Annotated in this window: 70 protein-coding genes, 1 tRNA gene and 4 pseudogenes (2 of these 75 cut by a window edge); 29 read left to right on the forward strand and 46 right to left on the reverse strand. The window is 60.1% G+C overall.

Translation table 11 applies throughout. The features are described from left to right. The 29 genes from DQ397_RS03725 to DQ397_RS24620 all read right to left on the reverse strand — a co-directional run. A protein-coding gene (locus tag DQ397_RS03725; protein WP_043213209.1) for an HK97-gp10 family putative phage morphogenesis protein crosses the window boundary here: on the reverse strand, positions 1-196 show its 5' portion. It extends 296 nt beyond the left edge of the window; only the first 196 of its 492 coding nucleotides appear in the window; the start codon lies at positions 194-196; the stop codon falls past the left edge of the window. 3 nt (positions 197-199) lie between these two features. Further along, positions 200-376, reverse strand: a complete 177-nt coding sequence (locus DQ397_RS24455) for a hypothetical protein (protein ID WP_178113768.1) — start codon at positions 374-376, stop codon at positions 200-202. 8 nt (positions 377-384) lie between these two features. Further along, positions 385-705 (reverse strand): phage head closure protein, encoded by a 321-nt coding sequence (locus tag DQ397_RS03730; protein WP_043213206.1) that lies wholly within the window; start codon positions 703-705, stop codon positions 385-387. Further along, entirely contained in the window at positions 705-1,004 is a 300-nt protein-coding gene (locus DQ397_RS03735; RefSeq protein WP_043213205.1) for a head-tail connector protein, read from the reverse strand. The genes DQ397_RS03730 and DQ397_RS03735 overlap by 1 nt, the downstream gene beginning before the upstream one ends. Then, complete coding sequence (locus DQ397_RS03740; protein ID WP_043213203.1) at positions 1,005-1,223, reverse strand: hypothetical protein; 219 nt, start codon at positions 1,221-1,223, stop codon at positions 1,005-1,007. It abuts the gene before it with no gap. Positions 1,224-1,277: 54 nt separating this feature from the next. Then, on the reverse strand, positions 1,278-2,477 hold the full coding sequence (locus DQ397_RS03745) for a phage major capsid protein (RefSeq protein ID WP_043213201.1): 1,200 nt from the start codon (positions 2,475-2,477) through the stop codon (positions 1,278-1,280). Beyond that, positions 2,474-3,115, reverse strand: a complete 642-nt coding sequence (locus tag DQ397_RS03750; protein ID WP_043213199.1) for an HK97 family phage prohead protease — start codon at positions 3,113-3,115, stop codon at positions 2,474-2,476. Before DQ397_RS03750 ends, DQ397_RS03745 begins: the two co-directional genes overlap by 4 nt. After that, positions 3,102-4,313, reverse strand: a complete 1,212-nt coding sequence (locus DQ397_RS03755) for a phage portal protein (RefSeq protein ID WP_043213197.1) — start codon at positions 4,311-4,313, stop codon at positions 3,102-3,104. The genes DQ397_RS03750 and DQ397_RS03755 overlap by 14 nt, the downstream gene beginning before the upstream one ends. A 2-nt stretch (positions 4,314-4,315) precedes the next feature. Continuing rightward, on the reverse strand, positions 4,316-5,995 hold the full coding sequence (locus DQ397_RS03760; RefSeq protein ID WP_043213196.1) for a terminase large subunit: 1,680 nt from the start codon (positions 5,993-5,995) through the stop codon (positions 4,316-4,318). A gap of 3 nt (positions 5,996-5,998) precedes the next feature. After that, complete coding sequence (locus DQ397_RS03765) at positions 5,999-6,499, reverse strand: terminase small subunit (RefSeq protein ID WP_043213193.1); 501 nt, start codon at positions 6,497-6,499, stop codon at positions 5,999-6,001. 117 nt (positions 6,500-6,616) lie between these two features. Continuing rightward, positions 6,617-6,949, reverse strand: a complete 333-nt coding sequence (locus tag DQ397_RS03770; protein WP_043213192.1) for an HNH endonuclease — start codon at positions 6,947-6,949, stop codon at positions 6,617-6,619. Continuing rightward, entirely contained in the window at positions 6,949-7,272 is a 324-nt protein-coding gene (locus tag DQ397_RS03775) for a phage holin, lambda family (RefSeq protein ID WP_023379832.1), read from the reverse strand. The genes DQ397_RS03770 and DQ397_RS03775 overlap by 1 nt, the downstream gene beginning before the upstream one ends. A 105-nt stretch (positions 7,273-7,377) precedes the next feature. Beyond that, on the reverse strand, positions 7,378-8,022 hold the full coding sequence (locus DQ397_RS03780) for a hypothetical protein (RefSeq protein WP_043213190.1): 645 nt from the start codon (positions 8,020-8,022) through the stop codon (positions 7,378-7,380). Next, positions 8,019-8,228, reverse strand: a complete 210-nt coding sequence (locus tag DQ397_RS03785) for a Com family DNA-binding transcriptional regulator (RefSeq protein ID WP_080642127.1) — start codon at positions 8,226-8,228, stop codon at positions 8,019-8,021. Before DQ397_RS03785 ends, DQ397_RS03780 begins: the two co-directional genes overlap by 4 nt. Positions 8,229-8,568: 340 nt before the next feature. Further along, complete coding sequence (locus tag DQ397_RS03790; RefSeq protein WP_043213188.1) at positions 8,569-8,916, reverse strand: hypothetical protein; 348 nt, start codon at positions 8,914-8,916, stop codon at positions 8,569-8,571. A gap of 179 nt (positions 8,917-9,095) precedes the next feature. After that, the gene (locus tag DQ397_RS03795) at positions 9,096-9,470 is read right to left on the reverse strand and encodes an antiterminator Q family protein (protein WP_043213185.1); all 375 of its coding nucleotides are present in this window, start codon (positions 9,468-9,470) and stop codon (positions 9,096-9,098) included. After that, positions 9,467-9,754 (reverse strand): hypothetical protein, encoded by a 288-nt coding sequence (locus DQ397_RS03800; RefSeq protein ID WP_043213183.1) that lies wholly within the window; start codon positions 9,752-9,754, stop codon positions 9,467-9,469. Before DQ397_RS03800 ends, DQ397_RS03795 begins: the two co-directional genes overlap by 4 nt. After that, a complete protein-coding gene (locus tag DQ397_RS03805; protein ID WP_043213182.1) occupies positions 9,747-11,081 on the reverse strand; it encodes a site-specific integrase in 1,335 nt (444 codons plus the stop codon). The genes DQ397_RS03800 and DQ397_RS03805 overlap by 8 nt, the downstream gene beginning before the upstream one ends. Next, positions 11,068-12,459, reverse strand: coding sequence for a DnaB-like helicase C-terminal domain-containing protein (locus tag DQ397_RS03810; protein ID WP_043213181.1), 1,392 nt, complete (start codon positions 12,457-12,459; stop codon positions 11,068-11,070). The genes DQ397_RS03805 and DQ397_RS03810 overlap by 14 nt, the downstream gene beginning before the upstream one ends. Next, positions 12,456-13,259, reverse strand: a complete 804-nt coding sequence (locus tag DQ397_RS03815; protein WP_043213179.1) for an ATP-binding protein — start codon at positions 13,257-13,259, stop codon at positions 12,456-12,458. Before DQ397_RS03815 ends, DQ397_RS03810 begins: the two co-directional genes overlap by 4 nt. Continuing rightward, positions 13,240-13,995: a helix-turn-helix domain-containing protein gene (locus DQ397_RS03820; RefSeq protein WP_080642126.1), complete on the reverse strand. Its 756-nt coding sequence runs from the start codon at positions 13,993-13,995 to the stop codon at positions 13,240-13,242. The genes DQ397_RS03815 and DQ397_RS03820 overlap by 20 nt, the downstream gene beginning before the upstream one ends. Further along, positions 13,992-14,222: a hypothetical protein gene (locus DQ397_RS03825; protein ID WP_043213177.1), complete on the reverse strand. Its 231-nt coding sequence runs from the start codon at positions 14,220-14,222 to the stop codon at positions 13,992-13,994. Before DQ397_RS03825 ends, DQ397_RS03820 begins: the two co-directional genes overlap by 4 nt. After that, positions 14,219-14,533, reverse strand: a complete 315-nt coding sequence (locus tag DQ397_RS03830; RefSeq protein WP_148921481.1) for a hypothetical protein — start codon at positions 14,531-14,533, stop codon at positions 14,219-14,221. The genes DQ397_RS03825 and DQ397_RS03830 overlap by 4 nt, the downstream gene beginning before the upstream one ends. A 71-nt stretch (positions 14,534-14,604) precedes the next feature. Continuing rightward, positions 14,605-15,351, reverse strand: a complete 747-nt coding sequence (locus tag DQ397_RS03835; protein WP_043213172.1) for a hypothetical protein — start codon at positions 15,349-15,351, stop codon at positions 14,605-14,607. Beyond that, positions 15,348-15,629 (reverse strand): hypothetical protein, encoded by a 282-nt coding sequence (locus tag DQ397_RS03840; protein WP_043213169.1) that lies wholly within the window; start codon positions 15,627-15,629, stop codon positions 15,348-15,350. The genes DQ397_RS03835 and DQ397_RS03840 overlap by 4 nt, the downstream gene beginning before the upstream one ends. Further along, positions 15,626-15,889, reverse strand: a complete 264-nt coding sequence (locus DQ397_RS03845; RefSeq protein ID WP_080642125.1) for a hypothetical protein — start codon at positions 15,887-15,889, stop codon at positions 15,626-15,628. The genes DQ397_RS03840 and DQ397_RS03845 overlap by 4 nt, the downstream gene beginning before the upstream one ends. After that, entirely contained in the window at positions 15,886-16,164 is a 279-nt protein-coding gene (locus DQ397_RS03850) for a hypothetical protein (protein ID WP_052352482.1), read from the reverse strand. The genes DQ397_RS03845 and DQ397_RS03850 overlap by 4 nt, the downstream gene beginning before the upstream one ends. Next, positions 16,161-16,418 carry a hypothetical protein gene (locus tag DQ397_RS03855; RefSeq protein WP_043213166.1) on the reverse strand — a complete coding sequence of 86 codons (258 nt, stop codon included), beginning with the start codon at positions 16,416-16,418 and terminating at the stop codon, positions 16,161-16,163. Before DQ397_RS03855 ends, DQ397_RS03850 begins: the two co-directional genes overlap by 4 nt. A gap of 276 nt (positions 16,419-16,694) precedes the next feature. Then, positions 16,695-17,018, reverse strand: coding sequence for a hypothetical protein (locus DQ397_RS24620; RefSeq protein WP_202959341.1), 324 nt, complete (start codon positions 17,016-17,018; stop codon positions 16,695-16,697). 78 nt (positions 17,019-17,096) lie between these two features. Here DQ397_RS24620 and DQ397_RS03865 point away from each other — a divergent pair, with 78 nt between their 5' ends. The 10 genes from DQ397_RS03865 (at position 17,097) to DQ397_RS03915 (ending at position 21,324) form a co-directional block, all read left to right on the forward strand. Further along, the gene (locus DQ397_RS03865) at positions 17,097-17,918 is read left to right on the forward strand and encodes an XRE family transcriptional regulator (protein ID WP_372240723.1); all 822 of its coding nucleotides are present in this window, start codon (positions 17,097-17,099) and stop codon (positions 17,916-17,918) included. 118 nt (positions 17,919-18,036) lie between these two features. Beyond that, entirely contained in the window at positions 18,037-18,420 is a 384-nt protein-coding gene (locus DQ397_RS03870) for a response regulator transcription factor (protein ID WP_052352481.1), read from the forward strand. 87 nt (positions 18,421-18,507) lie between these two features. Further along, positions 18,508-18,687 carry a carbon storage regulator gene (locus DQ397_RS03875; protein WP_043213160.1) on the forward strand — a complete coding sequence of 60 codons (180 nt, stop codon included), beginning with the start codon at positions 18,508-18,510 and terminating at the stop codon, positions 18,685-18,687. Beyond that, a complete protein-coding gene (locus DQ397_RS03880; RefSeq protein WP_043213157.1) occupies positions 18,677-18,904 on the forward strand; it encodes an Arc family DNA-binding protein in 228 nt (75 codons plus the stop codon). The genes DQ397_RS03875 and DQ397_RS03880 overlap by 11 nt, the downstream gene beginning before the upstream one ends. Continuing rightward, on the forward strand, positions 18,891-19,274 hold the full coding sequence (locus tag DQ397_RS24670; protein ID WP_043213155.1) for a hypothetical protein: 384 nt from the start codon (positions 18,891-18,893) through the stop codon (positions 19,272-19,274). The genes DQ397_RS03880 and DQ397_RS24670 overlap by 14 nt, the downstream gene beginning before the upstream one ends. Continuing rightward, positions 19,271-19,462, forward strand: a complete 192-nt coding sequence (locus DQ397_RS03890; RefSeq protein ID WP_043213153.1) for a hypothetical protein — start codon at positions 19,271-19,273, stop codon at positions 19,460-19,462. The genes DQ397_RS24670 and DQ397_RS03890 overlap by 4 nt, the downstream gene beginning before the upstream one ends. Before the next feature lie 378 nt (positions 19,463-19,840). Further along, positions 19,841-20,311, forward strand: a complete 471-nt coding sequence (locus DQ397_RS03900; protein ID WP_238556629.1) for an HNH endonuclease signature motif containing protein — start codon at positions 19,841-19,843, stop codon at positions 20,309-20,311. Beyond that, the gene (locus DQ397_RS03905; protein WP_043213146.1) at positions 20,301-20,543 is read left to right on the forward strand and encodes a hypothetical protein; all 243 of its coding nucleotides are present in this window, start codon (positions 20,301-20,303) and stop codon (positions 20,541-20,543) included. The genes DQ397_RS03900 and DQ397_RS03905 overlap by 11 nt, the downstream gene beginning before the upstream one ends. A 54-nt stretch (positions 20,544-20,597) precedes the next feature. Beyond that, positions 20,598-20,846, forward strand: coding sequence for an AlpA family transcriptional regulator (locus tag DQ397_RS03910; protein WP_043213144.1), 249 nt, complete (start codon positions 20,598-20,600; stop codon positions 20,844-20,846). 112 nt (positions 20,847-20,958) lie between these two features. Continuing rightward, on the forward strand, positions 20,959-21,324 hold the full coding sequence (locus DQ397_RS03915; protein WP_043213141.1) for a hypothetical protein: 366 nt from the start codon (positions 20,959-20,961) through the stop codon (positions 21,322-21,324). A 3-nt stretch (positions 21,325-21,327) separates the two neighbouring features. Here DQ397_RS03915 and DQ397_RS03920 read toward each other — a convergent pair whose 3' ends face one another. The 6 genes from DQ397_RS03920 to dapA form a co-directional block, all read right to left on the reverse strand. Further along, complete coding sequence (locus DQ397_RS03920) at positions 21,328-22,305, reverse strand: site-specific integrase (RefSeq protein ID WP_043213140.1); 978 nt, start codon at positions 22,303-22,305, stop codon at positions 21,328-21,330. A gap of 108 nt (positions 22,306-22,413) precedes the next feature. After that, positions 22,414-22,503 (reverse strand) — tRNA-Ser (locus DQ397_RS03925). Positions 22,504-22,595: 92 nt separating this feature from the next. Beyond that, on the reverse strand, positions 22,596-23,306 hold the full coding sequence (gene purC, locus DQ397_RS03930) for a phosphoribosylaminoimidazolesuccinocarboxamide synthase (RefSeq protein ID WP_043213139.1): 711 nt from the start codon (positions 23,304-23,306) through the stop codon (positions 22,596-22,598). A 29-nt stretch (positions 23,307-23,335) separates the two neighbouring features. Then, positions 23,336-24,094, reverse strand: coding sequence for an MBL fold metallo-hydrolase (locus tag DQ397_RS03935; RefSeq protein WP_043213137.1), 759 nt, complete (start codon positions 24,092-24,094; stop codon positions 23,336-23,338). Beyond that, positions 24,095-25,210: an outer membrane protein assembly factor BamC gene (gene bamC / locus DQ397_RS03940; protein WP_043213134.1), complete on the reverse strand. Its 1,116-nt coding sequence runs from the start codon at positions 25,208-25,210 to the stop codon at positions 24,095-24,097. It lies immediately after the preceding gene. Positions 25,211-25,227: 17 nt separating this feature from the next. Then, positions 25,228-26,115: a 4-hydroxy-tetrahydrodipicolinate synthase gene (gene dapA, locus DQ397_RS03945; protein WP_043213132.1), complete on the reverse strand. Its 888-nt coding sequence runs from the start codon at positions 26,113-26,115 to the stop codon at positions 25,228-25,230. A gap of 259 nt (positions 26,116-26,374) precedes the next feature. Here dapA and DQ397_RS03950 point away from each other — a divergent pair, with 259 nt between their 5' ends. After that, on the forward strand, positions 26,375-26,935 hold the full coding sequence (locus DQ397_RS03950) for a glycine cleavage system protein R (protein WP_043213129.1): 561 nt from the start codon (positions 26,375-26,377) through the stop codon (positions 26,933-26,935). A gap of 11 nt (positions 26,936-26,946) precedes the next feature. Next, complete coding sequence (locus DQ397_RS03955; RefSeq protein WP_043213128.1) at positions 26,947-27,420, forward strand: peroxiredoxin; 474 nt, start codon at positions 26,947-26,949, stop codon at positions 27,418-27,420. Between the two features lie 47 nt (positions 27,421-27,467). On the opposite strand, the gene DQ397_RS03960 is transcribed toward DQ397_RS03955, so the two are convergent. After that, the gene (locus DQ397_RS03960; protein ID WP_043213127.1) at positions 27,468-28,538 is read right to left on the reverse strand and encodes an AI-2E family transporter; all 1,071 of its coding nucleotides are present in this window, start codon (positions 28,536-28,538) and stop codon (positions 27,468-27,470) included. A 21-nt stretch (positions 28,539-28,559) separates the two neighbouring features. Further along, the gene (locus DQ397_RS03965; RefSeq protein ID WP_043213126.1) at positions 28,560-28,799 is read right to left on the reverse strand and encodes a sulfurtransferase TusA family protein; all 240 of its coding nucleotides are present in this window, start codon (positions 28,797-28,799) and stop codon (positions 28,560-28,562) included. A gap of 117 nt (positions 28,800-28,916) precedes the next feature. Here DQ397_RS03965 and DQ397_RS03970 point away from each other — a divergent pair, with 117 nt between their 5' ends. Continuing rightward, positions 28,917-30,353 (forward strand): M48 family metalloprotease, encoded by a 1,437-nt coding sequence (locus DQ397_RS03970; protein WP_043213125.1) that lies wholly within the window; start codon positions 28,917-28,919, stop codon positions 30,351-30,353. Positions 30,354-30,390: 37 nt separating this feature from the next. Here DQ397_RS03970 and nadA read toward each other — a convergent pair whose 3' ends face one another. Beyond that, positions 30,391-31,449, reverse strand: a complete 1,059-nt coding sequence (gene nadA, locus DQ397_RS03975) for a quinolinate synthase NadA (protein ID WP_043213124.1) — start codon at positions 31,447-31,449, stop codon at positions 30,391-30,393. Positions 31,450-31,676: 227 nt separating this feature from the next. Further along, positions 31,677-33,185, reverse strand: coding sequence for a YdgA family protein (locus tag DQ397_RS03980; RefSeq protein WP_043213122.1), 1,509 nt, complete (start codon positions 33,183-33,185; stop codon positions 31,677-31,679). 495 nt (positions 33,186-33,680) lie between these two features. Between DQ397_RS03980 and DQ397_RS03985 the strand changes: the two genes are divergently transcribed. The 4 genes and pseudogenes from DQ397_RS03985 to DQ397_RS03995 all read left to right on the forward strand — a co-directional run bounded on the left by DQ397_RS03985 (position 33,681) and on the right by DQ397_RS03995 (position 38,240). Beyond that, complete coding sequence (locus DQ397_RS03985) at positions 33,681-35,033, forward strand: APC family permease (RefSeq protein WP_043213121.1); 1,353 nt, start codon at positions 33,681-33,683, stop codon at positions 35,031-35,033. Positions 35,034-35,317: 284 nt separating this feature from the next. After that, a pseudogene (locus DQ397_RS24925) lies at positions 35,318-36,367 on the forward strand (HAMP domain-containing protein); the annotation flags it as partial. 342 nt (positions 36,368-36,709) lie between these two features. Then, positions 36,710-37,225: pseudogene (locus DQ397_RS24930) on the forward strand (methyl-accepting chemotaxis protein); the annotation flags it as partial. 67 nt (positions 37,226-37,292) lie between these two features. Next, complete coding sequence (locus tag DQ397_RS03995) at positions 37,293-38,240, forward strand: cation diffusion facilitator family transporter (protein WP_070574370.1); 948 nt, start codon at positions 37,293-37,295, stop codon at positions 38,238-38,240. 34 nt (positions 38,241-38,274) lie between these two features. On the opposite strand, the gene DQ397_RS04000 is transcribed toward DQ397_RS03995, so the two are convergent. Next, positions 38,275-39,075, reverse strand: a complete 801-nt coding sequence (locus tag DQ397_RS04000; protein WP_043214621.1) for a polysaccharide pyruvyl transferase family protein — start codon at positions 39,073-39,075, stop codon at positions 38,275-38,277. 268 nt (positions 39,076-39,343) lie between these two features. Between DQ397_RS04000 and DQ397_RS04005 the strand changes: the two genes are divergently transcribed. From DQ397_RS04005 to DQ397_RS04015, 3 genes are all read left to right on the forward strand, one after another. Then, on the forward strand, positions 39,344-41,116 hold the full coding sequence (locus DQ397_RS04005; RefSeq protein ID WP_080642145.1) for a phosphoethanolamine transferase CptA: 1,773 nt from the start codon (positions 39,344-39,346) through the stop codon (positions 41,114-41,116). A 494-nt stretch (positions 41,117-41,610) separates the two neighbouring features. Next, a complete protein-coding gene (locus DQ397_RS04010) occupies positions 41,611-43,170 on the forward strand; it encodes an amino acid permease (protein WP_080642144.1) in 1,560 nt (519 codons plus the stop codon). Positions 43,171-43,244: 74 nt separating this feature from the next. Continuing rightward, positions 43,245-44,534, forward strand: coding sequence for an FAD-binding oxidoreductase (locus tag DQ397_RS04015; RefSeq protein WP_043214617.1), 1,290 nt, complete (start codon positions 43,245-43,247; stop codon positions 44,532-44,534). Positions 44,535-44,558: 24 nt separating this feature from the next. Here the strand turns inward: DQ397_RS04015 and DQ397_RS04020 are convergent, their stop codons facing one another. Beyond that, positions 44,559-45,275: a glycosyltransferase family 25 protein gene (locus DQ397_RS04020; RefSeq protein WP_052352509.1), complete on the reverse strand. Its 717-nt coding sequence runs from the start codon at positions 45,273-45,275 to the stop codon at positions 44,559-44,561. A gap of 186 nt (positions 45,276-45,461) precedes the next feature. Here DQ397_RS04020 and DQ397_RS24935 point away from each other — a divergent pair. Next, positions 45,462-45,688, forward strand: a pseudogene (locus DQ397_RS24935) (conjugative coupling factor TraD, PFGI-1 class); the annotation flags it as partial. A gap of 370 nt (positions 45,689-46,058) precedes the next feature. On the opposite strand, the gene DQ397_RS04030 reads toward DQ397_RS24935, so the two are convergent. The 5 genes and pseudogenes from DQ397_RS04030 to DQ397_RS04050 all read right to left on the reverse strand — a co-directional run bounded on the left by DQ397_RS04030 (position 46,059) and on the right by DQ397_RS04050 (position 47,731). After that, positions 46,059-46,385 (reverse strand): hypothetical protein, encoded by a 327-nt coding sequence (locus DQ397_RS04030; RefSeq protein WP_148921483.1) that lies wholly within the window; start codon positions 46,383-46,385, stop codon positions 46,059-46,061. A gap of 2 nt (positions 46,386-46,387) precedes the next feature. Next, positions 46,388-46,645 carry a DNA/RNA non-specific endonuclease gene (locus DQ397_RS24940; RefSeq protein ID WP_202959344.1) on the reverse strand — a complete coding sequence of 86 codons (258 nt, stop codon included), beginning with the start codon at positions 46,643-46,645 and terminating at the stop codon, positions 46,388-46,390. Positions 46,646-46,650: 5 nt separating this feature from the next. Further along, positions 46,651-46,854 (reverse strand): annotated as a pseudogene (locus DQ397_RS04040) (transposase); the annotation flags it as partial. Between the two features lie 57 nt (positions 46,855-46,911). Next, complete coding sequence (locus tag DQ397_RS24945) at positions 46,912-47,202, reverse strand: SMI1/KNR4 family protein (protein WP_148921484.1); 291 nt, start codon at positions 47,200-47,202, stop codon at positions 46,912-46,914. A gap of 211 nt (positions 47,203-47,413) precedes the next feature. Continuing rightward, positions 47,414-47,731: a hypothetical protein gene (locus tag DQ397_RS04050; protein WP_052352508.1), complete on the reverse strand. Its 318-nt coding sequence runs from the start codon at positions 47,729-47,731 to the stop codon at positions 47,414-47,416. 221 nt (positions 47,732-47,952) lie between these two features. Here DQ397_RS04050 and DQ397_RS04055 point away from each other — a divergent pair, with 221 nt between their 5' ends. The 8 genes from DQ397_RS04055 to DQ397_RS04090 all read left to right on the forward strand — a co-directional run. Further along, on the forward strand, positions 47,953-48,261 hold the full coding sequence (locus DQ397_RS04055; RefSeq protein ID WP_238556636.1) for a DUF4400 domain-containing protein: 309 nt from the start codon (positions 47,953-47,955) through the stop codon (positions 48,259-48,261). Between the two features lie 304 nt (positions 48,262-48,565). After that, positions 48,566-49,450 carry a ParA family protein gene (locus DQ397_RS04060; RefSeq protein ID WP_148921485.1) on the forward strand — a complete coding sequence of 295 codons (885 nt, stop codon included), beginning with the start codon at positions 48,566-48,568 and terminating at the stop codon, positions 49,448-49,450. Next, a complete protein-coding gene (locus DQ397_RS04065) occupies positions 49,443-50,195 on the forward strand; it encodes a hypothetical protein (RefSeq protein WP_043214613.1) in 753 nt (250 codons plus the stop codon). Before DQ397_RS04060 ends, DQ397_RS04065 begins: the two co-directional genes overlap by 8 nt. 2 nt (positions 50,196-50,197) lie before the next feature. Then, on the forward strand, positions 50,198-50,896 hold the full coding sequence (locus tag DQ397_RS04070; protein ID WP_080642147.1) for a DUF2786 domain-containing protein: 699 nt from the start codon (positions 50,198-50,200) through the stop codon (positions 50,894-50,896). Then, positions 50,893-52,239, forward strand: a complete 1,347-nt coding sequence (dnaB, locus tag DQ397_RS04075; protein WP_043214609.1) for a replicative DNA helicase — start codon at positions 50,893-50,895, stop codon at positions 52,237-52,239. The genes DQ397_RS04070 and dnaB overlap by 4 nt, the downstream gene beginning before the upstream one ends. Continuing rightward, positions 52,236-52,424: a hypothetical protein gene (locus tag DQ397_RS04080; RefSeq protein ID WP_043214607.1), complete on the forward strand. Its 189-nt coding sequence runs from the start codon at positions 52,236-52,238 to the stop codon at positions 52,422-52,424. The genes dnaB and DQ397_RS04080 overlap by 4 nt, the downstream gene beginning before the upstream one ends. Further along, positions 52,414-52,932, forward strand: coding sequence for a hypothetical protein (locus DQ397_RS04085; protein ID WP_043214604.1), 519 nt, complete (start codon positions 52,414-52,416; stop codon positions 52,930-52,932). The genes DQ397_RS04080 and DQ397_RS04085 overlap by 11 nt, the downstream gene beginning before the upstream one ends. Then, positions 52,929-53,008, forward strand: the start of a protein-coding gene (locus DQ397_RS04090; protein ID WP_052352507.1) for a hypothetical protein. It continues 178 nt past the right edge of the window; only the first 80 of its 258 coding nucleotides appear in the window; the start codon lies at positions 52,929-52,931; its stop codon lies beyond the right edge, outside the window. Before DQ397_RS04085 ends, DQ397_RS04090 begins: the two co-directional genes overlap by 4 nt.

Here is a 53,008-nt window from a genome sequence, read left to right on the forward strand (position 1 = left end):
CGCTGGGAGCCACATAAGCCCGCAGCGCTGCTGCCGCCTCGCCCGTGTCCTTGGGGATCAGCTCCTGCATGGTCCCGAGGATGCGATCCGCGCACTTCTGCATGGTGGGTCGCAGCTCGTTGTCCATGGTCTTGTGAATGTTGCGCAAGGTCCGACGCAGCTTGAAATCACCGCGAAGGCTTGAGCGGCGGGCCATGGGTCACTCCTTGGATTGATCAGCCTTGGTCGGCTTTTCAGCCTTGTCGATGATCTCCACGGCGTAGCCACGGGCGATCAACCCTTGGCCATACGCTCGCTCGACCTCGAAAATCTCTTTCTTCTCGCGCTCGCCGCAGGCTCCGGAGAGCGGGCCGAGCGCCTGGATCTTCATCTTCATGGTGCACCTCAGGGGTTCGGGACCGATGAACACAACAGCCGCATCATGGTCCGGTCGTTGTCCAGCAGCACGGCCTCCACCTGGTAGGTGACACGGCGCTCGGTGATCCGCCATTCGGCAGCGAAGTCGGACCGTGGGCGGACACGGATCTCGGCGGTGATCGTCGCCGTCAACTGCTCTGCCACAGGCTCGACACGCCCGGTAGGCATGGTGATTTCTGCCCAGACCTTGCCAACTGGCAGCCATGTCTTGGTCGCGCCGCCTGATCGGTTGGACTCGAGGTGTGGCTTGGACACCTCGCAACGATGCTTCAAGGGGCCGGCTCTCATCAGAAGCGCTTCCTGTACCAGAGCAGCCTTTCGACGGCGAGCGGCATGGCCGTGGCGATCGTGCCCACGGCCACGGCCTCACGGTTGGCGTACCAGTGCCCGACCAGCAGAAGGACGGCCTGCTCGACGTCGCGAGTCAGACCCATCTCGTCTGGCTCAACTGGGTCGACCTCCACCAGCTTTCGGTCGCAGTGCTGCTCGATGTGGGCCTTGGCCGCCTCGATGTATCCGCCGATCAAGGCGTCTTCTTCATCGCCATCGACCCGCAGGTGCATCTTCACGTTGGCCAGGTCGATCATTTACTTGGCCTCTTTGGGAGCCGTCGGCTTGGATTCCTTGGGCTTAGCTGCCTTCGGTTTGCCGTCGTCACCGACTTCTTCGGCCAGACCTTTGCCGATCAACGAATGGGCATATTCGTCGTCTGCATCGTCGAACACCGTCCCGGCCTTGATCTTGTTTGAGTCGGCCTTGAGCAGAGCTCCATTGCCAACGAAGCCCCACAGGATCTTGATTTTCATGCTGCCTCCAGAAAGGAAGAGGCCGGCGATGAGCCGGCCTTCGGTGAGGTTGTATTAGGCGCCAGTCGGGAACCGGCCCTTGACCAGCGCCTCCTTGCGGCGCACGCCGAGACCCAGGCGCTCTTCGACCAGCAGGGCGCGCTCGTTCTTGATGAACTGATCGTTGATCAGGCCCATCTTGAACAGGAAAGACATGCGGTCGAACAGCGTGGTGGAACGAGCGAAGTTCGCAGTCAGGAACTCGCCGCCGGTGTCGGCATCGCCTTCATCCATGCTGTCAGACGTGATCACCGGACGGCCCCACAGGATTGGAGTGACCAGGCCCTGCAGATTGGCGAACAGGTAGCGATTCTCGCCATCCTTCTGCAGTTCGATGTTCATCCAGTCCAGCTCGGTCATCACCACGCCATCGGCGGACATTTGCGACTGCTTGCGCACCTGGTAGATGGAACGACGGACCAGGTCGATGGCGGTGTCGCCGGCCTTGCTGAGCGCGGTGTTGTAGCTGGTGGCCTGGGTCATCAGGCCGTTCAGGTTTTCGCCGGTACCGTCGCCCTTGAGAATCTGCGCTTCCTCCTCCAGCTTCAGGTCGTAGCGCAGCAATTGCTGCAGGTAGGCGAACAGCTGCGGAACGTCGTCCAGCGCTTCGTCGGTCACCGGCATCCACACCGCGATTTTCTTCACGCGGTCGGTTTCGGTGGTGAAGGTGACATTGCTCGTCGGTTTCAGGCCGCCCTCCGCGACCGGCGCCGCTCCACGGGTGTGCAGGTTCTCGCGGAAGTAGGTGTAGTTCTGACCGGACACCGGCACAGCAGTCAGCAGATCACGAATGCGCAGCTCCTGGCGAATGCCAGGTTGGATCACTGGGTCGTACTGAGGGACTACGATACCAGCGCTGGTGACCTTCATTTCCTTCATGCTGGCCATGTCGGACTTGGTCACATCGAGCTCAGCCAGGCCGCCGCCGCGCTTCAGCGACTTGTAGCTCTCGTCGCCTTTGATCAGGTCGATGAAGCTTTTGCCCTCGCCTGGTTGGCCACGCAGTTTGACGCCCTTCTGCTCCAGATCAACGACCTGGTCGATGACCTTTTGCAGCTCGCCCTTCTGGTCTTCGATCTGCTTCTTGAGGTCGCCGGCGACCTTGTTGCCCTTCTCGACCTCCTCCATGGCCGCATCGTATTTCTTCTGCAATCCTTCGAAGCCGCTCTTCAGTTGCAGCTCGATGGAATCCTTCAGTTCTTTCACTTCGCTCATGGCGATACTCCGAAATATTGGGTGAACAAGTTGGGAATTTCTTTCAGCTCATCCACGATCGCCGTGGCCTCGCTCCCGCCGTCACGGCGTAGCGCGGTGTAGCCGAGCGAAGCGACTGCCGCCGCTTCCTTCTGCGAGAGGCCCATGCGTTCGCGCAGGGCTTTCTCGAAAAGCCTGATATCCGATTTGACGCTGAGGACGTGCGCCTTGGGGTTCATGCCGAACGGGACGAAGGAGGCCTCCCACAGTTCGGCCTCCTTGATGACGCGGACGCGCCGACCCGCTCGCTCTTCGAAATCCGCCTTGATGGTGTTGAAGCCGATCGACATGCTGTCGAGGATGTCTGCCTTCATCAGCTCGTAGCCGTCGCGGGCATAACTGACGTTGAGGTTGACCTGGCCTTTCAACAGAAGGCCGTGGTCGTCCTGGGTGTAGTCAGCGGCGCCGACCAAGCGAGTCAGGTCGTGGTACAGGGCGAGCTTCAACTTGCCACTGCGAGTTGCCTTCACCCGGGTAAATGCGCCGGGCAGGATCACGTCGTCGCCGAGGTCGACGTTGTTGAACACCGCGGCGTAGCCTTCAAAGTTGCCGGCTTCATCCACGGCCTTGAGCTCGAACGGGCATTCAAGGTTCGCCATTTTTTTGCATCTCCCACCGGGTGACCCGGGCGTAGTCGCCGCCCAGCGGCGGGTAGTTTTCTTTCTCGCGGACCTCGTCGATGGAAAGCCAACCAGAGCCGCCAGAGCCGCCAAGCGCAGCCTGGAAGTAAGCGGCACGCCCGGCGCTGTCCGCGCGCAGCAGGCCCTCGACCACGAATTCCACGAATCGGGTCGTTGAGCGGAATAGCTTGTCGTTGAGTTCGTCTTCGACCGCGTCGATGTAGGGTTTCAGGCCGAAGGTGATAAACCCAGTGAGCTGTTGCTCCAGGTTCGAGCCCATGATTGAGGTCTTGCCGGCGCGGTTGGCCAGCCACAGCGGTACGCCGTAGATTCCCGCCAGGGCTTCCTCCTGGAACTGCTGCGACTCGATGAACTGTGCATCCTTCTGGCTGATGCCAGCCGGGACGATCTTGGGGTTGCCCTGCAGGATCGCCATCTTGCCGATGTCGTCGGCGTCGGCCTTGCGCACATCGGGGAACTTCTCCATGACCTGAGCCTGTTGGGCCTTGGTGAGGAACTGCTCGTAGATGACGTAGCCGCCCGTGAAGCCTCCCTTGCGCATGAAACGGGCCGACCACTGCTGACCAGCCTTGGCCAGGCCCATGGTTTCCGCCTGGTGCTCGATAGGAGACAGACCATCGATGCCGTCCAGGCTGAACAGCTTGAAGTGCAGCATGTTCTCCGGCGATACCGGGAACCGGTCACCCTTGCTTGGAGTTACCCAGTAGAGCAGGTCCTCGCCCGTATCAATGGTGACCGTCTTGCCGTCTAAGGGAACGATGCCGATCACATCGTTATTCACGTTGCGTTCGATCAGCGCAAAGGCGTTGCCACGCAGGGCCATGTTCACGACCACGAACTTGAGAAAGTTCAGCAGGGTCATGTAGGGGTTTGGCTTGCGCAGCAGCTTGAGCATCCGATCGCTCCCGGTGACCAGCGACCGGCCGCCATCCTTGTCCTCGTATAGCTTGAGGGGCAACCCGCTCAGCGACTCGGAAAGGATCTTTACGCAAGACCAGACCATGCTGATGGATAAGGCCGTCTTGGCGGTGACACGAACACCGGCCTTGGTGCGTTTGCCGCCGACCTCAAGGTCAACCTCGACATAGTCGCCCGTGGTCGGGTCGGTAAAGCCGAAGAAGCCCCAGGTCATGGGGTTGTACCATTTGAATGCCATGGTCAGCCTATCAATCCGAAGAAGCCGTGGTTGAGGTAGTCGTCCAGGCCGCCGCGTGCCTCGGGATTGAGGGCCATCAGCGACACGGCGTTGAAGGTCGCCATGAGCGGGTCAATTTTCGCGGTGCCGGAAGCTTGCTTGGTGATCAAGAAGGCGTTGGCCGATGGCACACCCTTGGCGTTTCCACAGGACCAGGCCATGAGTGGCTGCCCGCAGTGAATAAGCGTTCCTTCGGCGAGCCGGCGTTCGGTCGTCTTGATTGCGCCGGTGAGTTTCCAGCCCTGCGAGATGCCAACGATCTGTTCCTCGTCGATGCCGACATCCGCCAACGCATCTAGCACTGCGCCGATTCCGGCCGGGTCGAGGCCGACCTTGTCGAGCAGGCCGGCCTCATTGATCCGGGCCACGATCGCCGCCAGTTGATCAACGTCGTCACCGATCTTGTCGACAATGGTCAGGTCACCGGTTGCTTCCAAGTCTCTGAGCCTGGGAGCTTCTGACTTACGTCGATCAAGTACCGAGGGATGAGCCCAGGCATGCGCCCAGTGCAACCAGGTGCGGGATTCGCGAACTCGGCCGATCACAGCAAGGCCGAGCAAGTCATCCAGCCCGCCCCCGTCGCCGCCGACGACGATGACCTCGCATTGCTCGAGCAAGTCATCCAGCGTCATGCCTTCCTTGGCCTGGGGTTCCCAGAAGGCGGCGCCGACCCAACTGTCGGACATCAGAGCAAGTCCGATCTCGATGTTGAGGTGCTTGGCGAGAAAGCCACGCATCTCCGCCTCACCATCGATCTCTGCCTGCATATGCAAGCGCTCAAGCGTTGGTCGGTCTACCGAATAACCAATGTTCGGATTCACCAGATGGAAGTTTTCTGGCTTCCGGGCCTCGCCACTCTCGATCATCTCTTTCGAGAATTCGTAGATGATCGGCAGGAAACGGTTGTCGTCGATGCGGCCGTCACGCACACCGCGGGCATAGGTCAGCTTCGACTTGAACACACCGGCCGGGGGCTCGTTCGACTGGGTCGTCAGCCAGATGATGAAGCCTTCAGGCCTGGACAACAGGCCGCCAGTGGCTTCGCGGATCATGTCCGCGGCCTTGGGGTTCTTGCCGAACAGCCAGGCCTCATCGATCAGGACACCAACAGCCTTTTTACCACCCACTACGTCGCTGTCAGCCGCCACGACCTTGAGCGTTGCCCCGGTTTCGCGATGGGTGATCAGCCTCAAGTGTGGCTGCACATGCAGCAAAGCCTTCAACTCGTCATCGTTGTTGACCATGTCCTTGGCCGGGATGAAGGAGTTATCAGCGATCTCCTTGGTCGGGGCCAGGATGATGAACTCCGCCGATAGGCGCCAGTTGCGGATCAGCGCGGTGAGCATGATGCCGGCAGCGATGGTCGACTTACTGTTCTTCTTCGGAATGCAGAGCATCACCTCGCGGATCAGTCGCTCGCCTGTCTCGCTGTTGTAGCTACCAAACACTGCGCCGGCGAAGGCCAGCACCCAGGGCGCGCAGGAGGCTTCGATCGTGGGGCTGCCCGGGGCATCGACGATCTTGAGCCCCTTGAATACCTCAAGGCTCGCTTCAGCCTCATCGGGGAACAGCGGTGGCGGGATGATCGATTCGCCGGCAGCCAGGCGCCGCCACCAGTCTGGGCAGGCCGTGGTCCATTGCATGAGTTATCCCTTCACGACAGAGAGCGGTGGCTTACCCTGGGCATAACGGCCTTTGCCGGCCTCTTTGGCAGCCTCGGCCTTTTGTTCTTTCTTGCCCGCCTCAGCCTTCTTCCCATGGATGTAAGGCACAGCTGTCTGCGCGGCGTTGCGCCGGTCGAAGACCTTTGCCCGAGGCTCGTTCATCAAGGCCAGCAACCACTCCAGAGGATCCTGGGTGGAAGGAAGACAGCTCAGGAACTCCCCGTCAGCCTCGTTGAGTTCAACGGGCTCCACGGCACTTTCATCACCCTTCGGTTTCTGGCCCCGCTTCTTCGGCTCAGGGTTAACACTGAGCTCTGCTTTGCGGGCCAGAATTGCGGATGCAATCTTGGGATCGTTCGCCCATCGCGAACCTGACGCAGCAGCCACCGAGGCCTTGCAGCCTGCGGCTTCCGCTGCTTCTTTGTTGGACGCACCTCGGGCCTTAGCGTCAACAAACCGTCGCTGTTTGTCTGTTAACACCATTAACAAAAACCTTGAGGGTCGAGAAAAATGTGCGCGTGGGATCGGGGGCGGTCTAGCTACGGGCGAGCCTCTATATTTTGACTCCCCCCCTACCTTGCGGTCCGCAGCCAACACGCTCTAGGCCTGACCGGCTTCCTCAGCTTGCTTGACCGAGTCATGGCAGGGCTTGCATAGGGACTGCCAGTTGGTCTGGTCCCAGAAGAGATCCTTGTCGCCACGATGCGCAACGATGTGGTCAACCACGCTGGCCGCAACAGTCCTGCCATGCTTGGCGCAGTAAACACACAAAGGGTTGTCGCGCAGGTACTGCTCCCGCGCCTTCTGCCATCGGTAGTCGTAGCCACGCTGGGAACTGGTCATGCCGCTCCGCCAACTGCCTGGCGTAACCACCTTGACCCGAGAGCCTGCGCTCTCCTTGATACGAGAGCCGAGCGTCTTGAGCCTGGCCATCAGCCTTCTACCTTCTTGCTCATGAACCGGTCGGAGTAGTCACGCAGCTTCTCAACACCCATGAAACCGACCATGCAGCCGGCAAATACAGAAAGGTTGGGCGGCAAAGCAAAGTACTCCAGCACTGGCAACAGGCTGATCGCGATCAGGCCGCAGATCGCGCCTTCCAAGAAGATCTTGCGACCTCGGCCTCCGCCATAGATGACGCGACACATCGCCACCGCAGCAGCAATGCCGCCGGTATAGAGCTGTGGCTGATGCGCGATCAACCATGCGAGCACAGCGGCCCACAGGCCCGGGTCCTTTTCTGGCATGTTCGGCATCTCGATTCCTCCCTTTACGGGGAGCGAAAATGAAGTCCTGTAATTTCAGGGTCTTGAGTGAATGGGCCTGGGACATAGCCAGGCCATTCGAATGGCACCTGTGGATCAGTTGGTGATCAGTAGATCCAGGCTGGTGGCATCGCAGGAGTAGTCAGCCTTCTTGTCGATGACCAAGTAGACAGCAGACCCCTGGTCTACCGCGACGTCGCTGGCCTTGATGACCGAGCTGCCGCCATTCGGAAGGTTTCCGGACTGGATTGGGGTGTCGCCTAGGTTCAGCGACCAAGAAATGCCATCCCCACAAGAGTTATGCAGGTCGTTGACGCGACCGAGCACATTGATGTTGCCCGAGATTGGACTGGTCCAACGAACAACGGTCTGACTGTTCGAGCCAGGATGAGTAACCGCATCACCCTGCTTGAACACGAAACTGCCGCCACTGCCAGTGAACGTGAAGCTCTTTTTCACAACGTTGATGTAAGCGCTAGTGGTCGCGTCTCGCCAGCAGGTGACGTTGGCACCGTTGCAAGTGTCCGCGACGAAAGTCGGCATCATCGTGTAGTTGGCGGACAGGTTCTGCGCCGTCTTGTTCTGCATGAAGGCCCACGGCGAGCCGGGCGCCGCGCTTTCCGTCGCGATGTACATGTCACGGGCCAGGTTCCAGGACTGGGCAGTTGCAGCCCAAGCAGAGGAAGCTGCAGCGGAGGCTGCCAGAGCGGCGGCCAGGATAGCGGTCTTCAGAAATTTCATGGGTGTACCTCGGTATCGGTAGATGAATTGGGTCGTTGCCGTGCGACAGGCGCCGCACAAAATTCGCTCAACGGCGATAACTCGAGGCTCGGGGCCTTCACATGATTCAGTGTTCCGCAGCGGGAGCACTTGATCTGGAGTTCAATCAAAACGCCCACACGGGCGAGAAGTCTGCTGCACTTACCGCAGCGGAAGTCTTTCAACATCTGCAAAGCCTTTTGGTTTTCTGCTAGGCTCCGCCCCGCTCGCGCGAGCAGTGAGGGCCTTGGCTGGCTTGCAGGTACACTCTGCGATCTGGCGTCTCCTTTGGGTGTGTCAGCACCCTTTGGAGTCGCCCTCTCTTTTCCGCGGCAGAATCGAAGAGCCCCGAAAATGATCGGGGCTTTTTTATTTGCAGCAGAAATAAAAAGCCCCGGCGAATGCCGAGGCTTGGAGTGGATGGAGATAGCAACCCTGTCAGATCGATGCAGTGGCGCTTCCCTCCAGTTCCCGCGCTGGCTGTTCCAGAAAGGTACTGCCGTTGGCGGGTCATTTCATGGGCGTCGGTTACCAGTAGGTTCTGGCCGGCAAGAAATACGATACAACGACACCAAGCGCTGCGCCGGCGAGAACCCCCCAGAAATCAGCCTCAAGCAATGAAGCGGCTGGCAACATTTTCCGGGCCTCCAAGAGGCTTGCGAAGTCACGCGGGTCGGTCCCAAAAACCGTATGCCATCCATGAGGTATCAATATCAAAAAAACCATTACTACAGGTATGGCCACATAGTGCCACGTTGAGCCATAACGGTAATTTCGACCCAGGTAGAAGATTCCGCAAACCAGCACAGCAGACAGCAAACCAGTGGTTATAGCCTGCCACAACAGCTGCGCCGAAATCGCAAACTCAGAAAACATCACTTCACTCCGTCAAATTATTGGGCATGAAAAAGAACAATAAATTGACATAGCTGATGATGGCAATATGCCGCAAACGAAAACCCCGACGCTATGCCGGGGTTCGTCTGTGTCGCGTTGCCTGCAAGCTGGACACGCTGCTATGAAAACAGGTGTTTATCCGCCCGGAAAGAACTTTTTCACGCGGCTTCGCGCAAATGCTCCAAGGCCGAATCGACCCAAGCTACGCCCTGTTTGATGACTTCGAAAGCTTTGCGCTCCGCCATCCTGTTGGCCTCGCCGATTCGCAGCGAGGTCCACTTGGCGCCGTAGTAAAGCCAGACGAAATCGCCCATCTGCTGGTTGCGCTTCGTCAGCCTGGCTACGACTGAGTCGATCATCAGAGCGGCGTCATCAGTCAGCGAGTATTCAACGCCACCTCCAGTTGCTGCCGCGCTGACGGATGGGGAGACATACCTAGGCACGCCCATTCCATCCATCCGCCAGCTCCCCCATTGCTCGAGCAGCCACTCGGTATCGCCCAGGGGCTTGTTTGCGTAAGTCCGTTTCTTCATGCAGCCCTCCGGGGCGTTGGGTCGGTATCCAGGCCGAACAGCTCGCACAGGAGCTTATAGGCGTGCTTGTTCTTGGCGCCGCCCTGGATGATCCAGGCCTTGGCGAATTGTTCGAAGCCCTGGTTGGCTCGGGAGCCGTGCCAGTCGGCCACGATGTCCATCAGGGCGGCCGAGGCGATCCGGCCATTGGTTTGGTCCAGCAGCATGCGGTTGCCCTGCTTCAGGAACTGCCGCTCGACGGGAGTCAGGCTTTTGCGCGGCATGGCCGCTGTGACGTTACTCATGGCCATCTCCTGGCTTGGATTCTTGATCGTGCATCCTCCCTTGGGATGGATGCTGTGACGTGCTGCAACCAGCGCCATTGCTGGCCTCAACGGTTGCGCACGCGGTTTCGTGTCCCGGCAATGTCCCGGTGTGAATGGCGGTAAAGCCCTGGCTGTCGAGGTGCTGATGCCAGGCTTCCAACGCCCGACGTTTCAAGGCCTCGGCGGTGGTGTGGATGTACGTGGCATCCAGGTCCTTCATGGCGTGGTTCAACAGCAGCTCGCCCACCATGTAGTCCACCCCCAGGTCGGTCCAGGCGGTCCGCGCTACCTTGCGCAGGTCATGGCTGGACCATTCGCCCCGGGCCAGATCGGTGAACAGGGTGTTGGCCTTGCTCGGGCTCAGCGGCGCGCCATGGCTACCCGGGAACAGCAGAGGACCGGTGTAGCCCTGGGCGGCCTGCAGGCGCCGGTAGCGACGCAGCAATGCGCAGGCCTGGGCCGTGAGCGGCAGCGTGTGCTCGGCCTTGGTCTTCGTGTCCCCGGCAGGGATGAACCAGCGCCCCGCATCGAGGTTGACGTTTCGCCAGCGCGCCAGCCGGGTTTCTCCCAATCGCGAGCCGTGGCACAGCATCATCAAAGCCAGCATGCAGCCCGCCGGCGCCGCGCCGAAGCGTTCGGCCACGGTCATCAGCAGGCCGGGCACATCGTCCCCGCGCAGGCGCGCCGGCTTGGGCCTGATCCGGGTGCGCACGAAGTCGGTGAACTTCAGCGCCGCCATCGGGTTGGCCGGCAACAGGTCGAGGCGCAGGGCCTGGCGGAACGCCGCCGAGAGCACGCCATACACCGAACGCACGAACGACAGGGCATAGCGCTCCTGCATCGGCCACATCAGGCGCTGGTCGATGGCCTGCTTGCTGATCTCGCCCAGGGCCAGATCGTGCAGGCGTGGCATCAGATGGCGATCAAGAGCCGATCGAGCACTGGCCTTGCGCTTGGCCGACAACCCCCGGTCACGGTTCATCCGGTCCCGGTACCACTCCAGCACATCACCCACTGTCGTCCAGCTGGTGGTGGTGGACTTGGCATCGGCATCGGCAGCCCGGCGCGCCAGGATGGCCGGCAGTGTGGCCAGCATGGTCTTGGTGTTGATCCCCGGGAAATCGCCGGCCTTGCCCCAGCGCTGGCGGACCACCACGTGCCAGGCGCCGCGGGTGCGGTCCTTGCTCGAGTAGCGAAAGCGCAGCTCACGATGGCGGGTGTCGCGCAGTTGGCGCACTTCGCCGGCGGCGTGGCGGCGGATCTCGGCATCACTGATCGTCACGGTCAGGGTCTTAGAAACGCTCATTGCCGGCCCCCTTGTAGCGCTGGGCATAGCTCCCACGGCCCATCTCGACCTCATCGTCACTGGGCAGCGACCCGGCGAAGTTGGCGAAGCGGCCGTACTGCCCCTCCTGCTGAACAACGCAACTACCCACCCGGGCATGTCGGCACTTGGTCATCAGGATCTCGGTGAGGCCGTTCTGCCCCTCCTCGCTGTCCATGTCGCGGTGCACCATGAGAATGCAGCTGGCATCCGCCTCGATCTCGCCCGAGTCGCGCAGGTCGCTGGACTGCGGCTTCTTCCCAGGGCGTTTGGTCGAATCGCGGTTGAGCTGGGCCAGCTCGATGACAGGAATCGCCATTTCCTTGGCCAGTTGCAGCAGCGCCTTGCTGATCTTGCCCACCTCCTCGCTCCGGGTACGGCCGGCGCGGTCACTGCGCACCAGGGTCAGGTAGTCGACCACGATGCCAGCCAGGCCGTGCTCGCGCTGACACTGACGGGCCGTGGCGCGAATGGTCGCCGGGGTCTGCACCGGGTCATCGCACACGAACAAAGGCGCGTCCAGAGCCAGGCCCACGGCGGCGCTCATCCGCGCCCAATCGTCGTCGCGCATCGCCTGTGGGTTGTCCAGCTTGTGCAGCGCCACCCCGCCCAGCGAGGCGATGGCGCGCAGCCCCAGCTCTTCGCCCGGCATTTCGATGGAAAACACCAGCCAGGGCTTCCGCTCCTTGACGGCGTTGTGCTGAGCGATCTGCAGGGCCAAAGTGGTTTTGCCACTGCCGGGCAGACCGGCGATCACCGTGACCTTCTTCGGGCGGATGCCGTGGACCAACTTGTCCAGCTCATCGAGCCCGGTGGACGGCCACTTCGGCGCCACGCCGCGGTGCTTCTCGTCCACCAGGTCAGCAGCATCGCCCATCCACTGATCCAACCGCTTGTAGCCCTTGGTCTCGCCATCAAGGTTTCGCAGGTCAGCCATGGCCTGCTGGGAAGCGGCGATCACCTCAGCTGTCGGCGCGCCTGCCTGGACCATCTCCCGGGCCTGCCCGGCGATGTCGAGGATGCGGCGGATTACCCCCCACTCCTTGACGTGCTTGGCGTAGGCCTTCCAGTTGGCGACCGAAGGAACCTTGTTGGTCAGCTCGGCAGCGTAAGCAATGACCAGGTCGCCGCTGGGCAAAGTCCGCTGCACCGTACCCACGGTAACCGGATCTATCGGCATGCTCCGGTCGCGACACTCAAGCATGACCTCGAACAGCGCCGCGTTGTCGGCGTGGTAGAAGTCGCTTGAGGTCATCTGGCCGAGGATGTCCTCGACCAGCCCATCCTCCTGCTGCAGGGCGGCCTGCATCACGGCGCCGAGCACGCCGTGCTCAGCCTCATCACTGTAGAGCTCCCTCATGCCGCCGCCCTCATCGAGGACCAGGTGAAGCCCACGACACGCCCGCCGTTCTGCCGCAGGCGGTCGAGCGCACGCTCGCCGATGTAGGCTTTCAGCTGGTCCGGACCGAGGTTGCTGATCAGCACGGTCGGCAACACGGCCTGGTAGCGGCGATCGATGATGTTGTGCAATAGGCCCAGCTCGTACTCGCTCCCCTTCTGGCAACCCACCTCGTCGATCACCAGCAGATCCAGCCCACCCAGGTGCACCACCACGTCACGGTCGGTGTAACCCGAGTCCGGCACCATCGAGCCGCGAGCGATGCTGACGATGTCGCCGGCCGGGACGATCAGGGCACTGGCGCCATCGGCCACCACGGTCCTGACGATCGAGCTGCCCAGGTGGGTCTTGCCGCACCCGACGTTGCCCGTCAGGAGCAAAGAACGGCCCGCCCGGTAGTGCTCAGGGAAGCGTGCGGCATAGTCGCGGCAGGCCTCCAATGCATGGACCTGGGGGGCGCCGGCACCCGTCCGGAAGGTGTCGAACGTGGAATGGGCGAAGCGCGGGGTGATTCCAGCGCCGATCAGGGCCGCATTTGCGCGTTCAGCCTGGCGCTGTGCGCTGGCCATGCGGAACACGTCAGAACCCCGTGGCGCCATGTTCAGGGCTTCCCAGGCGCAGCGCTTGCACCCGCGGGGTTGCATGGAGCCATCCAACTGCTCGACTTCGCTCATGTCGACATCGCCATGCACAGGGCAATGGCCAGCGTAGGTACGCATGGCTGGCCGACAGTGGAACAGATCAGAAATTCGCTCGGCCATCATGGCTCTCCTGGTACATGTCATCGGTGTGCTGAGGGAGGTTGTTGAAGCTGCCGGCCTGTCCGCCGCCAGCAGCTGGCTGCAACACGTCGTGCCAGCGCTCGCCGTTCAGCCAGGTCGAGGCGTGCGGGATGAACTGGCCGTTCTCCTTGGTCCAGTCCTTGGATACGCAGTGTTTGGCCAAGGCGGTGATCATGACGGTCTGCAGATCCGCATCAGGGCTGAGTTTTTCCCAGGCCTTCCGTGCTTTCACCTTGTTGGTCTTGCGGGGATACAGCTTCCAGAAGCGTTCGAAATCGGTATCGTTTTTTGCACCCGATACACCTAAGTCTTTAAACCTCTTTGTATTACTCATAGATGTATTACTCCCCTTCGTGTTTTCCGAAGGGGGTTCGCCGCCTTTTCCGAAGGGGTTCGCCGTGTTTTCCGAAGGGGTCTTCGGTTTTTCGAAGGGGGTCGATAGACGAATTCGGCGCTCCACGACCCGCTTACCTTCCCTGATCTGTTCGATAGCGATCAGACCGCGCTCTGCCAACCCGCTGATGATTTCGGATACACGGGACACCGACAGACCGAAGAACTCAGCGAAGTGCGCATTGGTGGCGTAGCACCCACGCATGTCATCCTCTAGGCTGCCGATCTCCACCAGCATCACCTTCTCGTTTGTCGACAGCGAGTGGTCCAGCCACAGCGAGGCAGGAATCCACACGCCCTGGAACTTACGTTGGATGCTCACAGATCAAGCTCCTCTGTAACCCGGCGCACGAACTGGTCGTAGCTCTCGCTCATCACCAGGCCTTGGTCTTCCAGGGCTGCCCGATATGTCTTGGCCGAGCCATACAGCATCCAGCGCTCGCGATCCGGAAAGCTTTTGAACTGGGCGTAGGTCGGCCATGGGCCGCTGATGATCGTTGCGCCAGCGCCCTGCTGGAGCGCCTGGGGGGGGGTAGACGGGTTGTTCATTGCAGGGTCTCCCCAGTTGCAGTGGTCCGCCGCATCGGCGCCAGCGGCAAGGGCGTAGGAGCTAGCGGAGGCTGGTGGTCGACATCGGGGCCAATCATCGACCTGATGGCCGACTCCATCGCTCGCTTGGCGTTGTGCTTGACCCGCTGCGCCTTCTGGTACAGCTCGTAGGTGTCCGCCGTATAGGCGATCACAGCGTCGTAGAGCGGGTTCGCTGGGTCGATGCGACGGCGCTTCGGGTCTGGCTCGCCGCACGCCTGGAAGAACAGGCTGTACTCGTCGTTGAGCCTTATCCGGATGCGTCTGGCCATGGACTGCGCTCGGTAGTACTCAGCCGCCCTTTCCGCGACCTTCTGAATGAGCTGCTGCTTGGTTGGCTTCTTCATGGCTGCTGCCTCGGGTGAATCTTGAACCGCCCCTGCGGGATTTCTGGATGGGTGGCGCGCTCCGCCGTGACGTAGGTGCACTGCTCGACAAATTGGTCGAATCGACGGGTGATCGCAGGCTTTGGCCAAATAGCGAATGGCTGCCCTCCTTCGTCGGAATGCCGACTCCGCACCATGGCGAACGGCAGCGGCGCGCCGGTCACCTCACGCATGACGGCGTTCACCACCCAGGCCGGAAGGCCGTGACGATTGTTGATGCGGTCACGGATCGTGGTGATGGTCTCGAAGCCACTGGGGACCGAGTCGAGGTAGCGCACTTGCTCAAGCTTGGTCGTGCGGTCCTCAACTCGCTCCAGCGCCACCTGATGGACAGCCTGCTGACGCTCGATCGCCACCAGCTGGTTTGCGCTGGCAGCGATGAGCTCGGCCTGGGTCATCGGGCGCGATTGCTGACCTTCCAGTTCATTCAGGCGGGAGAGCACACGACGGCGCACGCCCTTCGACTCGCGCATGGCGACCAACTTGCATTGGTCGGCGGTAAGCCGAAGCCCCTCGGACTGGGTATTGTTCAAATTTTGCACTACGAAAGTTTCGTAGTACTCGCCGTCGAGCTCGTCCTTGCAGCGCCCAACGAAATCGTTGTGACGGACCGAACCTTCGCCGAACGCAGCCCGAGCCTCGTTGACTAGCGCCAGCAGCTCGGTGGTGTCCATGGTGGTGAAGGCGTTAGAAGGCAGGTTCATACCGCACCTCCCGCGCCACGTTTGGCGACAGTCGGCTTTTGTGGCGCGAAGACAGCTGCTGCGCGCTTCTCCAAGCTTTCCCGCTCGCAGTCGAGCTGGTTGTGCCAGTCATCAGCGTTGTAGATGGCAAGATTCGCCACGCTGGCACCGTGCTCATCACCCGCACTCTTGAGGCGATCCTCCAGCACATGCAGAACCCCGCGCAGCCAATCGACCTGGCACATGGCGCACTGGATTTGGAACGTCGCGTCCTCGCAGATTTGCTGTTGCTCGCTCATGCCTCACCTCCTACGGAAGGTTCAACACCAGCATGGGCGGCATAGACGAGCGCCAACGCAGATTCAGCGGCGTAGTAGACCAGGGTGGCGTGGTGCGTGACGGAAGGCTCCTGCATGAGTACGCGCAGACCGGCGATAACGGCCTCAAGACGATCAGTCGCGGCATCGAGTGATTCGTGGATCGGGATGCCGCCGCAGGCCTCGAATACGTCATGTGCACCACTGACAGCGAATGGATGAGCAAGGGTTTCAGGCTTCATTGCTCACCCCCAGCCCGAGTTTCTGCCAGCTCAACTGCAAGCATTGTTGAATCCACAAGGGCTTTGGCTTGCTCAACCAAAATACGAACCGCATGCACCCCGGACGCGCTCTGCCCTGCATCGATGAGCAGATCGCAAACCTTGGTGGCGCTCTGAAGGATGGCGCTCGCGTAATTGATGGCTTCGCTGCATGGCGCACCGGCAAGGGTTGAGCAGAATGCGCTCTCTCCGGCAGTAGCGAAGTCGTGTGCTTGGGTAAGCAATGAGGTCTTCATTGCTGCCCCCCATCACTCAGCGTCAGCTCAGTTTCGCAATGCATGTAGATGCTGTAGGCAATGAACTCCAAGGCCTGCAGGAGCCCGTGCTGGTCGCGATTGTCGAGAGGAGCCTCAGTGCCATACTCATTGTTATCGCGCAGAATCCGGGCGATTTGATACGCGCTGTGAGACCCACGATGCATTCGCTCCAGGTGGTGCTTGTCCGCGCAAGCTTGCGCAGGTGATACCGTGGTGCTATTTTCCGGGTGCATGAAGTCGTCTCCTAATGACGAAGATTCAAAAGTCCATTGGCGTGGACTGCTTAGGGAAACCCGCCTCCTACGGCGGGTTTTTTGTGCCCTGGATTTGGGTAACCCCCATCATCCACAGAACACAAAAACTGCAACCCCCTCCCCTGAGAGGGTCATTGCCTACCCTGGACGGGGTTGGCGAGTAGATGTTCGTACGCGCATATCACGCTCCTCTGAAAGCGCAACTGGCGCTTTTTTGTGTTGTCTCTTATCAACTTAACGAGCGAGTTTCGGTTTTCAAGGGAACGAGAAGGTTTTTTTACTGGATGGATTAACAGGTCCTTCTGGCGCTGAACTCATGGTCCACGACTCTTTACAATCGCTGTCATGGATCGACTTCTGGTAAGCAGCAGCCGATGCGGCCTTGAGGGAATCGGCGGTGAATTTCCCCTTCGCTCCCTTCGCCAAGTTTTCGGCGTGCCGGGTCTCACCAGTAAATTCAGTACGGGGAAGTCGAGCAGCAGCAACCCACTTGTTGATGGCGCGAGAAGAAACCCCGCACAGCCTCGCAGCACAGGCAACACCGCCAACGGCCACAACGGCTGCTTTGATGGAATTCATATTTAGTACCAATTAGGACCAGTGGTTCGCACTGTAAAAAGGACTGACAGGTCCGTCAAGTGAAGGCAAAATGGACTCATGGTACATACGAACGCATTCTCCGAACGCCTTACCCAAGCCATGCGCGATGCCGGCTATATCGGCCACGGCAGCGCTACGCGCCTATCTAGAGAGCTGAGAGTGACTCCTAAGGCAGTCGCCAAGTGGCTGCATGGTGAATCCATGCCGACATTCCAAAGAGTCGCGGAAATCGCCCGGGTCTTGCGGGCAGATCCTGAGTGGCTTCTCTGGGGGAACAATACTGATGCCACTCGCCGTGAGGTAAATGGCGATATTGAGTTGGTTGTCAGGGACAGAGAGACTGTTGTTCTGAGCGAGAATGGTGACGGCGTAACACTGCGAGAGATGTCTGCCTATGATCACCCGGACCTAATTCCAATCAGCTCCTGGGACGATGAAACTCCCGTTGATGACGATGAGGTGGAGGTCCCCTTCCTTCGTGAGGTTGAGTTGTCTGCAGGGAGCGGCAGAACGGTGATTGAGGAAAGCAGCAAGGCGAAGCTGCGGTTTGGCAAAATGACCCTGCGAAAACACAGCGTTCAGTTTGACCAGGCCGTATGTGTGCCAGTCCACGGCAATTCGATGGAACCAGTTCTCCCGCATGGAAGCACAGTTGCAATCAATAAGGCCGCTACGTCCGTGGTCGATGGGAAGATGTACGCCTTGTCTCATGCGGGTCATTTGAGGGTAAAAACCCTGTACCGGTTACCTGGCGGCGGTATAAGGCTGCGCAGCTTCAACAGAGAAGAGCACCCGGACGAGGAGTACACCGCTGAGCAGATGCGGGAGAACGAGATCTCTATTTTAGGCCGGGTATTCTGGTCAGCTGCATTCCACTAACAAGTAAAGCGCCTCCCTTGGCGCTTTCTTTTTGCCATTAAAACGTACCTATGGTCCTTGACAGTACGATTTTGACGGTTCATTCTTGCGCCATCAAAACGAACTATCGGTACGCAATATGGCAAACACGATCAGCTTTGGGTCATGGCAGGGAAATCTTGGCAAAGGCCTGGCCGAGCGTGAGCTGACCTGTCTTCTTGCAGTCGCTGCCGGACATACAGATAAGGAAATCGCTCAATTTGACGGACTGTCTCCCAGATCAATCAAAGGGCGGATAGAAGCTGCAATGCATAAGCTCGGCGTCTACAAACGTCCCGCGCTTGTTGCCGAGGCCATGCGCCGCGGCCTGATCTCTCCTCTGGTTCTCACGCTGTGCGCCATTTTGATCGGTCACTCCATCAGCAGCACCGACGAGTTCACCCGCGTTCGGCGTCCAGGCGAACGAAAGGTTGCCGAGACACGCACATACCGGCGCCACGAATGCGCCTTGGCGGTGGCGTGACGCTACCGACCTGACCTAACCCATCCAGCTTTTGCGAAAGCCATTTATCGCGGCAGGCCTTCGGCTTGCCCAGAAAAGGAGGAATACATGCTCTGTCTTAGTCGACGCATTGGCGAACGCATCGTCATCGGCAATGGAATCACCGTGCAGGTGCTGCAGATCAACGGCGGCATCGTGCGCCTGGGTGTCGTGGCGCCGGAAGGCGTGACGATCGACCGCGAAGAAATCCGTGAACGCAAACAGAAGGAGCCACGTCATGGCCTTTGAGTACGAAAGCCGCACCGCTGACAAATTTGTTGTTCGCCTTCCGGACGGCATGCGCGACCAGGTCGCCGCAACGGCAGCAGCCGAGGATCGCAGCATGAATAGCCTGATGATTGTTGCTCTCCGCGAATACCTGGAAGGCCGCGCTCGCGCCAACGCCCTCATCGATGCGCTCACCCAGGCGGCGGAAGCAAAGGGGGTGACCCATGACGCTGCCTGATCGCATCACCCTGGTGCTGCGCGCACGGGAGGGCTCAACCCTGGAGCAGGTGCTGCCATTCGCCCTGCTCGGCGCCCACGTCTCGATCGGTCGTGGCCTGGCTGTGATCGCCGGCGCCAGCCAAGGCGACCTTGTCACACCTGCGCTCGAGCGCGAAGAGTTCCAGGTCGACGAGCACGTCCGTATGGCTGCCGATGCGCGCCGGTACCGCTGGCTGCGTGATCGTGAGCGCATTAAAGATCCCGACGAGGACCTGCTGGTGGTGCGCGGCGACAACTGGATCTCCGCCGAAGAGCTGGATCAGGAGATCGATACCGCCCTGCGACTGGCAGCCTTGCAACAGCAGGACGTGCAGGAGCAGGAGCCATGACTCAGGCCAAGCCAGCCCGCAACGAGTTCGAGGACCTGGGCGAGCGCCTGGTGCGTTTCGGCAAGGCATTGCAGGACAGCACCACCAGCGTGGGCCGGCTCAACCAGCTGGCTCGTGAGTGCGGTATCACGCTGCGTCTGCGTGCTGTAGCCGACATGGAGGGGGTGGGTCATGGGAATCCTCGCTGAAATGGCGCTTCGGCGTGCTCGCGGCCGCCTGAATTCGGTGCAGTCTCGGGCTGCCGCCAAAGCGCCAGTGAAGGCCGAAGTCGGCCCGACCAGCAGCGAAGTGGTAGTGACCGGCCCCATCAACCGCTTCATGTTTCTGGAGGGGCGCAGCTGGGCAGTCGACATGGTCGCATCGCTCCGGGCCTCGCCAGTTACCGAGGTGATAGAGCGCCTAGTTGGTGCCGCCGCAGACCGACCTGGAAGCTATGCGGCCGGCATTCGGTCAGTTGTCCAAGAACTGCAGGCTGGCTCATGACAAACCGTGGGGCGGTCAAACGGTGGACAGAGGCGGAGGACATCCTCCTTCGCCAGCTGTATCCGAACCGAACGAACAAGGAAATGTGTGCATTGCTGCCAGGGCGCACGAAGACCGCAATCACATTGCGGGCCAGTCTGCTTGGTCTGAGCAAGACCGAGGCGCACCGATCGGAGACGCATCGTCGGATCTTTCTCGCTGCATGCGAGGCGCGCGGCGAATCGCCAGGCCAAGAGCCGAGGCCGATAGGGGCAACGCACCGCAAAGGCCGCTACACCCTGATCAAAGTCGAACAACCTGATGTTTGGAAGCCGCTGCACGTCCACACCTGGGAGCAGGCAAACGGACCCGTTCCAGAAGGAATGATCGTCGCAGCAAGAGACGGCAACGTCCAAAACATAAGCATCGACAACCTGTGCCTGCGAACGCGAGCCGAACACCAACTGCGCAACAACCATCACTACAAAGACCTGCCGGAGGAAATCTTAGACGTCCTCCACCTGCAGAACGAATTGAAAAAAGAGATCAAGAGGAAGACCAGCCGTGAAAAATAAGCTCAGCGATCTGCGTGATCATCTGTTTGCCCAGCTGGAAGCTGTTCGTGAGGCCAGTGATGACGACCTTGCCAAGGAAGTGCAGCGAGCTCAATCCGTGTCAGACATCAGCCGTGTGCTGATCGAGAGCGCCAAGGTTGAGATCGACTACTACCGTCACATCGGAGGTGATAATCCAGCCAGTTCGTTCATCGAGTCGAAGCCCGCGCTACCACCGGCCCGCAATGCCTAGCATGACAGATCGGCGTGACGACCAAAACCTGACGCATCAGGCCGGGAGGAAGGAATGAGTGAGGAAACAGAGGTATTGACAGTGGAAGGCCTGGCCAAGCTGTTGGGCCGCACCGAGGCGTCAATCAGAGAGGGGATTCGCCGAGGCGTACCGTGGCTGCCCAAGAGCTTCAAGATGGGCAACCGGCACTGCTGGCTGAAAGAGGATGTGCGCCAGTTCCTGCGCGAGTTCAGGGATGGGGAGCACCAGAAGCCGAAGCCTGGCCGCAGGCGGAAAGACCCGCCATCGCTTCGTGTGGCATAGCAAATCCGCCTGTCGTTTTGCGCGACAGCAGTTAATGCCTCAGCTATACCAAAGTATGCCGGTAAGGCGGGCTTAAGAAGTGCCCCTCCTAAACTACGTTAGAGGTGGCAAAATGACTGAACAAGTTCTATTGCAAGATACCGATATCGAGATCACCGAACAAAGCTTGCAAGAAGCTGCTGATCTCGTCGGCATCCTTGAAATCTTCTTTAAAGATCCAGCATTTATTCCACCTACGGCAGGAGCTGCAAGTGGCGAACTAAGCATGCAAGGCATTAAGGAAGACGTCGCGGAGGCTATTCGGAAGTTTTTCGAAGACAACAAGAACATGAATATCTGCGAAACAGCATGGGATGTATTCAAAGCAGCGGCAAAAGCCGCAGCTGTTGGCCTCACCCCGTGGGGGGGAGTTTTATTCATGATCATTGTGAGTATCGCCTACAACAACCTCCGGCCGAAGTGTAAAGGTAAGCACTAGAAACTACCCAAGTTTTTCAGCCAAGTCTTGAGGGCTTAAATGAGTGTAGCGTTTGAGCATCGCCAGCGTTTTGTGTCCGGTGATGCTCGCCACTTCCATCATGGTGAAGCCGCGCTCGAAGAAACGACTAGTCGCCTCATGGCGCAGGTCGTGAAGGCGTAGGCCTTCAATCCCAGCAGCCTCGCAAGCCCTGGGGAAATAGTTGCTGATCGTGTTGAGGGCCAGGCTGAAGTACCGGCCACCATTGATTGGTGTAGGCAGCCCTTCGAGCAGGGCGATTGCCCGAGAGGACAGCGGCACAGACCGGCGCTCGCCGTTCTTTGTGTCCTCCAGATACGCCACCTTTCCACGGACCTGGTCGCGGCGCAGCATCAGCAGCTCAGACCGACGCATTGCTGTCTCTACCGCCAATTCAATGAATACGGGGAGCTGGGCATTCATCTGGCCAGCAGCCTTGTAGAGAGCCGTGAGCTCCGCCGGCGTTGGGCGCCGGTCGCGCTCCTTGCTGCCCTTCGGCATTCGGATTGCCCGGCATGGGTTGGTCAGCCCTTCGATTCCCCACTCCTTGGTGGCCACTGTGTAGAGATGGCTGATCACCGCCAGATCGAGGCGAACCGTTGCCGTCGACTTCCCTTCCTTGAGTTCAGCATCGCGATACGCGGCCATGTCGCTCGAGCGGATGGCGGCCAGGCCCTTGGTGGCCAGCTTGTGCTCTTTCCACTTCTTGATGCGGACCTCTTCCTGCTTGGCGCCCTTCTTGGTCGAGGTCACCTCCGACAGGTACCGGTCCAAAGCATTGGCAAGTGTGGTGCTCTCCGCCTCGCGCATATCGACGAAGCGCGCACGCGACATGTCACCCTCGATCTCGGCTGCCCATCGCTGGGCTTCTGCCTTGGTATCAAAGGTGGCGGAAAGGGTTGGGTATCCTTTGCGGCGGATCTGGGCACGCCAGGCTTCGCCGCGCTTCTCGAAGTAGGCCATGGCGGAATGATAGCGAACGCCTGGGGGAATATCACCCTCCCCCAATTCCCCCAAAATTCCCCAAATGAAAAAGCCCCGAGGGCTTCACAGCGCTCGGGGCCTTTAATATGGCGGAGAGATAGGGATTTGAACCCTAGGTACCCGCGAAGGTACAACGGATTTCGAATCCGTCCCGTTCGACCACTCCGGCATCTCTCCAGTGGCGCGCATCATACCAGCGATTTCGCGAAAGGCAAACCCTTCTTTGAAAAAAATCCGCGTGGTATCAGGCGCTTGCGTGAACGTGTCGCTTAGAGCGGCACGCCCAGACGCTTGGCCACTTCCTCATAGGCTTCGATGACATCACCGAGGCCCTGACGGAAGCGGTCCTTGTCCATTTTCTTGCGGGTTTCCTTGTCCCACAGACGGCAGCCGTCCGGGCTGAACTCGTCGCCCAGGACGATCTGGCCGTGGAAGACACCGAACTCCAGCTTGAAGTCCACCAGCAGCAGGCCGGCGTCATCGAACAGCTTGCTCAGCACTTCGTTGACCTTCAGCGACAGCTGCTTCATGGTCGCCAGTTGCTCGGCGGTGCCCCAGCCGAAGGCGACGACGTGGGATTCGTTGATGAAGGGGTCGCCCTTCTCGTCGTTCTTCAGGAACAGTTCGAAAGTCGACGGCTCCAGCTTGATGCCTTCCTCCACGCCCAGGCGCTTGACCAGGCTGCCGGCGGCATAGTTACGCACCACGCATTCGACCGGGATCATGTCCAGCTTCTTGACCAGGCACTCGTTGTCGCCGAGCAGCTTGTCGAACTGGGTCGGAATGCCGGCTTCTTCCAGCTTTTGCATGATGAAGGCGTTGAACTTGTTGTTCACCATGCCTTTGCGATCGAGCTGTTCGATACGCTTGCCGTCGAACGCCGAAGTGTCGTTACGGAACAGCAGGATCAAGCGGTCGGCGTCGTCGGTCTTGTAAACCGATTTGGCCTTGCCGCGGTAGAGTTCTTCGCGTTTTTCCATGATGGGCTCCGCTTGCTTGAGTGGGTGGGCTAGGCGATTTCGCGCCAGTCGAGCCCATGTTCCTGATTCGCCACCTGGAGCCAGTCCGGGTCGCACCCCAAGGTGTCGACGAAGCACTGGCGGGCCAGTTGTGGCCGGTTATTCTTGCTGCTGAGGTGGGCCAGCACCAGGTGCTGCAGATGTTTCCAGCCCAGCTCGGCCACCAGGCTCGCGGCCTGGTGGTTGTTCAAATGTCCTTGGCTGCCGCCGACCCTGAGCTTCAGGAAGTGCGGGTAGTGCCCGCGCGCCAACATGTCACGACAGTGGTTGGCTTCGATCAGCAGGGCGTCCAGGCCTTGGTAGCGCTCCAACAGATGCATGTCGTAGGAACCAAGGTCCGTGAGCATGCCGAAACGTCGACGCCCATCACTGACCACATACTGCAACGGCTCGAGCGCGTCATGTTCGACCCGCGCCGCGCTCACTTCCAAAGCGCCGATACGCAGGCTGTCGCCACACCGGAGCAGACCACTGGCAGGCACCGGCTTGCGCATGCCACGCAGGGTCCCCTCGCTGAGATAGACCGGTACATTGTAGCGCCGAGCCAGCAACCCCACCCCATGTACATGGTCGGCATGTTCGTGGGTCACCAGCACGGCGCTCAGTTGTGCCGCGGACACCCCGAGCAACGCCAGGCGTCGCTCGGTCTCCCGCAGGGAAAAGCCACAGTCGACCAGGATGAACGTGTCACCACTGGCGATCAGCGTGCCGTTTCCCTGGCTACCGCTTCCAAGTACCGCGAAACGCACTTAGCCCAGGTGGTCCTGAATCATGCTCAGCACGCGGCGGGCCACATCGGCCGGCGCCACGGTGTTGATATTCTTCTCGACAGTGACCTGCACGCTTTCGCCAACCTTGCTCAGACGGACCTGATAACGCTCGGCGCGAGCCTCACGCTCTTCCTTGCTCGGCTCGCTGCCGAACAAGCGACCGAAGAAGCCAGGCTGGTCCTGTTTGTCGTCGGGTTTCTCGGACAGGTTGATGTAGTAAAGGCCCAGACTGCGGTTGATGTCCTCGACACGCCATTCGCCCTGCTCCAGGGCGCGGCCCACGCTGGACCAGGCGCGATCCAGATCGGCGCCCAGATAAAGTACTGGGTTGCCGCTGCCGTCTTCGGCCAGGCTGACGCGGCTTGGCGCGTCGAAGTCGCGGGCGGCGAGCAGCGAGACCGAACCGCCCTTCTCGGCGCTGCGGTTCATGCTGGCCAGCATTTCGTCGACCAACAGGGCGTCAGCGCCGGTATTGGTGGAGCTGGAGGGGAAATCAGGTTCGGCGGTGCTGCCGGCCGGACGCTCGACGCTGACGACATACACTTCGGAGGTGTTGCGCTGCACGCCTGGCTCCATGCGCACACGGACACGTACTTCGCTGTCCGGGCTGCTGGAGGAGCTGGCAAGACGTTGACCCAGGGACGCGGAGAGCTCGTCGAAACGCTGCCAGGTGGTGTTGAATTCACCGGTCTGCGGACGCTCCTCGGCGATGCGGAAGCCGTTGTCCTCGAAGAACTGGCGCGCCACCGGCCAGACTTCCGCCGGGGAGCGCTGGGCCAGCACCCAACGGCTGCTGCCGCTGCGCTGCAGGGTGAAATCGCTTGCCTCGGCCGTGGCGGTCAACGGCTGTGGACGGGGCACCTCGAACTCGCCGGTGGCACGATCGTCGGCGACGTTACGCGGGATCGGCAACAGCGGATCCAGGCGCTTGGGGTTGCTGGCGTCCGGCGGCAACTGCATCGGCGCAGTCGGGTGCGCCTGCAGGTAATCGCTGCCGCGGTCGCGGAAATAGCCGTCCTCGCCCCACAGCCAGCCGCAACCGCTGGTGCTGGAAATGATCAGGGCAAGGGTGGAGAGACCAGCCAGTCGCTTCATGCGGGGTACTTCCTCGATTAAACCAGTACGCCGGACTGGCGCAGGGCCGCACGGACTTTTTCGTGGCAGCCTTCGCTCAGCCAGGTGAGCGGCAGGCGGATGCCTTTTTGCATCAGGCCCATTTCCACCAGCGCCCACTTCACCGGAATCGGGTTGGCTTCGCAGAACAGGTCCTTGTGCAGCGGCATGAGTTTTTCGTTGATTGCGCGGGCCTTCTCGGCATTGCCCTCAAGGGCGGCCTCGCACAGATCGGCCATTTCGCGCGGGGCGACGTTGGCAGTGACGGAGATGTTGCCCTTGCCGCCCATCAGGATCAGCTCGACGGCGGTCGGATCGTCGCCGGACAGGACGATGAAGTCCTTGTCGACGCCGTCGAGGATGGCCTTGGCGCGCACCAGGTCGCCGGTGGCTTCCTTGATGCCGATGATGTTCTTGACCTTCGACAGGCGGATGACGGTCTCGGCCTGCATGTCGCAGGAGGTGCGGCCGGGTACGTTGTAGAGGATCTGCGGGATGTCGACGGCTTCGGCGATGTGCTTGAAGTGCTGGTACAGGCCTTCCTGGGTCGGCTTGTTGTAGTACGGCACGACGAGCAGGCAGGCGTCGGCGCCTGCGTTCTTCGCGTTCTGGGTCAGGTGGACGGCTTCGGCAGTGGAGTTGGCGCCGGTACCGGCAATGACTGGGATACGGTGGTTGCTGCGCTTGACGCGTTCGACCACATGCTTGATGACCAGGATGTGCTCCTCGACATCCAGCGTGGCGGACTCACCGGTGGTGCCGACAGCGACGATCGCGTGAGTGCCTTTTTCCAGGTGGAAGTCTACAAGTTTGTCGAGGCTGTCCCAATCAAGACGCCCTTGTGCATCCATGGGAGTGACCAATGCCACCATACTGCCCGCAATCATGTAACTGCTCCTGCCGGAAAAAGAGAGCGGTAATGGTACTGGCGCCATCGGCCTTGCACAAGCGAAGCAGGCGGGTGGAGCATTCCCCTTCGCGCTGCTTTTCGCTACCCTTCTCCCTTTGATCGGCACAGCGTGGCCCGCCGGGCCGTCGACAATGCTCCGCGCCAGCGTCCACGACCTCGAATGCGAGCCCGGGGCCCTGCCGACAGGAGGCTTATGCCTGTCCTGTGCCGACCGCTCATCGCTTTAGGAATGCTGCATGTCCACCCCCACTGTCCGCGAACAATTCCTTGTCATCAGTGCCTTGGGTCCCAACCCCATGGAGCTGGCCAACGTTCTCAGCCGCGCCGCCTTCGACAATCGCTGCGCGGTGATCACTTCGCGCCTGACCCGCCATGGCGAGACCAGTGCCCTGGTCTTGCAGGTCGGTGGCAGCTGGGATGCCCTGGCGCGCCTGGAGGCGGTACTGCCAGGCTTGGGCAAGAAGCACGGCCTGACCCTCGACGTAGTGCGCAGCGCCGATCAGGAAGTACGCCCCCAGGCCCTGCCCTACGTGGCCTATGTCAGCGCCGCCTATCGCCCGGATATCGTCAGCGAGCTGTGCCAGTTCTTCCTCGATCACCGCGTCGAGCTCGAGAGCATGACCTGCGACACCTACCTGGCCCCGCAGACCGGCAGCAGCATGCTCAATGCCCAGTTCACCGTGATCCTGCCGGCCGGTACCCAGATCAGCTGGTTGCGCGACCAGTTCCTGGACTTCGCCGACGCCCTGAACCTGGATGCGCTGATCGAACCCTGGCGCCCACAGAATCCCATGTAAGGAAGCCCACCATGGCCGTAGCACTCGACCAACCCGTCGCCGACTTCCAGGCCCAGGCCACCAGCGGCCAGTCCGTTAGCCTGGCCGACCTCAAGGGCCAGCAAGTGGTGCTGTATTTCTACCCCAAGGACAGCACCCCGGGCTGCACCACCGAAGGCCAGGGTTTCCGCGACCAGCACGAAGCCTTCCGCGCCGCCAACACAGTGGTGTTCGGCGTCTCCCGCGATGGCATCAAGTCCCACGAGAACTTCAAGGCCAAGCAGGGCTTTCCGTTCGAGCTGATCAGCGACAAGGACGAGGCCCTGTGCCAGCTGTTCGACGTGATCAAGCTCAAGAAGCTGTACGGCAAGGAATACATGGGCGTGGACCGCAGCACCTTCCTGATCGACAAGAACGGCGTGCTGCGCCAGGAATGGCGCGCAGTGAAGGTGCCCGGACATGTGGATGCGGTGCTGGCAGCCGCCCAGGCGCTGAACAAGCCCTGATATGAGCGCTCACCTCTTCGCGGCTGACCCCGCGAAGAGGTGAGCGGTTACAATATGGGCGCCACTGAAGGCTCGTGCCTTGGCCAGGCATCGAGCACGGCCTTGAACAGTGTTGCCAGCGGGATCGCGAAGAAGATCCCCCAGAACCCCCACAGCCCGCCAAACAACAGTACTGCGCAGATGATCGCCACCGGGTGCAGGCTGACTGCCTCGGAGAACAGCAGCGGCACCAGCACGTTGCCATCGAGCGCCTGGATGATCGCGTACACCGCCATCAGATAGATGAACTGGTCGCCCCAGCCCCATTGGAACAACGCGATCAAGGTCACCGGCACGGTCACCACCACCGCTCCCACATAGGGCACCACCACCGACAACCCCACCAGCAAGGCCAGCAGCGCCGCATAGTTGAGCCCCAGGCTGATGAAGGCGATATACGTGGCAATGCCGCAGATCAGGATCTCGATACCTTTGCCGCGGATGTAATTGGCGATCTGCCGGTTCATTTCATCGCCTACACGATTGAGCAGCGTACGCTGACGTGGCAGGTAGCCACCAACCCAACGGGCGATCAGCTCACGATCCTTGAGGAAGAAGAACACCAGGATCGGCACCAGCACCAGGTAGATCATCGCATTGACCAACAGCGGCAGGCTGGACAGGGAGAACGTCAGCGCCCACTGGCCGAACTTGCCGATCTCACCACGCACCGACTCGATGGCGCGCAGCACTTGTTCATCGGAGACCAGGTGCGGATAACGCTCTGGCAGCAACAGCAGCAGCGACTGCCACTTACCCAGCATGCCCGGCAGCTCGTTGAACAGCGTGATCAACTGGTGCCAGAGCAACGGAACCAGCACCAGCAGGAATACCGCCAGTGCCCCCATGAACAACGCGAACACCAGCCACACCGCCAGCCGGGTGGGAACGTGCAAACGCTCCAAGGCATTGACCAGGCCCTGCATGAGAAACGCCAGGACCATCCCGGCCAGCACCGGTGCGAGCATGCCGCCCAGGGTCAGCACTGCAGTGAAAGCCAGGAACAGCAGCACTGCCAACACCACCGCCTCCTCATCGGAGAAGTAGCGCTGCATCCAGTCTCGAAGCACTTTGAACATTAATGATCCTTGGGATAAGACTCAGGCCTTGCGCAGCCAGTAGGTGTAGACACCGGCCTCGGCGGTTTCACGAAGCAGCGTATGACCGGCGAGCTGGGCAAAAGTGCGGAAGTCGCGCTGGGAGCCGGCGTCGGTGGCGATCACCTTCAGTACCGCGCCGCTGGCCAGCCGATTGAGCTCCATCTTTGCCTTGAGCAAAGGCAAGGGGCAATTGAGCCCACTGGCATCGAGTTCGGCATCGCAGGTGGGGGTGTCGATCATCCGGGCATCTCCTGGCGGGGCATCAGCATTGCAGACAAGTTCGCTAGGATAACGCCACTGGTCGCCAACGTGTGAGCCAGCTACAGTAAGGCTCTTTGATCGATGCGAGCTTCATGCATGAATCTACTGCGCCCCACCCTGTTGACGCTGGCCTGCCTGATGGCCCTTCCCGGTCATGCCGACGACCTGCCGTCACTGGGCGACGCCAGTTCCGCGATCGTCTCGCCGCAGCAGGAGCACCAACTGGGCCGGGCCTGGCTTAGCCTGCTGCGCGGCCAGGTCAACCAGCTGAACGATCCGCAGCTCAAGGACTACGTCGAGACCAGCGTCTACAAGCTGGCCGAAACCAGCCAACTGCAGGACCGCCGCCTGGAGTTCATCCTCATCGACAGCCGTGAGCTCAACGCTTTCGCCGCCCCCGGCGGGATCGTCGGGGTCAACGGCGGCCTGTTCCTCAACGCCCAGACCGAAGGCGAGTACGCCTCGGTCCTGGCCCACGAACTGGCGCACTTGTCCCAGCGCCACTTCGCCCGGGGCGTCGAGGCTCAGCAGCGCATGCAACTGCCCATGATGGCCGCGCTGCTGGCCGGTATCGTGCTGGCGGCCGGTGGTGGTGGCGACGCCGGCATCGGCGTGATCGCCGGCACCCAGGCCGCAGCGATCCAAGAACAGCGCCGCTTCTCCCGACAGAACGAACAGGAAGCCGACCGCATCGGTATCCTCAACCTGGAAAAAGCCGGTTACGACCCCCGCAACATGCCCAGCATGTTCGAGCGCCTGGCCCGCCAGTATCGCTATGACGCCAAGCCCCCGGAATTCCTGCTCACCCACCCGGTCACCGAATCGCGTATCGCCGACACCCGCAACCGCGCTGAACAAGCGCCCAAAGGCGGGGTCGAGGACAGCGCGCGCTACCAGCTGATCCGCGCCCGCGTCGCGCTGATCTACGAAGGCACACCAGGCCTGGCGGCCAAGCGCTTCCGTGCCCAGCTAGACGAAGACCCCACCCTGGATGCCGCGCGCTATGGCCTGGCCATCGCCCAGATCAAGGGCGGCCAGCTCAACGAAGCGCGGGCCAACCTGCAGCCGCTGTTGGCCAAGGCGCCCAACGACATCACCTACAACTTGGCGCAGATCGACCTGGACATCACCAACAACCGCCTGGCCGACGCCCAACAGCGGGCCGAGCGCCTGCGCGCGCTGTACCCGAGCAGCTACCCGCTGCAACAGATACGGGCCGACCTTCTGATCAAGCAGAATCGCCCCGCCGAGGCGGAAAAGGTATTGGATGATCTGATCAAACGCCGACCGGACGATCCGGACGTGTGGTACGACGTCGCCGAGGTGCGCGGATTGTCAGGCAACACTATTGGCCTGCACCGGGCACGTGCCGAGTACTTCACCTTGGTCGGCGACTTTGACCAAGCCATCCAGCAACTGGACTACGCCAAGCGCCGCGCAGGCAGCAATTTCCCACTGGCCTCGCAGATCGATCAGCGCCAGCGGGAAATCATGGAACAGCAACGGATGGTCAAGGAGATGATGGGCCGCTAAGGCCAAGGGGGCGCTTTGCGCCCCTGGGCAATGCGGGTCAGGCGTTGCCGGAAAGCTTCAAGCGCGCTGCCTGGGTGAAATCAAGCATGCGATTGAGCGGTTTGATCGCTTTGGGCACAAGCGCAGGATCCACGAAGATCTCGTTGCTGCCCTTGCGCAGGCAGTCGAGGGTGCGCTCCAGGGTGTTCATGGCCATCCACGGGCAATGGGCACAGCTACGGCAGGCCGCACCGTTACCCGCGGTGGGCGCTTCGACGAACTCCTTGTCCGGGCACAGCTGCTGCATCTTGTAGAAGATGCCGCGGTCGGTGGCGACGATGAACGTCTTGTTCGGCAGCGTCTGGGCTGCCTTGATCAGCTGGCTGGTAGAGCCCACCGCGTCGGCCAGTTCGATCACCGCCTCCGGCGATTCCGGATGGACCAGGATCGCCGCGTCCGGATACAGCGCCTTCATGTCGGCCAACTGGCGCGACTTGAATTCCTCATGCACGATGCAAGCGCCATCCCACAGCAGCATGTCGGCACCTGTTTGCTTCTGGATGTAGCGCCCCAGGTGCTGGTCCGGCCCCCAGATGATCGTCTCGCCGTTGTCCATCAGGCTCTCTACGATCTCCAGCGCGCAGCTGGAAGTCACCACCCAGTCTGCCCGCGCCTTCACCGCCGCCGAAGTATTGGCGTAGACCACCACGGTGCGCTCCGGGTGCTGGTCGCAGAAGGCCGAAAACTCCTCCACCGGGCATCCCAGGTCAAGGGAGCAGGTCGCTTCCAGCGTCGGCATCAGCACGCGTTTTTCCGGGGTGAGGATCTTCGCGGTCTCACCCATGAAACGCACGCCTGCCACTACCACGGTACTGGCGGGATGGTTCTTGCCGAAGCGAGCCATTTCCAGGGAGTCGGACACACAGCCGCCCGTTTCCTCGGCCAGCGCCTGAATCACCGGGTCGCAATAGTAATGGGCCACCAGCACGGCGTTCTGGGCCTTGAGCTCGGCAGCGATGGCCGCACGGTAATCGGCCTCCTGCTCGGGCGTCAGCGGATTGGGCTGCTTGGCATCAAGATGGGCTTGAACCAACAGGCGTTCGGAAATCTGGGTCATGATCGCTGAACCTGCAGGCGCATGTGCGCGTCAGTCGAGTGTATCACCCGGCCCTGGCAGATCGGCTAAAGGGTGCCGGATGGCCGAGTGACCATCGCGACCCATCTGCGGGCGCGGACTATTATCGGAGGCCGAAGGCTACAGACAATCGCGCCAATTCAAAAGCCTTTTTTACGCCCCCAGGCCAGGGCCGACGGGGTGTCTGCACTGGCCTGGGCGAACGCATCTCACCCTTGTGACGACAGCGCCGCCAGATGAGCGCCCAACAGCACACCGAACTCCGTCAGGGTCATCTTCCTGCCGTTGAAGTCGACGATACCATCGGCATAATTCAGGCTGGAGATCACGTCATCGCCCTGCACAGTTCCCATGCCACTCTGCAACGCCATCATGCCGACCATCTCCCCCGCCTGACGCGACTGCATCGCGATGGCCTGGGCATCCGTCTGGCCGTCCAGCAAGGCCTGCAGGGTCGCCAGATCCCCGAGCATCGGCTTGGAGACGGACAGCTTGCTTTGCAGGCGGCTGACCATATGCTCGCCTACCTGGGTCGGTGTCAGATCGAACGAGGGCGGATTGGCCAGGTCCACCGCCAAACTGAAACGACTCTCGCCGTTAGCCGTCTTGAATGACAACTCCTCCAACGCGACCTGCGGCTTGGCTGCGAGCATTCTCTGCAAGTCCGCCTGAACCTTCGCCCGCTCTTGCGGCGTCATCTCGAACGAAGGCTGCGCCTCTCCCCGGGCCGCGCTTTGCTGCAGTTGCGGCATGCGGGACTGGTACCAAGCGATCAACCCCTGCATTGCCGGGATGTCTACGGATTTCATGCTCCAGATCATCCGCCCGCTGCCCACCGCGCGTCCGGCGTAGGTAATGTCGGCGACCTTGTACTCCAGGCGTCCGGACAGCTTGTCTTCGCCCTCGGCGTCATAGCGATTGTTCTGCTCCAGGCCTTTGAGCACCAGGACTTCCTGCTTGTCGCCCAAGGTCACTTGGGTTTCGGCCAATGTCATGTCCAGATTGCCGACATAGATCATGTCATGGCCGGTGCCTTTCAGATCGCCAGCGACCTTGAAGCCGTTGAGCAGCACTTTGACCGGGGGCTGGTCGTCACCGACCAGATTCAGCGCCAGTCGCTCGGCCTTGCCGTCGACCCGCATCGATTGGCCGTCACGATCCCCCCGCAGCAGCAGGCGCATGCCGGAGAAATCGAGACTGCTGCCGTCATCTTCGCTGAACTTGACAGGGGCCAGACGGATGTCGCTGGACAAGCTGCCGTCATAGCCCAAGCTGACCTGGCTGGTGATCGGCGCCTGTTCGCCGGCGGCGGTGTACCAAGACGCGGTAGCATCGTCCTTGTCCAACTGACTGTTGCTGGTGGCCAGGACCGGCGCAAGATTCAGGGATTTGACCCGCGACCAGGGGAACGGGCCATGTTCGATTCGGTCGGTCACGCCCAAGTCGAAGCTCAGCGGCTCGCCTTCGCCTAGCCAGAGGTCTTTGGCTTTGATCCGGTAATGCGCGGTACTGGTGAAGAAGTGCTGATCCAACGAGACCAGTTCCAAGGTCATGCTGCCCCCGGTACCGGCGACCGCTTTCTTCAGTTGCTCGTTGCCCAGGGCAATGGAACGCTCCAGCTCTGCGGGCAATTGCTTGCCCGTGTACCAGGCGCCGCCGGCGGTGACGGCGGCGATGACGACGGCCAGGCCGCAGAGAATGCCTACTGATTTCTTCATGAATAAGACCGATTGCTGTCCATAGGAGGCTGATACGCGGCACCCAGCGCCACGCGGGGAGCCAAGATTATCACTGCCCGCAAAGGGACGCCTGGGCGCGCGATCTTTGCATCGCTGCAATGTAAAGTTTTACGAACACAATAATCGACATAGCGACGGTAACATTCCAAAAAACGACCACTCATCTGGATAAACCGTCGATAAACCTTCATTAAAGTTACATCTTGTCACGTTTCACTTGACACCATCCCGCCCTTCGATTTTTATTTTCACCACCCGCCCAGCGCCCCACAAACGAAGAAGAACAGCGCCGCCATCATGACTTCAGTCCGCCCGCCACCTTCGACGTTTTAGGCCCTGCCAGCCCGACACAGGCGTCTCTCGCGCCCATATCCGCTCCGACAAAAAAGGTGAACAACATGGAGCCCACCCGCTCGCTCTTGCCGTGCCTGTCACACACCGTGCCCGCCTCCCAGCCCCAGGAGCGTTGCCAGCATGCAGCCTGACCACAGCACTCACGGCACCGCCCAACTGAGAAAGTCCCTGCGTCTCTGGCACGTGGTCATCATCGGCCTGGCCTACCTGACGCCGATGACCGTGTTCGACACCTTCGGCATCGTCTCCGGCCTCACCGCCGGACATGTCCCAAGCGCCTACATCCTGGCGCTGGCCGGCATTCTGTTCACCGCGCTGAGCTACGGCACGCTGGTGCGCCGCTTCCCGCAATCCGGCTCGGCCTACACCTACACCCAACGCGCCATCAACAAGCACGTGGGCTTCCTGGTGGGCTGGGCCTCGCTGCTGGATTACCTGTTGCTGCCGATGATTAACGCCTTGCTGGCCAAGCTGTACCTCTCGGCGATGTTCCCGGAAGTCCCTGAATGGGTATGGGTCGTGGGGTTCGTCACCCTGATCAGCCTGATCAACATGCGCAGCATCAACTTGGTGGCAAGCTTCAACACCCTGTTCGTCGGCGTGCAGATCGTGATCATGACGGTGTTCGCGTACCTCTGCGTGCGCGGCCTGAGCCAAGGTGAAGGGCTAGGTACCGCCTGGACCCTGCAACCGTTCGCCGACGACCAGACCCACCTCAACGCCTTGGTCGCGGGCGCGACCATCCTGTGCTTCTCGTTCCTGGGGTTCGACGCGGTCTCCACCCTGTCGGAGGAAACCCGCAATCCCGAGAAGGTCATCCCACGCGCGATCTTCCTCGTGGCCCTGATCGGCGGCTTGATGTTCATCCTCATGTCGTTCTTCATCCAGGCGTTCTTCCCGACCATGGAGCGGTTCCACGACCAGGAAGCGGCCCTGCCGGAAATCGCCCTGTACGTCGGCGGCATGCTGTTCCAGTCGATCTTCATCGTCTGCACCGTGATCAACACCATCGCCTCGGGCCTGGCATCGCAAACCAGCGTCTCGCGCCTGCTGTATGTGATGGGCCGCGACAAAGTCATCCCCCAGGGCCTGTTCGCACGCCTGCACCCACGCTACAAGACTCCGGTGCTGAACATCGCCGTGGTCGGTCTGATTTCCCTGTCGGCGATCTTCTTCGACTTGGTGACGGCCACCTCGATCATCAACTTCGGCGCGCTGGTAGCCTTCAGCTTCGTCAACCTCTCGGTGATCATCCACTGCTACCTGCGCGAGGGCCTCAACAAGGGGCTGGCGAACAAGCTGAAATACCTGGTGTTGCCAACCATCGGTTTCTGCATCATTGCCATGCTCTGGCTGAACCTGAACGTGGATTCACTGCTGTTCGGCGGCGTCTGGGCCGCGTGCGGCGTGCTATATCTAGCCTGGTTGACCAAGGCGTTCAGGGTCGCGCCGCCGACCTACCTCGCCGAATGAGACTGCCTGCCGACGACGCCCGCGCTTGATCGCGGGCGTTGTCCTTGATGAGAAGGAAAGCTCCCATGTTCCTGCGCCGCCTCTCCATCCAATGGAAGATCACGCTCCTTGCCGGCTTGTGCCTGTTGACCATCGTCGTGCTGCTGGTAGCCACCTCGCTGTTCCAGGCCAAGCGCAGCGCGGTTCAGGTGTTCCAGGCCAACACCGAACTGCTCGACCAAAGCGCGCGCCTGCGCCTGCAGGCCCACGCCGAAAGCCAAGCCTTGCGCGTGCAGCGCTATTTCATGGATGCCTACCAGTACGGCAACGGCTTCGCCCGCCTGGTGCAGGCGCTTCGGCAACGCGGCGGCGAGGACCTGCGTGCCGAGCTCGTCAAGCAAGCCCGTCAGGCGCTGGCCGGCAACCCGGATCTGATCGGCCTGTACCTGGTGTTCCAGCCCAACGCCCTGGATCGACAGGACGCCCGCTTCGTCGGCCAGGATGCCAGCGGTAGCAACGATATCGGCCGCTACTCGTTCTACTGGTCCCAGCCGAGCCCTGGCACCCTCGAATCCGAGGTCATGCCTGAGTCCATGCTGGCCGACACCAGCACCGCAGCCAACGGATCCCCCTACAACCGCTGGCTGACCTGCCCTCTGGAGACCGCTAAAGCCTGCGTGTTGGACCCTTACTTCGACGAGGTCAGCGGTCGCCAGGTCCTGATGACCAGCATTGCCTTGCCCTTGTTGGAAAACGGCAAGGTGATCGGCGTGGTCGGCCTGGACATCGGCCTGGACAACCTGCAGCAATTGAGCCTGGCCGGGCGCCAGGAGCTGTTCGACGGTCAAGGTCAAGTCAGCATCGTCAGCCCCGCCGGCCTGTTGGCCGGGCACAGCCAGGACAGCGCCCAGCTGAGCAAGACACTGGAACAGGCCTTTGGGGATCAAGCCGGCGAACTCGCCGGACCGATACGTGCCGGCCAGGCCGTGGAGCGCCTCGATCACGGCTTGATGCGCATCTCGCGCCCCTTCGCGCCGATCCCGCAGGCCGAAGCCTGGCAGGTGCTGCTGGAACTGCCGGAGGCTGTTCTGCAAGCACCCGCGGTCGCTCTCAACCAGCGCCTGGACGCACACAACCAGACCGCCAACCTTACCAGCCTGCTGGTTGGCCTGGCCGCCGCCGTGCTGGGCCTGCTACTGGTGTGGCTGACAGCCCGTGGCGTGACCCGGCCGATCCTTGCCGTGGCCGAGCGCCTGCGTGACATCGCCAGCGGCGAAGGCGACCTGACCCGTCGCCTGGATTACACCCGCGAGGATGAACTGGGCCAACTGAGCGGTTGGTTCAACCGTTTCCTAGACAAGCTCCAGCCGGTGATCGCCCAGGTCAAAGGCTCGTTGCAGGACGCCCGCGGCACCGCCGATCAGTCCGCAGCCATCGCCAGCCAGACCAGCGGCGGTATGCAGCAGCAGCAACGGGAAATCGAACAGGTGGCCACCGCCGCCAATGAAATGAGCGCCACCGCACAGGACGTCGCGCGCAATGCCTCCCAGGCGGCCCAGGCCGCGCGCGGCGCCGACCAAGCCACCCATGAAGGCCTGGAACTGGTGGCGGTCACCCGCCAGGCCATCGACCAGCTGGTGAGCGACATGGACAACGCCATGAATCAGGCACGCGCACTGGCCGGGCGTAGCGAGCAGATCGGCTCGGTGCTTGAGGTGATTCGCTCGATTGCCGAACAGACCAACCTGCTGGCGCTCAATGCCGCCATCGAAGCCGCGCGCGCTGGCGAAGCCGGGCGCGGCTTCGCGGTAGTCGCCGACGAAGTGCGCAGCCTGGCCCAACGTACACAGGTGTCGGTGCAGGAGATCCGCCAGGTCATCGAGGGGCTGCAACAAGGCACCCACGATGTGGTCGGCGCGATGCACGAGGGCCAGCGTCAGGCCCAGGACAGCGCCACACGCATGGAGCAGGCGCTGCCCGCCCTGCAAAGGATCGGCGAGGCAGTGGCGGTGATCAGCGACATGAACCTGCAGATCGCCTCGGCCGCCGAAGAGCAGAGCGCCGTGGCTGAGGAGGTCAATCGCAACGTAGCCGGCATCCGCGATGTCACCGAGTCGCTGTCCGGACAGGCCGACGAATCGGCCCGCATCAGCCAGGCATTGAATCGCCTGGCCAATCAACAACAGGCCTTGATGGAACAGTTCAAGGTCTGAAGCCCCACGACGGGGACGACACTTAAAAGGATGGCTGCCCTTGGGGCAGCCTTGATGGAGCCCCACGATGGGAAAACCGTTTTTCGACCTGACCAGCGAACAAGGCGTGCTACGCCTGTCCATCGCGGTCACCCTGTTCATCGCCTTGATCGGCATCGCCTTCGGCCTGGCGTCAGGCTCGTTCTCGATTGTCTTCGATGGTGTCTACTCACTGGTCGATGCCAGCATGAGCGGACTGTCGCTGGTGGTGGTCAAGCTGATCACCTCCCACGCCCGGGCCGAGCGCATGTCACGCAAGCTGCGCGAGCGCTTCACCATGGGCTTCTGGCACCTCGAACCCATGGTTCTGGCGCTCAACGGCATCCTGCTGACTGGCGTTGCGCTCTATGCCTTGATCAACGCCGCCAGCAGCCTGCTCGAGGGCGGGCGGGACCTGGAGTTCGGCGTGGCACTGGTGTACGCCGTGGTGACTGTTTGCGCGTGCCTGGCAATCGCCATCGCCGAGGCCCGTGCCAACCGCAAGATCGGCTCGGACTTCGTGCGCATGGACGTCAAAGGTTGGGTAATGTCAGCCAGCATCACGGCGGCGCTGCTGGTGGCCTTTTGTGTCGGCTACCTGGTACAGGGCACCCAATGGGCCTGGATCTCCCCCTACATCGACCCGGCGGTGCTGGCGCTGGTCTGCCTGGTCATCATCCCGCTGCCGATGTCGGTAGTCCGCCAGGCGCTCTCGGAAATGTTCCTGGTGACCCCTGGCGACCTGAAGCAACACGTGGACGATGTCGCCCAAGCCTTCGTCGCCCAACACGGCCTGCAGTCGTATCGGGCCTACGTGGCCAAGGTGGGCCGCTCGCGGGAAATCGAACTCTACTTCATCGTACCGGCCACCATGGCTGCCAGGACCATCGCCGAGTGGGATGCCCTGCGCGACGAGATCGGCAACGCCATCGGCGGCGAAGGTCCGGACCGCTGGCTCACGGTGGTGTTCACAGGCGATCCGGAATGGGCTGAATAGCATCAGCCCTTTGCCACCATGGCAAGTAAGCCCTTCAGAGAGATGGAAACGCCTTGACGAGGCCTTCCTGCAGGCTTTCCAGGCCTGGGCGGGCGTAGCCCTCGGTGCTGCGCTCGATGGACCAGGCCTTGTCCAGGTGAATCTGCTCCGGTGTGACCGGCACCGGGTCGGCGATCCCGAAACTGGAGTAGTAGTCCTGGAATTTGAACTCCCACTGCGGGTAGCGCTTCATGCACAACCACTGGTTCGGGACACCATAGGAGTCCGCGACGATCAGGCCGTGCAGGCTCGTCGACAAGACGAACTCGCACGACGCGATCTCCTCGAGCACCTGCTTGACCGGTGAGAACACATCGATCACTCGCGACCCCGGGATCAACGACAGCAGGCTGGCGATTTCAGGCGAATTGCGATGATTGATATGCGGGATGATGCCTACCCGAATGGTCTTCAACGCCGGCTTCTTGACCAATGAAGAAGCCAACAAGCCCGGGTCACCCAGGACCGGCTGGCCCTTCAGGCCCTTTATCTGCTCCAGGCACTTGCGACCACGGACCGCGTGATAGTGGTGGTGGCCGGAGAACACATCGCCCGGCGTGCTGGAGCCGGTACCCCAGACATGCAACTTACGACGAAACCCCCACGTCTTGGCCTTCTTTTCACGGGCCAGGATACTGCCGATGGCGATCATTTCCGCCTCTTTGACCGGGCTGTGCACCACCTTGCGCCCAGAGACGAATTCCACGGTCAAAGCGGACAAATAATCACCAAAGTTCTGTTTGCCAGCATCGTCGCGCCCACTGCCACGACTCCAGAAAAGTTTGATCGGTTTCATGCCCGGGTAAATCCTCTCGCTCGCGGTACTTCGCTCGCGCCAACAGGACAGCGAAAACAGCGTGTTTATTTGGCGGGCAATATATAGGAATTGACTTATTGATTGGAGCGCCTTCGAGCTGTTAATACCCTGCGCGCAATACAATTGCGCAATATCCCTTCTTATCTCATGGATATACGTTGACGTTATTTTCACGCCCACTCCGCTAGCGTCGCAGCCTTTCCGGCAGCCGGCCCCTTGGCTGCCATCGAGTTTCAACGAGGCACACGTGGCAAGCACTACATCCCCAACGATTCGCAAAGGCATGGACTGGGCCGGGCTGGGCTGGCTCCTGCTGTTCTTCTGGTATTTCTCCGGCATCACCCAGGCACTGCTCATGTTCAGCGGCACGACCGGCTTCTCCGGGTTTCGCGATGCGCTGTTTCTGAGCACCCTGTGGCTTGCCCCGGTCCTGCTGCTGCCCCGCCACACTCGCCTCATCAGCGCGCTGACCGGTCTGGTGCTATGGGCGGCTTCGCTGGTGGGCCTGAGCTACTTCGGTATTTACCGCCAGGAATTTTCCCAAAGCGTCATCTTCGTGATGTTCGAGTCCAATACCGCCGAGGCCGGTGAATACTTCAGCCAGTATTTCAGCCTCTGGCTGTGCCTGGGCCTGGTGCTGTACACCCTGGTCGCGGTAGCCCTGTTTAAACGTGTCCGGCCAGTCACTCTCCCGCTGCGCAGCCGGATCCCATTGGTCATCCTGCTGTTGGCGGCCAATTTGGTGTTCCCCTTCTACAAGCAATTGGTGACTCAGCAACGTACGTTCGCCGAAGCAGTGGAAAAGGTTCAGCAGCGCATGGAGCCGGCGGTGCCATGGCAACTGGTGGTCGGCTACCAGCAGTACCGTCAGCAACTGGACAACATGCAGAAGCTGCTAGAGCAGAACGCAGCCCTGCCGCCGCTCAAAGACCTCAAGGACAGCAGCGGCGACGCGCCGCGCACCCTGGTGCTGGTACTGGGCGAGTCCACCACCCGTGAACACATGCATCTGTACGGCTATGGCCGGGATACCACGCCGGAACTCGACGCTCTGGCCGCCAACGACAAGAACCTCAGCGTATTCCGCAACGTGGTGTCGCCACGCCCTTATACCATCGAGGTGATGCAGCAGATCCTGACCTTCGGCGACCAGAAGAACCCGGACCGCTTCCTCACCGACCCGTCGCTGATCAACCTGATGAAACAGGCCGGTTACAAGACCTTCTGGATCACCAACCAGCAGACGATGACCAAGCGCAACACCATGCTGACCACGTTCTCCCAGCAAACGGATGTGCCGGTCTACCTCAACAATCAGCGCAACCAGAACGCCAGCCAGCACGACGAAGTGGTGCTCGCCCCCTTCGAGAAAGCGCTGCAGGACCCAGCCGAGAAGAAGTTCATCATCGTCCACCTGCTCGGCACGCATATGGACTACCGCTATCGCTATCCGGATGCCTACGACCACTTCAAGGATAACCAGGGCGTGCCGGGGGTCCTGACGCCTGACCAGGTGCAGACCTACAACTTCTATGACAACGCGGTGCGCTACAACGACTATGTGGTCTCGAACTTGATCAAACAGTATTCGGCCACCACCCCCAACGGTTTCTTGCTGTACCTTTCCGACCATGGCGAGGACGTCTACAGCTCCGGCAACCACGACCGCCTGGGGCGCAACGAAGGCGCACCGACCCGGCCGATGTACACCATTCCGTTCCTGCTCTGGACTTCGCCAAGCTGGCAGGCTGCACACCCGCGCGACCTGCAGGCCATGACCGACCGGGCTTACAGCAGCTCCCATCTGATCCACACGCTGTCCGACCTGGCAGGTCTGAGCTACGACCGTTACGAGCCCGCCAAGAGCCTGGTAAGCCCACAATTTGTCGTGGCACCCCGCTGGATCGGCGACCCCTACAGCAAGAACGGGCTGCGTGAGTTCGATGCCTTGCCTACGGACAAGACCGACAAGGCACAGCAGACCGTTACCAGCGCCAAGGTGCAACCGGACAAGACCTGAATCACTCCCTCCCCCAAACAAAAAGCCGGTGCCTGGACGATCCAGGCACCGGCTTTTTTTTCTGAGGCCGTCTGTAGGTAAGCGCCATCTAGTTTATGAGTTTTTTTCCGCCAATTTGCAAAGCATGACTACCAAGTCATACAAAATGACGAGAAAAACTGTCTTTTTGACGACCATACAACCCTATAAATAGAGCGGTACAACGAAATTTGTCGCGTTTGTCGCGCAAACGTTGGCCTACATTATGACAGGTCAAAAAACACACAATCATTCCAAAACAGAATGATGTCTTGCCTAAAGGTCGTTTGTTCCAATGTCATTTGCAGACCGATACTGATCTCGATCAATAAAACCCGCGATTACACAGGAGACACCGCACGGTTGACGACCGGCTCAACGCGCATTGGGCCTTGCTGCTCGGCCAGCCTCGATCGCAGGCGCCACCAGAAAACAAAAACAAATCCAAAAAATGAACGCAGGTCAAAAGGTTGCCCATGACCCATTCCAATAAAAACGCGAGTTCGGCTACCACCAGCAACACCTCCGGTCACCTGAAGAGAACCCTGAACAGCCGCCACCTGAACATGATTGCCATTGGCGGCTCCATCGGCACCGGGCTCTTCGTTTCCTCTGGCGCCACCATTGCACAATCCGGCCCCGGCGGCGCACTGCTCTCCTTCGCGATCATCGGCTTGATGGTCTACTTCCTGATGACCAGCCTGGGCGAGCTTGCCGCCTGCATGCCGGTCAGCGGCTCATTCGCGACCTATGCCTCGCGCTACGTCGACGAAAGCTTCGGTTTTGCCTTGGGCTGGAACTACTGGTACTCCTGGGCCGTGACCATTGCGGTCGACTTGGTGGCCGTGCAGATCATCATGTCCTACTGGTTCCCCGACACGCCCGGGGTGATCTGGAGCGCCCTGTTCCTGGGCCTGCTCTTTGCCTTGAACGTCGCCTCCGTGCGCTTTTTCGGCGAGACGGAATTCTGGTTCGCCCTGATCAAAGTCATCACCATCATCGCGTTCATCTTCATCGGCGTGTTGATGCTGCTGGGCATTCTCGATGGTGGCCAGGACGGTGGCGCGCACCTGTGGCATATCGGCGATGGCCCGATCGCCGGCGGCCTGCCTGCACTGATCGGCGTGGCCATGATCGTCGGCTTCTCGTTCCAGGGGACCGAGTTCGTCGGCATCGCAGCCGGGGAAACCGAAAACCCTGGGCGCAACATTCCCAAGGCCGTCCGCCAGATCTTCTGGCGCATCCTGCTGTTCTATGTCTGCACCATTATCGTGATCGGCCTGCTGATCCCCTACACGGACCCACGCCTACTCAAGGATGGGCTGTCCGACATCACCATCAGCCCGTTCACCTTGATCTTCGAGAAAGCCGACATGCTGGCTGCTGCCGCCCTCATGAACGCGGTCATCCTCACCTCCGTGCTGTCGGCCGGCAACTCAGGGATGTACGCCTCGTCGCGCATGCTCTACAGCCTGGCTGTCGAGCGCAAGGCTCCGGCACTGTTCGCCAAGCTCACCCGCTCGGGTACGCCGGTCTGGGCGTTGCTCGCCACCACAGTGGTGGCGGGACTGTGCCTGCTGAGCTTCCTGTTCAGCCCCGGCAAGCTCTACCTGTGGCTGTTGAATACCTCCGGGATGCTGGGGTTCATCGCCTGGCTGGGCATCGCCATCAGCCACTATCGCTTCCGCCGCGGCTACAAGCTGCAGGGCAACAGCCTCGACAAGCTCCCGTACGTTTCGAAGTTCTTCCCGTTCGGGCCGTTCTTTGCCTTCGCCCTGTGCATGGTCGTCATGCTGGGTCAGAACTACCAGGCCTTTATCGGAGATCGCATCGACTGGGTAGGTGCGGCTGCGACCTACATCGGCTTGGTGCTGTTCGCGGTGATGTGGTACGGCCACAAGTTGATCACCCGATCGCGCATCGTCCGCTACCGGGAAATGGATTTCAGCGTGATCGAAACCAGACGCAGACAAGACGAACGAAAAGCCCAGAGCAACTTGGATGGCGTTGCGCTAGGCCAACAGGTCTCGGCCTGAACCACCAAGGCGCCGAGCATCTGCCCGGCGCCTTGTTGCCTTGAGCGAATGCCCACTACCGCGTAGGACCACCGATGAGCACCGATTTCAGCAAATCCTTCTACGAAGCCTCCGTCGCACGCGCTTCGTACCCCGTCCACTCGGGCCGCACCGATACCCGGGTGTGCATCCTCGGCGGCGGCCTGGCCGGCCTTTCGACCGCCCTGGGGCTTGCCGAACGCGGCGTCACTGACGTGGTGGTGCTGGAGTCGCAGCAGGTGGGGCATGGCGCCTCAGGGCGCAACGGGGGGTTTGTATTCGGCGGCTACAGCCTGGGCAACGCGGACCTGCTGTCCACCCTGGGCGCCACCGAAGCACGCAGGCTGTACCAGCTGACAGTCAACGCCGTCGACCTGATCCGCACGCGCGCCCGCCAATACGCCATCGATTGCGACCTGGTCGATAAAGGCGTGATCCTCGCCAACTGGTTCAACGATCCGGCCCGCCTGGAAAAACCGCGCCAATTGATGAAGCAGGCCTACGGAGTTGAGTGGGAATGCATTTCTGCCGGCGAACTCAAGGAAATGCTCAACACCGACCGCTACTACGGTGGACTGCTGGAGCGCAACGCATTCCACTTTCACCCTCTGAAGTATGTGTGCGGGGTGGCACGCACCATCACCGACCTCGGCGCGCGCCTGTTCGAACACTCCCCCGTGCTCGGCATTGAAAAGCGCTCAGGCAAGTACGTGGTGCGCACCGCAGGCGGTGAAGTGCATGCAGAAGAAGTCGTGTTCTCAGGTGGCGGCTACGCACGAGGCGTCTATCGCCCCGTCGAGCGCGCGGTACTGCCGATTGCCACCTACGTGGTTGCCACCCAACCCCTGGGGGCGCGACTGAAGGACGCCATTGCCTGCGAATCGGCTGTCTATGACACCCGCTTTGCATTCGATTACTACCGCCCCCTGCAAGACACCCGCATCCTGTGGGGCGGGCGCATCTCCATCCTCGATCGCGGGCCCGAGGCCATCGCCAAGCTGCTCAAGACGGACCTGGTCACGGTCTACCCTCAGCTCGAGGATGTGCAGATCGACTATTCCTGGGGCGGCCTGATGAGCTATGGGCGCCACCAGATGGCCCAGCTCGGCCAGGATGACAATGGCATCTGGCACGCGGTCGGCTTCGGTGGCCACGGCATGGCGCCAACCACGGTTGCCGGCGAAGTACTCGCCGATGCCATTGCGCGCAGGCTTCCTATGCCAGAGGGCTTCGGGCAGTTCGGCCTGACCCGCACCTTCGGCCTCGCTGGCCTCGTGGCCGCCCAGGCGACCTATACCACCTACCAGGCCATCGATGCCTTCGATGCCCGACGCCTGAACAAATGAAACCGAGCGCGTTTCGCCAGCTGACTAACGCGTTTTTCTGAGCAGGGTTGCCTTGAACCTGCGCAGATTGTTCATCACCGGACGCAAGAGCCGACTTCTATCCAGGAAGGACAGCTCATGCAGATCGGCGCGCGAAGGGCGTTGATAGCCAAGGTTCCGGGTGAAATAGAACGCCCGTAGATCCTTGTTCGTGTGGATCAACGTGTTGAGGGCTGCGTCGTAATGCATAGGCCCGCCGTCGGGGTGACCCGGCGGCCGTTGCAGGATCTGGAACAAAAAATCCCTCAACCGTTCGATGCATTGGCCGTTCACTGCATAAAAGTGGGACAGGTGGATGGGACGATCGACCACCTGCCAGCCCGGCACATTGGCTTCCTCCTCGAACGGATGCCCGAAGTAGACGATGTCCCACTCCATCCCCTGCAGGGACTCGATCGCTTGTTTGCCGTACTGGGCGATGCGTCTGGAAAACTGGATATCGTCCTCCAGAATGAGGATGTTGTTCACTTTTGATCGGATGGCGTCTTCCAATATCCCGAGATGGCTCAGAAAGCACCCCCTCGCCCCAGCACTTGGGAAGCCCTCCCCCTCGCTGGGTGTAACCGCGTCGAAAAAGCCTATTTTTTCAAAATCGATACTGAAACCGTGACGGGCGAACTCTTGCATGGTTTCCATGCGGCGATCATTTCGAGAAGGGATGTTGATGATTCGGGCGCGATCAAAGTAGTCGATCACATTCATCCAGAGGCCCTCGGCGCAGGGGTCAGAGCGATTGGATCTGAGTATAGGAGACTTCGATCGAACCACCACGGGGCGGCGAGACAACCTGAGGCAGGCTGTCATTAGGTTTAATTTCTGGAAGGCTATATAACAAAATGCTTGGCGCAAAATAGCTAATCATCAACACTCATTTTGATAGTCCTCTGAAAAGCCAGCCAAGTGATCGGTAACTTCAACAACCTCTTCATGCTACGCGTGCGCGAAACCGCCACCGCCGAGCTGATCACCAATCAACGACCGAAGGTGCAGATCGACAACAGCACCCAGCAAGCAGTGCGAACGATTTCAAACTGAATGATTCGTACAGCTGACCAGTGTGCCGATGAATCGAGCCTGCACACGTCGTTGGTCTGTCCAAGGGCAATGCTTTCAGCCAACGTATACTTTGCAAAATCTCCCTCTACTCGAGCATGAGTGTAAACTTCCACAGACGACCGTCTTGATAAAACTCCGCGTGCAACGCCGAGCCAAACTTTTTAAAGCGCACCCAAGGTCGTATATAGCCCAACAAGCCATCCATCTTATCGCCACCCTGGCTATCTGGCGGGCCAAGGGTCTCGACTAGGTCATCCCGCGTCCATTCGCAAGCAGGCTGATCAAGGATATCTCCCCTGAACGGGGTATACCCTTCATGCCGCTGGACGAAGAGATGAATCTGATTGAGCTTTTGCGATCTCTTTTTCTCAAACAGCCCTGGCAGTTCCGGGGCTATGTTTATTCAAGCGCGTCAGAAACCTAGGTTAGTTATTCATACTTAAAGTCGATTTTTATCTTCATACTGCGCAGGCAGAGCTCGACAATACAGCCTTTCCATGGCTTACCTTCCGCATAAAGCCCATTTAACTCGAAGAAATTTCTAAGCCGAACAAAAAGATGAAGCAAGTCACTATCCACCTTCGCACTACTTGGCAAAAACCATTGCTTGGTTCCAGAAGGACCCAAATAATCAAACAACAACTTACAGTGATCACCCTCCGGAGAAAGTTCGGCCTCTACCAGTACCACCTCGGCATCAGCAGGAGAGATCGCAACCAAAATCTCACCAATGCCCTGATAAATCTCATCATCCACACTCATATCCCACCCGGAGAATTGACAAAAGTTTCTCTTATTGGGCGTTCCGAACCTATCTGATATGTCACAGTAAATTTCTCAGGCCTTACAGACCCGCCTGTGTACACCGGTTCAATTTGTACACCCACCGACTTTCCTTCTTTAAGCGCAGACGCCCATTGGTTCTCCAACGTCTTCCAAGCGCCCTTATTGAGATTCCCATTCATAGGCAGCAAGTTTAGACGTTCGCCAGGGCCGTTAAATATGCTGGCGATCAAGTGACCGCCCTCATCACCATCAATGCCACCTGCTGATCATCGTCTTGCTGACGCTTCTCTTGGGGCTTGCTGTAGACCTGGATCCAAGCGTAAAGGCTGTGCACTGACATCCCTGAGCGCTGGGCGACCTCGGCGACAGGTTTGCCTTTATCGATCACTTGCTTGACCGCTTCGATCTTGAATTCTTCGGGGTAACGCTTGCGACTCAGCACCTCCTATTTGGGCTCATTATGAGGCTTGGAGGTGACTACGAAACCAGGGGCGATTCAGTGGGTAGGATACGGTGGCCTCGGATAGTCTTGGGGAAAATCCACCTTCATCAACGCATAGGATTCTCTGAAATATTCACTTTTATCGAAATTCATGTGGGGACTGCGAGAAAAAGGATCAATTACCCAAAGAAAATCGTCGATGCTTCCTCCACCGTAGCGTTCGACAAATGCTTTGTAGTCGGCAGGTAGTTGAATACTATATTCGCTTTCCACCTTGACCCAATCGGGACTTGTGTATGCGCTACTCGCTGGAGGCAGCAATAGCCTTTCAAGTTTACTAAGCATTACTTGACCCCATTGATGTTAGGAATAGACACGGCAAGATTGAACACATTAGAGCCACGCGCTGTGAACGTCAAGCCAGTCGGCATCTGCACTGAGCAGAGTCGAGCCTATCGTAGAGAGAAGAAAACTAAATGTTCAATACAGAAGGGCGGATCGACGTATGCACCCAATCTAGGTAATACTGGCGAGGAGAGCCCATCATATATTCTGATTAACTATCAGGAAAATCCATCCACGTCCCATTTTTTAGCAAAAACTCGGAGTCCTCTACAATGGCATCAAAGAAACTTGAAAGCGACATTGCATGGGAGCGCACCATTAGCAGCGCAGTCTTTAGGGCCAGATCATCCCCTTCTACCGCATTCATTTTATTTGCAGCCTCGCATAGCCGGCTTAGATACTTATCTAGTCGAGCGGACAAGTTACCACTAAAATCAATTTTGAATTTATCCCTATCAAACTCACCAACCTTCTGCAACGCTGTATTGCAAAATGCTTGGCGCAAAATATCTAAATCACCAACGCTCACTTTGATAGTCTCCTGCCGTCCTGCACTGCTTTGGTTGGTTATTGAGGTCTACGACTGGCTGGTGGTAAGGACCAGGATGCTCAGCTGGGTCCAGGCATGGAAAATGTGGCCAATGCAGCCCCCCCCCGGGGCGAGCTAGTTGTGCGCTACCTGGCAGCGCAGAGCGTGACGACTATTCAGAACTACGCCCTGGCAGTCCTGTTCACCGTTCTGATTTCTGCGTGCGCTTGGTAGTCCTTGCCTCGACCATTCCGCTGTTCGCCCTGGCCGGGTTCACTGGCTTGGTCGATGGCCTGTTTCGCCGTGATCTGCGGAGGTTCGGCGCGGGTCGAGAATCCAGCTACCTCTACCACAAGGCACGCGGGACCATCATACCGCTGGCCATCTTTCCCTGGACGTTCTACCTGGCCCTCCCGATCAGCATCAGCCCGATGCTGGACATCTGCGGCAGCCACCAAGCTGTTTCGCTTGGAATTTCTCAGATAGATCGTCATGCATCAAATCAGGAGAACAGTCAGGAATCTAACTGACCGACAAGAACGAAAAAGCCCGCAAACCTAGATGGTCGCGGGCTATTCCATACTGAAATCACATCGAAGCGAGCCTAAGGGTCGCTCCAGGGGCAGCAAGACTAGATTGGCTGTGAGTAGCCTTCCCTTCCTAGTACCTGCATTACCGCTGTGAATATGGTGGGTCGTGTAGGATTCGAACCTACGACCAATTGGTTAAAAGACAATTGGCTCCGACAGTCAGAATCCGACTAGAGAAGGAATCTCAGTACAAGCTCTGCCTACCTACGCAGCCTCTAATGACCTTCACATTAGAGGCCTGGAAATGACCCAACCAACCAAAGCAAAACGCGTCGGGAAGATCTCCACCAAAGGTGGTACTGGCAAGACCACCGGCTCGACCAACCTCGGAGCCTTCACCGCTGACGCAGGCCTGCGTACCCTCCTAATCGATCTGGACCCAGTCCAGCCCTCCGCTTCGTCGTACTTCCCTCTGGAGCACACTGCCGAGGGCGGTATCTTCGAGCTGCTCGCGTTCAATAACACTAATCGCGACCAGATCATCTCCCGAACCACCATCCCCAACCTCGACGTCATCGTTTCGAACGATGCGAACAACCAACTCAACAACCTCATACTGCAGGCGCCCGATGGCAGACTGCGCTTGGCGAACCTGATCACAGCGTTTGAAGATGATTACGACTTGATCATCTTCGACACCCAGGGCGCTCGCAGCGCAATGCTGGAAATGGTCGTGCTTGCCTCGGACATCGTCCTCTCTCCTCTCCCCCCCAACATGCTGGCAGCTCGCGAGTTCAACCGCGGCACCATTCACATGATGGAAGGCCTGCGTAGCTACAGCAGACTGGGCCTGAAAATCCCTCACATCAACATCATCATCAACGGCCTGGAAGAGACCGTTGATGCCCGCCTTGTTCACGGAACAGTCCGCGAGGTCTTCGACGGACACAGTGACTTCTCCGTCCTCCATACCACTATTCCAAACGCTGTTGTCTTCAAATCTGCCGCTCGACTGGGCATACCTGCCCATCGACTGGAATACCGCCAGCCTTCCAACCGAAAGTCGCCCTCCGCACTGAGCATCATCCGCAGCCTAGCCATCGAAGCGTTCCCTGAGTGGCGTGAGCGCTTTGAGGCCATGACCGAGGAGCGCGTTGCCGAAATCGTCAAGGAGGCTCGTCGTGACTAAGCCTCCAATAACTCAAGCAGTCGGTGTTACTCCTGACGAAGTTGCCCGACTCGGGAATCTGTTCAGCTCCAAGGACCTGCGCAGCCTACAGACAAAGCTCACCGCGACAGCGACTGAGTTGCGCAATCTAGCTAACGGACGCCAGCGTGGCGGCGGCCTCGTAGCAAATCTGAGCGCATTTTTGACTCAAGATCAGTGTCAACTGCTGCTGGATGCCTCCCGACTTATTGACTCAGTCGGCCAGAGCGTGACCCATGCAAAAGAAAAGCGGGTTCGTACGGAGAAGGACGCTAAACGCCGCCAAGATGCGCGGGACGCACTGGCGAAGCAGCTTGTCGCCCGTACATTCCCATTGCCTACCGAAACTCACGAAGAACTTCTGGAAACCGTAAAAGCTGCACTCATCCTGAATCGTGCTCGGCAGTTCAACACTTCCTATAACCCTTCTGAATTCAACGTTTACATCAGAAACGAGCTGAAGACACCTGATCGGCTCTATGGGCATTCAGTGGAGCAGCACCGTGTCGGCAACATCCGATCACTCCGCTACCTCTTGATCTGCGACATGACCAGTCATCTCGCCTACGACGACGGTTCGTCGGTTGAGGAACGCCTGCGACTCGTGCAGGAGAAAGTGGCCGAAGCTGTTGCCATGACCACCCTGACTGCTGACGAACGCGAGACACTGCGCCTCTGGCAAGAGGCCCTGGTGCCTGCAGCGAATAGGCAGGAGGGCCAAGCATGAGCATGGACAAACAGAAGGTCCTCGAAAAAGTCACCAAGCTGCTGGCCTTGGCCAACAACCCAGGTGCGAACAGCAACGAGGCCAGCATCGCGCTGCGCCAAGCCCGCACGCTCATGGCGCAGTACAACATCGAGTCGGAGGAGCTTCGAGCGGGCCAGGTCGATGAGTCCAGCATTCGCACCGGCACCCGTCGCTCTCCAGCTGACTGGCTGCATTCACTTGCCGCCACCTGTGCAGCTGCTTTCGACTGCAGCCACCTCTCCTACTACCACCCATCGATGGGGTACTGCTTCAAGTTCCTGGGCAAAGGTATTGGTCCAGAGCTGGCCTCCTACGCCTACAGCAGCCTCGCCCTACAACTGCAAAAAGCCCGTCGTGAGCATGTTTCACAACAGAAACGCTGCCAACTCAAGACCAAGCGCCGTCGCGGCCAGCTGTTCGCTGAAGGGTGGATTGGTGCAGTGGCACACAAGGTTCGCCAGTTTGCAGGGGAGCTGGATCCTGAAACTCAGGCCGACATCACGGCCTACCTGACTCGGCACCACCCTGACCTCAAGCGCTTTGACATCGAACCTACCGAGGCCAAGGGCCATGATCGTGGGTCCCTGCAGGCAGGTTTTGAACAGGGTCGCCATGCCCTCCTCCACCGTGGGGTTGGACGCAACCCACACCCAGCCATTGCCCATGGAGGTGCAAGATGAGCGTCCTTGACCTCTCCCCTCCCCACTCCATTGAAGCCGAGCAAGGCGTCCTGGGTGGGTTAATGCTGGACAACGAGGCTTGGGACCTGGTTGGCGACCGCCTGCAACCGGAAGACTTCTTCCGTGCTGAGCACAAGGTGATCTTCAAAGCCATCTATGAGCTGGCTGAGCGTAACAGCCCATTTGATGTCGTGACGGTCAGTGAAGCCCTGGCAACGCCCGAAGAGGTGGGTGGGCTTCCCTACCTGGCTGAGCTGGCCAAGAACACGCCCTCGGTTGCGAACATTGAGCACTATGCCCACATCGTTCAAAACCGGGCTCACCTGCGCCGGCTGATCTCCCTCTGCTTCCAGGGTACGCGGGCAGCTGCGGATCAGCAGGCTGACGCATCAGAAGTCCAGGACAGCATCGAGCAACAGCTATACGCCCTGGGCGAAGGCCGTGCGCAAAGCGAATTTGCCGACATGAACTCCGCGCTGTCGAGCGTCATCGAGAAGATTGACCAGTACTTTAACGGCCAGGTCTCTGTAACCGGACTCCCCACGGGCTTAGATGATCTCGATGCAATGACACGCGGGTTGCAACCAGCGGATCTGGTCGTCGTGGGCGCCCGACCTTCGATGGGCAAAACATCGTTCTGCTTGAACATGGTAGATGCCGCGCTGAACCACTCTCCGAACGAGATCGTGGTGGTCTTCAGCATGGAGATGCCTACCGAGGCGCTGATCTTCCGCATGCTGGCCATCCTGGGCCATATCGACCTGCAGAAGTTGTTGAGCGGACAGTTGGAAGATGAGGACTGGCCAAAGCTCACCAACGCCGTGCACATCATGAAGTCGTATGGGGATCGGCTTGTCATCGATGACACCGCCAGTCTGACACCTGCGGCCATGAGGGCTAAGGTCCGGCGGGCCAGCCGCCGCTTTGGAAAGCCGTGCCTCATCCTCGCTGATTATCTCCAGATGATGACGTGCTCCGGGCAGGAAAACCGAGCCAATGAAATCAGCGTCATCTCCCGTGCGCTGAAAGGCATTGCGAAGGAGTTCAACTGCCCCTTCGTGGCGCTCTCCCAGCTCAATCGCGAGCTGGAGCGCCGGCCCAATAAGCGCCCAATCAATGCCGACTTGCGTGATAGCGGCGCGATCGAACAGGACGCTGACGTGATCATGTTTGTGTACCGGGACGAGTACTACAACAAGGACACGGACCAGAAAGGTATCGCGGAAATCATCATCGGAAAGCAGCGCCAGGGCCCCACAGGCTCGGTTCGAGCCGCCTTCATCGCCAATCAAACCCGCTTCGCAAATCTCACTGCCGACCTTTGGCAAGGAGCCGCCGCATGACGCCTCTTCAAACGCAATCGATTACCCATGACTGCCGCGGCTGCGGTCGGCATTTCTCATTGAACCAAGTGCGCGAGGTACACCCCGCCGAGCATACCCCTGAGGGTGAAGCCGAAGTGTTGGTTTGCCCCGTTTGCGGTAGCTACGACATTGAGCAGCTCGAGGAGGTGGCCCGTGCAAACTGAACAGGCCTATCCATCGATCTCCGCGATCGCCGGTGCCGAGCAGTCGGCCTTAGCGTTTGCGCATCAATCTGGGCTCAATGCGACGTGGCTCGATGCGCTGAGCCTAGTCATATCCCGGCTTAGCCAGTTCGGCCAGACGGTAGCTCCCGTGGAGCTGGCCGAACCACTGCAGGAGCTTGAGCGTCTGCAGTACATCGAAGTCGAGACGATCACCTCCAACGGGATCACGGTGAGCCTACTTGGCCAGCCCGCCCTACTGACAAACTACTTCTGGTCCATTTGGGTACCCAAGCACTTGCTGGCCTGCGGGTTGAAGGTCGCGATCACACCTCACCTGGACTCAGCCCAGGGCGACGCCCATCACTGCACCGTCGTATTCCGCATCCCGGGCTCGCGAGAAGCTACTCGCGAATTTCTTACTGACCTGGCCACCCAGTATCCCGGTAACAGCCCTGAGATCGTCGCCATCCAGGCCGGGAATGTCCTGAGTGCTGGAGGTGGCCAATGACTCTCGCAGTGAAGTGCGTCGTGAAATTCGACGGTGCAGGCTTCTGGACAAACACGGTGAAAGGCAAACGTGCGAG

Origin of the sequence: Pseudomonas sp. CK-NBRI-02 (assembly GCF_008124495.1) — a bacterium.
GTDB classification, from domain to species: domain Bacteria; phylum Pseudomonadota; class Gammaproteobacteria; order Pseudomonadales; family Pseudomonadaceae; genus Aquipseudomonas; species Aquipseudomonas guariconensis.

Coding starts and splice junctions, on each gene's coding strand:
- DQ397_RS04000 (WP_043214621.1), bottom strand. CDS start 39,075: ATGAAACCGATCAAACTTTTCTGGAGTCGTGGCAGTGGGCGCGACGAT.
- DQ397_RS03950 (WP_043213129.1), top strand. CDS start 26,375: ATGTCCACCCCCACTGTCCGCGAACAATTCCTTGTCATCAGTGCCTTG.
- DQ397_RS03780 (WP_043213190.1), bottom strand. CDS start 8,022: ATGAAATTTCTGAAGACCGCTATCCTGGCCGCCGCTCTGGCAGCCTCC.
- DQ397_RS04010 (WP_080642144.1), top strand. CDS start 41,611: ATGACCCATTCCAATAAAAACGCGAGTTCGGCTACCACCAGCAACACC.
- DQ397_RS04060 (WP_148921485.1), top strand. CDS start 48,566: ATGACCCAACCAACCAAAGCAAAACGCGTCGGGAAGATCTCCACCAAA.
- DQ397_RS03980 (WP_043213122.1), bottom strand. CDS start 33,185: ATGAAGAAATCAGTAGGCATTCTCTGCGGCCTGGCCGTCGTCATCGCC.
- DQ397_RS04020 (WP_052352509.1), bottom strand. CDS start 45,275: ATGAATGTGATCGACTACTTTGATCGCGCCCGAATCATCAACATCCCT.
- DQ397_RS03755 (WP_043213197.1), bottom strand. CDS start 4,313: ATGGCATTCAAATGGTACAACCCCATGACCTGGGGCTTCTTCGGCTTT.
- DQ397_RS03790 (WP_043213188.1), bottom strand. CDS start 8,916: ATGTTTTCTGAGTTTGCGATTTCGGCGCAGCTGTTGTGGCAGGCTATA.
- DQ397_RS24620 (WP_202959341.1), bottom strand. CDS start 17,018: ATGAATTCCATCAAAGCAGCCGTTGTGGCCGTTGGCGGTGTTGCCTGT.
- DQ397_RS03775 (WP_023379832.1), bottom strand. CDS start 7,272: ATGCCGAACATGCCAGAAAAGGACCCGGGCCTGTGGGCCGCTGTGCTC.
- DQ397_RS03765 (WP_043213193.1), bottom strand. CDS start 6,499: ATGGTGTTAACAGACAAACAGCGACGGTTTGTTGACGCTAAGGCCCGA.
- DQ397_RS03815 (WP_043213179.1), bottom strand. CDS start 13,259: ATGGCCGAGCGAATTTCTGATCTGTTCCACTGTCGGCCAGCCATGCGT.
- DQ397_RS03845 (WP_080642125.1), bottom strand. CDS start 15,889: ATGAAGCCTGAAACCCTTGCTCATCCATTCGCTGTCAGTGGTGCACAT.
- DQ397_RS03740 (WP_043213203.1), bottom strand. CDS start 1,223: ATGAAAATCAAGATCCTGTGGGGCTTCGTTGGCAATGGAGCTCTGCTC.
- DQ397_RS03795 (WP_043213185.1), bottom strand. CDS start 9,470: ATGAAGAAACGGACTTACGCAAACAAGCCCCTGGGCGATACCGAGTGG.
- DQ397_RS03730 (WP_043213206.1), bottom strand. CDS start 705: ATGAGAGCCGGCCCCTTGAAGCATCGTTGCGAGGTGTCCAAGCCACAC.
- DQ397_RS03840 (WP_043213169.1), bottom strand. CDS start 15,629: ATGAGCGAGCAACAGCAAATCTGCGAGGACGCGACGTTCCAAATCCAG.
- DQ397_RS03960 (WP_043213127.1), bottom strand. CDS start 28,538: ATGTTCAAAGTGCTTCGAGACTGGATGCAGCGCTACTTCTCCGATGAG.
- DQ397_RS03985 (WP_043213121.1), top strand. CDS start 33,681: ATGCAGCCTGACCACAGCACTCACGGCACCGCCCAACTGAGAAAGTCC.
- DQ397_RS03855 (WP_043213166.1), bottom strand. CDS start 16,418: ATGCACCCGGAAAATAGCACCACGGTATCACCTGCGCAAGCTTGCGCG.
- DQ397_RS03810 (WP_043213181.1), bottom strand. CDS start 12,459: ATGAGGGAGCTCTACAGTGATGAGGCTGAGCACGGCGTGCTCGGCGCC.
- DQ397_RS03900 (WP_238556629.1), top strand. CDS start 19,841: ATGTGTGCATTGCTGCCAGGGCGCACGAAGACCGCAATCACATTGCGG.
- DQ397_RS03850 (WP_052352482.1), bottom strand. CDS start 16,164: ATGAAGACCTCATTGCTTACCCAAGCACACGACTTCGCTACTGCCGGA.
- DQ397_RS03750 (WP_043213199.1), bottom strand. CDS start 3,115: ATGGCGAACCTTGAATGCCCGTTCGAGCTCAAGGCCGTGGATGAAGCC.
- DQ397_RS03890 (WP_043213153.1), top strand. CDS start 19,271: ATGACTCAGGCCAAGCCAGCCCGCAACGAGTTCGAGGACCTGGGCGAG.
- dnaB (WP_043214609.1), top strand. CDS start 50,893: ATGAGCGTCCTTGACCTCTCCCCTCCCCACTCCATTGAAGCCGAGCAA.
- purC (WP_043213139.1), bottom strand. CDS start 23,306: ATGGAAAAACGCGAAGAACTCTACCGCGGCAAGGCCAAATCGGTTTAC.
- DQ397_RS04015 (WP_043214617.1), top strand. CDS start 43,245: ATGAGCACCGATTTCAGCAAATCCTTCTACGAAGCCTCCGTCGCACGC.
- DQ397_RS24455 (WP_178113768.1), bottom strand. CDS start 376: ATGAAGATGAAGATCCAGGCGCTCGGCCCGCTCTCCGGAGCCTGCGGC.
- DQ397_RS03865 (WP_372240723.1), top strand. CDS start 17,097: ATGGTACATACGAACGCATTCTCCGAACGCCTTACCCAAGCCATGCGC.
- dapA (WP_043213132.1), bottom strand. CDS start 26,115: ATGATTGCGGGCAGTATGGTGGCATTGGTCACTCCCATGGATGCACAA.
- DQ397_RS03970 (WP_043213125.1), top strand. CDS start 28,917: ATGAATCTACTGCGCCCCACCCTGTTGACGCTGGCCTGCCTGATGGCC.
- DQ397_RS03835 (WP_043213172.1), bottom strand. CDS start 15,351: ATGAACCTGCCTTCTAACGCCTTCACCACCATGGACACCACCGAGCTG.
- DQ397_RS03870 (WP_052352481.1), top strand. CDS start 18,037: ATGGCAAACACGATCAGCTTTGGGTCATGGCAGGGAAATCTTGGCAAA.
- DQ397_RS03910 (WP_043213144.1), top strand. CDS start 20,598: ATGAGTGAGGAAACAGAGGTATTGACAGTGGAAGGCCTGGCCAAGCTG.
- DQ397_RS03830 (WP_148921481.1), bottom strand. CDS start 14,533: ATGGCCAGACGCATCCGGATAAGGCTCAACGACGAGTACAGCCTGTTC.
- DQ397_RS03915 (WP_043213141.1), top strand. CDS start 20,959: ATGACTGAACAAGTTCTATTGCAAGATACCGATATCGAGATCACCGAA.
- DQ397_RS03770 (WP_043213192.1), bottom strand. CDS start 6,949: ATGGCCAGGCTCAAGACGCTCGGCTCTCGTATCAAGGAGAGCGCAGGC.
- DQ397_RS03880 (WP_043213157.1), top strand. CDS start 18,677: ATGGCCTTTGAGTACGAAAGCCGCACCGCTGACAAATTTGTTGTTCGC.
- DQ397_RS03735 (WP_043213205.1), bottom strand. CDS start 1,004: ATGATCGACCTGGCCAACGTGAAGATGCACCTGCGGGTCGATGGCGAT.
- DQ397_RS03805 (WP_043213182.1), bottom strand. CDS start 11,081: ATGAGCGTTTCTAAGACCCTGACCGTGACGATCAGTGATGCCGAGATC.
- DQ397_RS03760 (WP_043213196.1), bottom strand. CDS start 5,995: ATGCAATGGACCACGGCCTGCCCAGACTGGTGGCGGCGCCTGGCTGCC.
- DQ397_RS03745 (WP_043213201.1), bottom strand. CDS start 2,477: ATGAGCGAAGTGAAAGAACTGAAGGATTCCATCGAGCTGCAACTGAAG.
- nadA (WP_043213124.1), bottom strand. CDS start 31,449: ATGACCCAGATTTCCGAACGCCTGTTGGTTCAAGCCCATCTTGATGCC.
- DQ397_RS03955 (WP_043213128.1), top strand. CDS start 26,947: ATGGCCGTAGCACTCGACCAACCCGTCGCCGACTTCCAGGCCCAGGCC.
- DQ397_RS04070 (WP_080642147.1), top strand. CDS start 50,198: ATGGACAAACAGAAGGTCCTCGAAAAAGTCACCAAGCTGCTGGCCTTG.
- DQ397_RS03875 (WP_043213160.1), top strand. CDS start 18,508: ATGCTCTGTCTTAGTCGACGCATTGGCGAACGCATCGTCATCGGCAAT.
- DQ397_RS24670 (WP_043213155.1), top strand. CDS start 18,891: ATGACGCTGCCTGATCGCATCACCCTGGTGCTGCGCGCACGGGAGGGC.
- bamC (WP_043213134.1), bottom strand. CDS start 25,210: ATGAAGCGACTGGCTGGTCTCTCCACCCTTGCCCTGATCATTTCCAGC.
- DQ397_RS24945 (WP_148921484.1), bottom strand. CDS start 47,202: ATGCTTAGTAAACTTGAAAGGCTATTGCTGCCTCCAGCGAGTAGCGCA.
- DQ397_RS03800 (WP_043213183.1), bottom strand. CDS start 9,754: ATGAGTAACGTCACAGCGGCCATGCCGCGCAAAAGCCTGACTCCCGTC.
- DQ397_RS03920 (WP_043213140.1), bottom strand. CDS start 22,305: ATGGCCTACTTCGAGAAGCGCGGCGAAGCCTGGCGTGCCCAGATCCGC.
- DQ397_RS03965 (WP_043213126.1), bottom strand. CDS start 28,799: ATGATCGACACCCCCACCTGCGATGCCGAACTCGATGCCAGTGGGCTC.
- DQ397_RS03785 (WP_080642127.1), bottom strand. CDS start 8,228: ATGTTGAAAGACTTCCGCTGCGGTAAGTGCAGCAGACTTCTCGCCCGT.
- DQ397_RS04080 (WP_043214607.1), top strand. CDS start 52,236: ATGACGCCTCTTCAAACGCAATCGATTACCCATGACTGCCGCGGCTGC.
- DQ397_RS03825 (WP_043213177.1), bottom strand. CDS start 14,222: ATGAACAACCCGTCTACCCCCCCCCAGGCGCTCCAGCAGGGCGCTGGC.
- DQ397_RS03995 (WP_070574370.1), top strand. CDS start 37,293: ATGGGAAAACCGTTTTTCGACCTGACCAGCGAACAAGGCGTGCTACGC.